The organism is Arthrobacter sp. B0490, from assembly GCF_002929355.1.
Lineage (GTDB): Bacteria > Actinomycetota > Actinomycetes > Actinomycetales > Micrococcaceae > Arthrobacter_D.
In genome coordinates, this window is record NZ_PJIR01000005.1 from 169993 (window position 1) to 225696 (window position 55704).

Below are 55704 nucleotides of genomic sequence, written 5' to 3' on the forward strand. Positions count from 1 at the left end.
CTGCCCGGACGTTCACCGCGGCGTGCTGTCGTCGTCGCACATACGGAGTGGCTCGAGGCGGAACTAGGAGTCCCGCCTTCGTTACTCACAGGTTTTCCCAAGTTCCGTTAGCAATTGTGGGCATCAGTCGCAGGGAGGCCCGGGATCGGGCTAACGTTAGGCCCGGTGGCTGGGCACCCGGTGGACTGTCCGTCGGTCGAACGCACTATCCGCACAGCATCTACAAGGGGAATTCCGTGACACAGCCTGTACAGCTCCCGGGTACGGCAAGGGCGCAGAGACGGAGTGGCCGTACCTCCCGCACGAAGATGAACGCCAGCCTGGCGATGGTCGTCTGCTTCGTAGGCTTCCAGGGCATCGTCCCCCAGTCGTGGGAGACCGCAGCCGCCTTGTCCCCGGAAGGGGTGGCCGGCTCCGGCGTGGCTGCGTCGGACGGCATCCGTCCCACGGGTGACGTCGGCTCGTCCCTGCTGCTGCCACGGGGTGGCTCCGACGCACTCGACCCGCTCGATCCCGGGACCGCCGGCGCCAAACCCAAGCCCGCGGTCGATATCACGGCAGGCGAACCGACTGTGGCTGCGGCGGGCTTCTTCGCCCGCCCGCGCGCCGGAGACCTCTTCGCACCCCTCGAAGGGCTCAGTCCGAGCTCCGCCTTCGGTTTCCGCACGAGTCCCATCACAGGTGAGGCCGGCGAGTTCCACACGGGCCAGGACTATTCCGCCCCCTGCGGCACGCCGGTCTACGCGGCCGACGCCGGTACTGTGCGGGCTGTCGGCTGGCACCAGTGGGGTGGCGGCAACCGGGTGGAGGTGGATCACGGCAACGGCCTCATCACGAGCTACAACCACCTCCGCGGCATCACGGTCAGCGAGGGTGACACCGTCAGGGGCGGGGACGCGATAGCGGAAGTCGGGACCACGGGTTCCTCGACCGGTTGCCACCTGCACTTCGAGACCATCCTCAACGGGGAGCATGTCGATCCGCTGCGCTGGAAGCTCATCGCATCCCAGCACCATGCCCGGAAAGGCGAGTTCAAGGATTTCTCTCCCGGGGGCGACGGCGCAGCCGACATCCCGGTCTGGGCGCAGTCCTCCACCCGTTCCGACCAGCCCGCACCGGTGACCGACGCATTGCCTCAAGCCTTCGGTGCCTCGGGAAGCACGGCTGCCGCAGCCCATGACCACGGCCAGGCACCCGCCGTGGCTCCGACCGTGCCGAAGGCTCCGGACACGAGGGCTCCGGAGACGAAGGCTCCGGGTACCAAGGTGCCGGAGACGAAGGTGCCGGATACCAAGGCCCCGGATACCAAGGCCCCGGATACGAAGGCTCCGGGTACCAAGGTGCCGGAGACGAAGGTGCCGGAGACGAAGGTGCCGGATACGAAGGCTCCGGAGACGAAGGTGCCGGAGACGAAGGTGCCGGATACTAAGGTGCCGGAGACGAAGGTGCCGGAGACGAAGGTGCCGGAGACGAAGGTGCCGGAGACGAAGGCTCCGGATACGAAGGCTCCGGATACCAAGGCCCCGGATACCACGGCCCCGGATGCAGAGCCGGGTACGAAGCCGGGGACGACCCCGCCTGCCGGGACGACCCCGCCTGCCGGCACGACCCCGCCTGCGGGAACGACTCCGCCTGCGGGGACGACTCCGCCTGCGACGCCGCCTGCCGGTACGACTCCGCCTGCGGGTACGACTCCGCCTGCGGGAACGACGCCGCCTGCGACCCCGCCTGCTACGCCGCCTGCTACGCCGCCTGCGACACCGCCTGCTACGCCGCCTGCCGGGATGACTCCGCCCGCGACCCCGCCTGCCGGGACGACTCCGCCTGCGACGCCGCCTGCCGGGACGACTTCGCCTGCGACGCCGCCTGCCGGGACGACTCCGCCTGCGACCGATCCTGGTGCAGACGCTGAGCCCGAACTTCCGTGCGATGCCGATCCGTCGACTCCCGAACTCGACGAGCCTGTACCCGGCACCGACCCTGTACCCGGCACCGACCCTGCGCCCGCCACCGAGCCTGCACCCGGCACCGAGCCTGCGCCGGCCGGCGAGCCCGCTCCGGGTACCGATCCCGCAGCTCCCGCCTATCCGGCATGCGACGATGCCGAGACGCCCGAGCCGGGCGCCGATCCCGCGCCGGCACCCGCAGCGGTTCCGGGACAGGGGGATCCCGCCGCGCCCGCTCCCGCTCCCGCACAGCCTGCAGTCGCGGCGGTCGTACCGACCCCCGAGCAGGGTTAGTCGCAGCATTCCTCCGTGGGTCGTCGTGGCGGCCCCGGCGGGGAGGGTCCGGCCAAGGAACGTCCGGCAGGACCATGCAACGTCGATGCAACGTTCGGCCTCCTAGGCTGAACTCCAGGGACGACGACGTCCCGAACACCCGGAGTTCAAGGAGTCGGACAATGACTGTTTATGCCCAGCCTGGCCAGGATGGATCCAAGGTCAGTTTCAAGCCACGGTACGAGAACTGGATCGGCGGCGAGTGGGTTCCCCCCATCAAGGGCCAGTACTTCGAGAACATCTCCCCCGTGACGGGCAAGCCCTTCTGCGAAGTGGCACGCGGCACCGCCGAAGACATCGAGCTGGCCCTCGACGCGGCCCACAAAGCCGCTCCGGCCTGGGGGAAGACCTCCGTCGCGGAGAGGGCCCTCGTGCTGAACCGCATCGCGGACCGCATGGAGCAGAACCTCGAGATGCTCGCGGTCGCGGACACCTGGGACAACGGGAAGCCCATCCGCGAGACCCTCGCTGCCGACCTCCCCCTCGCGATCGACCACTTCCGCTATTTCGCCAGTGCCATCCGCGCGCAGGAGGGCCACCTGTCCCAGCTGGACGAGGACATGACGGCGTACCACTACCACGAGCCCCTCGGCGTCGTCGGGCAGATCATCCCGTGGAACTTCCCGATCCTCATGGCCACGTGGAAGCTCGCCCCGGCGATCGCCGCAGGCAACGCCGTCGTGTTGAAGCCTGCCGAGCAGACGCCGTCGTCGATCCTCGTGCTCATGGAGCTGATCAGCGACATCCTGCCGGCGGGCGTCATCAACGTCGTGAACGGCTTCGGAGTGGAGGCCGGCAAACCGCTGGCCTCGAGCAAGCGCATCCGCAAGATCGCATTCACCGGCGAGACGACCACGGGCCGGCTGATCAGCCAGTACGCGAGCCAGAACCTGATCCCGGTCACCCTCGAACTCGGCGGCAAGAGCCCGAACATCTTCTTCTCGGATGTCGCGGAGAGCAACGACTCGTTCTACGACAAGGCCCTCGAGGGCTTCGCACTCTTCGCGCTGAACCAGGGCGAGGTCTGCACGTGTCCTTCGCGCGCCCTCGTCCAGGGATCCATCTACGATTCGTTCATGTCCGACGCGATCGCCCGGGTCGAGAAGATGGTGCAGGGCAACCCGCTGGACACCGACACGCAGGTGGGAGCCCAGGCCTCGAACGACCAGCTGGAGAAGATCCTCTCCTACATGGACATCGGGCGGCAGGAGGGGGCGAAGATCCTCATCGGCGGCGAGCGGAACATGCTCGACGGCGATTTCGCCGAGGGCTACTACGTGAAGCCCACGGTGTTCGAGGGGACCAACAACATGCGGGTGTTCCAGGAGGAGATCTTCGGTCCGGTGGTGTCGGTCACGCGCTTCGACGACTACGCCGAGGCCCTGGAGATCGCCAACGACACCCTGTACGGGCTCGGCGCCGGCGTATGGTCGAGGAACGGCAACATCGCCTACCGTGCGGGACGCGACATCCAGGCCGGTCGGGTGTGGGTGAACAACTATCACGCGTACCCCGCGGGAGCGGCGTTCGGCGGGTACAAGTCCTCGGGTATCGGCCGCGAGAACCACGCCATGATGCTCGACCACTACCAGCAGACCAAGAACCTGCTGGTCAGCTACTCGGAATCCAAGCTCGGGTTCTTCTAGGAGGCACCATGACCGTCGAAGCCTCGGTGACCATCCCGGGGGAGACCTTCTCCCGGGTGGCTCTCACCGACAGCGCCGTCGAACTGCTGGACAAGCTGTGGCTCATCCACGGGCCGCTGATGTTCCACCAGTCAGGCGGATGCTGCGACGGCTCGTCGCCGATGTGCTATCCGGCAGGCGAGTTCATCACCGCAGAGGCCGACGTGCTGCTCGGCGTCCTCGACATCTCGCGCGGCGCGGAGGGACGCGCCGATGCGGGCGTCCCGGGAGGGGCTGACGGCGACGGCCCGCGGCTCATCGAGTTCTGGATGTCGCGGGAACAGTTCGAGTACTGGCGCCACACGCACCTGACGGTCGACGTGGTGCCGGGGCGGGGGAGCGGCTTCTCGGTGGAGGCGCCGGAGGGGAAGAGATTCCTCATCCGCTCCCGCCTGATGGGCTAGATACGTGACGGAAGGGGCCGGCGCAGTCGCGCCGGCCCCTTCCGTCATGAAGGCTCCACGACCGGATGCCCGGCAGGTCCGAGGTGCGCGGGATCCACCGCGAGGACGATCCCGAGGAGGTCGGTCAGCGCGTGGCCGAGCTTCGGGTCCACGAGCTCGTAGCGCGAGCGCCGGCCCTCGGGCACCGACACCACGAGCCCGCACCCGCGCAGGCAGGAGAGGTGGTTGGACAGGCTCTGGCGGCTGACGCCGAGGCATCCGGCGAGATCGCTGGGATAAGCCGGAGCGTCCCGCAGAGCCACCAGGATCCGCACGCGTGTCGGATCGGACAGGGCGGTGCCCACCCGCTGGAGCACGGAGGTCGAGGTCAGGGTCTGCAGCATCAGTGGCTCAACTCCCTCTCGTGGGGCACGTGGTCCAGCGGTTCGATCTGGAAGGTGCAGTGGTCGATGCTGACGTCGAAGTGACCGGCGACGCATTCCTGGAGCTGGTCGAGGACGACATGCGCCGACCCGTCGCGGTAGCAGTCGTCGTCGACGACGATGTGCGCGGTGAGGACGGGCAGCCCGGTGGCGATCTGCGTGATGTGGAGGTCGTGGACGTCGCGCACCAGCGGCAGGCGCGCGATGTGGGCGCGTACCTCCTCGAGGTCGATCCCCGCGGGGGTGGACTCGAGCAGCACGTCGATCGTCTCACGCAGCAGTTTCAGGGTCCGCGGGATGATCAGGGCGCCGATGAGGAGGGCCACCACGGCGTCGGCGCGCATCCAGCCCGTCAGCGTGATGACGACGGCCGCGACGATCACGGCCACGGACCCGAGGGCGTCGTTGAGCACCTCCAGGAAGGCTGCCCTCAGGTTGAAGCTCGCGGCGCGGTGGCGGGAGAGGAGCGCGAGGGCGGCGAGGTTGCCCGCGAGGCCGATGACGCCGAACACGGCCATCTCCGGGGCAGCGACATCCTCCGGGGTGATCAGGCGGTGCACCCCCTCGACGAGTACGTAGGCCCCGACGGCGAGCAGGAAGGCGGCCTGCAGCAGGGCAGCGATCACCTCCGCCCTGCGGAACCCCCAGGAGCGGCGCGCGGTGGCGGGCCGGACCGAGAGTGTCGCGGCACCGAGCGCCATGGCCAGGCCTGCGGCGTCGGTCAGCACATGGACGGAGTCGAAGAGCAGGGCGAGGCTGCCAGTCCACAGCGCCCCGATGATCTGGAGCACGAAGACGGCGAGCGTGATGGCGAGAGCGCCGGCCAGCGGTCCGCGTCCGGCCGCGCCCGCTGGCGCGTGGTGGGATCCCATGGTCCGATAGTACAGCGGGGCGTGAACCTTAGGTGCTGACGAGGGTCACTGGTATGGTGGCCGTCTCTGACCGACCGGACGGCACATCAGGTCCGGAAGGCCATGCTGCGTAGGGCAGGAAGGCCACCATGGCCACGGAGGACAGGCACGACCTCGACGGCAGCTGGATCGCACCGCAGGACGATATCGCCTTGAGGCTGAGCAAGCTCGCGCGGTCCCTGCAGCGTCAGGACTCCGAGGACGCCGTCCTCGAGCGGCTGGTGCGTACCGCGGTCACGCTGGTACCCGGCGCCGACGAGGCCTCGATCACCCTCGTGACCGGCCGCCACAAGGTGCAGTCCCGGGCGCCATCGGGCAATCTCGCCCGGACCCTCGACGAACTCCAGGAGCGCACGGGACAGGGGCCGTGCATGAGTGCCGTCTACGACGAGCAGACCGTCAGCGTCCCGGACCTGCGGATCGAGCAACGCTGGCCCAGGTTCTCTGCGAAGGCGGCGGAGGCCGGGGCCGGCAGCATGCTCGCCTTCCAGCTGTTCGTCGAGGGGGACAACCTCGGGGCCATGAACCTCGTGGGCCGTTCGGCCCATGCCTTCACCGAGGAGTCCGACTACGTGGGCTCGCTGGTCGCGTCCCATGCCGCCGTCGCGTTCGCCGATGCGCAGAAACTCCACCAGTTCAAGGACGCCGTCGCCACGCGTGACCTGATCGGCCAGGCGAAGGGGATCCTGATGGAGAGGTACGGGGTCACGGCCGGTCAGGCGTTCATCATGCTCGTGCAGGTGTCCACGAAGACGAACGCGAAGCTCCTGGTGGTCGCCGAGGAGCTGGCCACCACGGGCAGCCTTCCGGTACGTGCCCGCGGGAAGGGCTGACCGGACCCGCGCGTCCTCCGGTGGTGCCGGCTACCGGTTCACACCCGACATGTCCTCGTAGCGGTCTCCCCGTGGTGCGGCGACGGCATCCAGCTGCGCGAGCTGCTCCTGCGAGAGCTCGAGGGCGTCCGCCGCCACGTTCTCCTCCAGGTACCGCACCTGCTTGGTGCCGGGGATCGGGGCGATGTCCGTCCCCTGGGCGAGGAGCCATGCGAGCGCGACCTGGCCCGGCGTCGCGCCGAGTTGCCGCGCGACGTCGTCCACCTGCTCGACGATCCGGATGTTGGCCTGGAGGTTCTCCCCCGCGAAACGCGGGTTCCTGCGGCGAAAATCCGACTCGTCGAGCTGGTCGACGGAGCGGATGGTCCCCGTCAGGAAGCCTCGGCCGAGAGGCGAGTAGGGGACGAAGCCGATCCCGAGTTCGCGCACGAGCGGCAGGATCTCCTGTTCCGGGTCCCTGCTCCACAGCGAGTACTCCGTCTGCAGTGCCGTGACCGGGTGGACGGCGTGCGCTCTGCGGATCGTCGCGGGTGCTGCCTCGGACAGGCCGATGTGGCGGATCTTGCCCTCCTGCACGAGCTGCGCCAGGGCGCCCATGGTGTCCTCGACGGGTACCGACGGATCCATCCGGTGCTGGTAGTAGAGGTCGATGTAGTCGGTTCCCAGCCGCTGCAGCGACCCCTCCACCGAGAGGCGCACGTTCTCCGGGCTGCCGTCGAGTCCCATGGCATCGCCTGCCGTGTGGCGGATGGTGCCGAACTTCGTGGCCAGCACGACGTCGTCGCGCCTGTCCCGGAAGGCCCGGCCGAGCAGTTCCTCGTTGGCGTACGGGCCGTACATCTCGGCGGTGTCGAAGAAGGTGACGCCGAGGTCGAGTGCGCGGTGGAGGGTGGCGGTCGAGCCGGCGTCGTCCTTGCCGCTGCCGGTGTAGAACGCCGACATGCCCATGCAGCCGAGGCCGAGCCGGGAGACGTCGAGGCCGGAGCCGAGGGTGATGGTCTTCATGGGAGCCGCCTTTCGTCGGGGGCGTTCGATGCCCCGGCCAGCGTACGCCGCACCGGAGGCTCACGGGCGGGCCCCGCACCTTCGTTGCACGGTGTGCAATATTTCGCCTACTCTGGGACGGTGCTGGAGATGACGGAGAATGCGGAGCCGGTGGGCCGCCGCGAGCAGAACAAGATCGACACGCGGCGCGCCATCGCGGACGCCGCCTTCGACCTCGCGCTGTCCGTGGGGCCCGGCTCGTTCACCGTGGACCAGATCGCGGAGCGGGCGGGTGTCTCGCGCCGCACGTTCTTCAACTACTTCCACAGCGCCGAGGACGCCCTGACGGTCCGCACCGACGGGTTCCTCGAACTGGCCCTCGAGGTCTTCGGCCGGATGCCGCACGACGAACCCCTGTTCGACTCCATCGTCCGGGCCTTCACCGAGACCACGCGGATGGAGGGCCTCTCCCAGCACGGCGCCCTGTTCCGCATGGCGGGCACCAATCCGGACCTCCTGCGGGCGCAGCTGCACTCGTGGGAGCGCGCGGAGGCGCGGATCGTCGTGGGCCTGCGCGGACGGCTCGGTGCTGACGCGTCGGAACTGTATCTCGCGGCCCTGGTCGGCAGCGTGCTGTCGTGCACCAAGGCCGCCATGCGCGACTGGGCGGCGAACACATCCCAGTCCGCCGGCGACTCCGGGCTCCAGCTCGAGGGGCGGATCCTCTCGGCCCTGACCATGCTGCGCGACGGATTCTCCGACCCCGCCGCCGAACCCGACGCCGTGGCGCTACCCGGCGCCTGACCCTCCTCCCTCGACCGCTTCCTTCCCGCTAGGACTCCTCCATGGCCTTTCTGCTCTATCGTCTCGGCTCGTTCGCCTTCCGGCGCCGGTGGTGGGTCGTCTCCGCCTGGCTCGCGATCATGCTCGCCGTCGGTGGTGCCGCCGTCGCCTTCTCCGGCACCCTGACCAACAACTTCACCATCCCGGGCACCGAGTCGCAGCGCATCTCCGACCGGCTGCGGGAGGAACTCCCCGAGGCCGTCGGTGGCACGGGCACCGTGGTCTTCACCACCGACGACGGCGCCGCCTTCTCGGCCCGTCAGCGCGACGGTGTGGAGTCGGCACTCGCCGCGATCACCGGGCTCGACGGCGTACGGGGCGTCGTCGACCCGTTCGACGTCACCGACCAGGTGGCGTCCGGGGCCTCGGAGCTCGAAGCGGGACGCGCCGAACTGGAGGCGAGCGAGCAGCAGCTGAGCGCGGGTGAGCAGCAGCTCGAGCAGGGCCAGGCCCAGCTCGACGCGCAGCGTGCGCAGTTCGACCAGGCCCGTGCGCAGCTCCCGCCGGCACAGGCCGCGGCCACCGAGCAGCAGCTCACGCAGGGCCAGGCGCAGCTCGACGCCAGCCGCACCCAGCTCGAGGCCGGCCGCGAGCAGTTCGAGTCCGGCAGCATCGAGCTCGACCTCGCCGAACGGCAGCTCGACGCCGGCTCCGGCGTGCGCCTGCTCTCCGAGGACGGCACCACCGCGGTCGCCAGCGTCCAGTTCGAGCAGCAGATCAACGGCGTCTCCCCCGAACTGCGCGAGGCCGTGCAGGAGGAAGCCGCAGGCGCCGAAGCGGCAGGCGTGACGGTGGACTACAGCAAGGAGATCGTCGAGGACGTCTCCGGGATCGTCGGCGCCACGGAGGCCATCGGGCTGGCCGTCGCCGCCGTCGTGCTCGTCCTCATGCTCGGCACCCTCATCGCCGCCGGGTTGCCGCTCCTGATGGCCATCATCGGCGTGGGCGTGGGTGTCGGCATCACCTTCGCGCTCTCGGGCCTCGTCGAGATGAACAGCATCTCGCCCGTCCTCGCCCTGATGCTCGGCCTCGCCGTCGGCATCGACTACTCGCTGTTCATCGTGAACCGGCACCGTACCCAACTGCTGCACGGCATGGAGATGCAGGAGTCCATTGCCCGTGCCACCGGCACTGCCGGCAACGCCGTCCTGTTCGCCGGCATCACGGTGATCGTGGCACTGGCCGCGCTCGCAGTGCCCGGACTGCCGTTCCTGACCGTCATGGGCCTGTCCGCCGCCGGCACCGTCGCGGTCTCCGTGCTCGTGGCGCTGACCCTCACGCCGGCCCTGCTCGCCCTGATGGGGCGGCGGATCATCTCCAGGCGTCGCTGGGCGAAGGCCTCCGGCCACAAGCACTCGGCGGCTGCCTCCCTCGACACCGACACGGGTGCCTCCCTGGCGGACGAGCGCGCGGCGAAGGGGGCCGGCTGGGGCGGATTCGTCACCCGGAAGCCCGTCCTCACGGTTCTCGCCGGTGTCGTCCTGCTCGGGATCATCGCCGTCCCGGCCGCGCAGCTGCGCGTCGGACTGCCCGACGGCGGCACCGAGCCCGCCGATTCCACCGCGTTCCAGGCGTACAGCACGATCGGCGAGAAGTTCGGTGCCGGCACCAACGGTCCCCTCATCGTCGTCGGGTCCCTGCCCGAGACGGCGGACGAGGCGGAACGCACGGCGCTGCAGCTCGATGTGAACGACCTGCTGCGCGAGATGCCGGACGTCGCCGCCTCGGTGCCTGCGACCGTGAGCGAGGACGGCCGGACGGCCATCTTCCAGGTCGTCCCCGAGGAGGGACCGGCCAGCGAGACCACCGAGAACCTCGTACGGGACCTCCGCGCGGCCACCGACGACGTCGAGGAACGGACGGGCGTCGCCATCGCCGTCACCGGCCAGACCGCCGCGAACATCGACGTCTCGGCCAAGCTGATGGAGGCGCTGCCGGTCTACCTCGGCATCGTCGTCGGGCTGTCGCTGATCCTGCTGCTGCTCGTGTTCCGCTCCATCCTGGTACCGATCATCGCCACGGCAGGATTCCTGCTGTCGCTGCTGGCGAGCTTCGGGGCGACCGTCGCCATCTACCAGTGGGGATGGCTGGGCGACATCTTCGGGGTCACGAACCCCGGGCCGATCCTGAGCTTCCTGCCGATCATCCTGATCGGCGTGCTGTTCGGCCTCGCGATGGACTACCAGATGTTCCTGGTGTCCGGCATGCGGGAGGCCTATGTCCACGGCGACGATCCGAAGGCAGCGGTGCGGATCGGCTTCAGCCACGGCGCGCGCGTGGTCACGGCCGCGGCGATCATCATGGTGTCGGTCTTCGCGGGCTTCGTCTTCTCGCACCTGGCCATGGTGCGCCCCATCGGGTTCGGGCTCGCGTTCGGTGTGCTGCTCGATGCCTTCGTGGTGCGCATGACGCTGGTCCCGGCGGCGATGTACCTGCTGGGGCGCCACGCCTGGTGGCTGCCCGCCTGGCTCGGGCGCATCCTCCCGGACGTCGACGTCGAGGGCGCTAAGCTCCAGCGGAACGAACGCGACGAGCGCGACGAGGAGGAGAAGGAACCGGTTCCGGTCCCGGTGTGAGGCCCCCCGGACTCAGTGCAGCAGGTGCGCGCAGCTGAAGTGGTGGTTGCTCCCCGCGGCCCGGGCCCGGGACAGCGGGACGAAGGAGCACCGGAAGAGGAGCCCGGCGTCCGAGCCGGGATCGGGGTGCCCGGCGCCTCCCGTGACGGTATGGTCCCAGGAGGTTCGCCGATCGTCGATCTCCGCGGAGAAGAAGACGGTGACGGTGCCCGGACCTGACGGCGCGGGCACATGGGCCACGCCGACCGCCACCAGGGGGTCGGCGAGGAGGAGCCCCGTCTCCTCGAGGACCTCCCGCCGCGCGGCGGCATCGAGCGTCTCGCCGGCCTCGACGCCGCCGCCGGGGACCTGGGTCCCGGCCTCGGGGTGGTGGACGTGGTCGACGACGAGGACCTCGCGCCCGGTGCCCTGTCCCCGCAGCACGTACGCCGCCGCCCGGACGCGGAGCGGCGGTACCGCCGGATCGGGTCCCGGACCACCGGGTGGTATCGCTCCGTCCGGCGCCCCACCCGCCGCTCGTTCCAGTGCTGCGTCGTCCATCGCCTCACCGTAGCTGCTCCCGGTGCCCCTCGGGCCGCCCGGGGGCCTGCGCTCATGCGCCGAAGTAGCGCCCCGGCCGGTGGTTGAGGGCCAGGACGAGATTCAGCAGCACGGCCCCGACGGCGGACAGCAGGACGCTCGCGGGTGCGACGACGGCGAAGGCGGCGAGGACGACCGTCGTGTCGAGCACCATCTGCACGTAGCCGGCACGCCAGCCGAGGCGCTCCTGCAGGATGAGCGCGAGGATGTTGAACCCGCCGAGGCTCGCCTTGTGCCGGAACAGGATCAGCAGTCCGACGCCGGCCAGCAGGTTCCCGCCGAGCACTGCGTAGAGGGGGTCGAGGGTGAGGTTCCCGACCGCCAGCGGGTGGATGTTCGACAGTCCCGAGACGAGCGCGACGGCCGTGATGGTGCGCAGCGTGAAATCCCAGCCCTTCTTCCAGACCGCCAGGGCGAAGAAGGGTACGTTCACCGCGAAGAACAGGACGCCGAAGGGGAGGCCGCCCACATAGCCCAGGAGCAGGGCGAGGCCGGCCGTCCCACCGGTGACGGCGCCACTCGTCTTCAGCAGGAACAGGCCGAGGGACACCGTGAAGGTGCCCGTGACGATCCCCAGGACGTCCTCCAGGGCTGAATGCCGGACGATCCCGTCCTCGGCGTCGAAGTCCGGGCTGGGCGCTGAGGTGTGCATGGCCGCAAGCTACCACCGGCCCACCCGGCCCGATGCACGGAGACGGGCCCTTGTGGGGGAAAGCACAGTTGCCCGCTCGTCCCGATCCTCCGGTACGGTTGAACCATCAGCCTGCTTAGGGTCGCGATCGGCGCGCCCTGGACGGCACTACAGGGGGTGCGGCGCCGCCGCAACGGGGAGGTGGACGATGGTCGAATACGTGGGCAGCAGGTTCGATCAGATCCTGTATGCGAGCTGGCAGCACTTCTCCCTCGTGGTCCAGTGCCTCCTCATCGCGACCGTCCTCGCCGTCGTCGTCGCGGCGCTCGTATACCGCAGCCCCGCCCTCACCTCCCTGGCGAACAGCGTCTCCGCGATCGGCCTGACCATCCCGTCCTTCGCCCTCATCGGCCTCCTGATCGCGCCGTTCGGCTTCGGCGTCGTACCGGCCGTCATCGTGGTGGTGTTCTTCGCCGTCCTGCCGATCCTGCGCAATGCCGTCGTCGGTCTGACGAACGTCGACCGCTCCATCATCGAGTCCGCACGCGGGGTCGGGCTGAGCCGGTTCCAGACCTTCCGCCGGATCGAACTCCCCATCGCCTGGCCCGTCATCCTGGCGGGCGTGCGCGTCTCGGCGCAGATGGTCATGGGCATCGCAGCGATCACCGCGTACGTCCTCGGGCCGGGCCTCGGCGGGTTCATCTTCACCGGGCTCGCACGGCTCGGTGGGGCGAACGCCCTCGAATCGGTCGCCACCGGCATCATCGCCGTCATCATCCTGGCCCTGCTGCTCGATCTCCTTCTGGTCGGCCTCGGCCGGCTCACAATCCCGCGAGGTATCCGTGTCTGAGAACATCCCCGCCGCTCCTGCGGCACCAGCGAGCACGGGCCCGACGGGCGAGGTCACCGGCGCCAGCATCCTGCTGGACAAGGTCAGCAAGCGGTATCCCGGGCAGGCGAAGGCCGCGGTCGACGGCCTCACCATGGAGATCCCTGCCGGCAAGATCGTCATGCTGGTCGGCCCGTCGGGCTGCGGCAAGACGACGACCCTGAAGATGATCAACCGCCTCATCGAGCCTACCGAGGGCCGGATCGTGCTCGACGGCGACGACGTCACGGGCATCAACGGCGACACCCTGAGGCGGCGGATCGGGTACGTCATCCAGGCCGGTGGCCTGTTCCCCCACATGACCGTCGCGACCAACATCGCGATCGTCCCGAAGCTGCTCGGCTGGAGCAAGGAACGCGTCGCCGCGCGCGTCGACGAACTCCTGGAGCTGGTCTCGCTGGACCCGGCACAGTACCGCGACAGGTTCCCCCGGGAGCTCTCCGGCGGGCAGCAGCAGCGCGTCGGTGTCGCCCGTGCGCTGGCGGCCGATCCACCCGTGCTCCTCATGGACGAGCCGTTCGGTGCCGTCGACCCGATCACCCGTGTGCGCCTCCAGGACGAGCTCATCAGCATCCAGAAGGAGCTGCAGAAGACGATCGTCTGCGTCACCCACGACTTCGACGAAGCGGTGAAGCTCGGGGACTGGATCGCGATCTTCACCGAAGGGGCGCAGCTCGTGCAGTACGACACGCCCGAACGGATCCTCGCCGAGCCCGCCAACGAGTTCGTGGAGAACTTCATCGGTGCCGGAGCCGGCCTCAAGCAGCTGACCCTGACGCGCGTCAACGAGGTCACCCTGCAATCCGCCGTCACGGCTTCGCCGGGCGATCTCGCGTCCGACGTCCTCTCGCGCCTGGACGAGGCGGGCGACGACCACGCCGTCATCATCGACGACCGCAACCGGCCGCTGCAGTGGCTGTCGCGGCGGCAGCTTGCCCGGCTCGAGCGCATCGCGGGCGACACCGATCCGCGCCTGCCCGTCATCGGCGAGCGCGCCACCCTGAACGACGCACTCGACATCATGCTCGTGTCGAGTGTCGGGGCGGCGCTCGTCACCGGCGGTCGTGACAGCTTCCGCGGCGTCGTCGACGTCGAGACGATCATGGTGGCGATGAGCGAGGCGCATGCCCGTGCCCGCACCTCCCACGCCGAAGGCAGGCCGGTAGGGATCAACACCGGTGCGATGACCGCGCTCGATCGGGCCGACGGCGGCTCCGCGCCGCTCCGGTCCGCGACCACGGGTGCCGACGGTGAGTGAGGCCTCGGGTACCGCAGCCGCCGGGGGCGCCCCGCAGGGCGCCGCACCGTCGGCCGGGACACCCACCGTCCCGCGCGGTGCGGTGGACCCGCTGACCGCCAGCACCGGCCGGGGCTGGCGCCCTCTGCTGCTGCAGCTCGCAGGCATCCTCGTCGCCGGCGCACTGCTGGCAGCATGGCTCATCACGGCCGAACTGACCGAGACGGAACAGATCACGCTCAATCCGGCGTCCCTCCTGGGCTACGCGGGTGAACATCTGGCGCTGACGCTGTTGTCGGCGGTGATCGTGCTCGTCATCGCGGTGCCGCTCGGCATCGTCCTTACGCGGGCGCCTTTCCGCAGGCTGGCCGGGCCCGTCCTCGCCGTCGTGAACATCGGCCAGTCGGCGCCCGCGATCGGGCTCGTCGTCCTGCTCGCCGCATGGCTCGGCTTCGGCTTCCGGGCGGCCGTGACGGCGCTCGTGCTCTACGCCCTCCTGCCGGTCCTCCGGAACACCATGGTGGGCATCGGACAGGTGGACGGCCGGCTCGTCGAGGCCGGCCGGGGGATGGGCATGAGCGCCGCCGCGGTGCTCTTCCGGGTCGAGCTGCCCCTCGCGGTCCCCATCATGCTCGCGGGGATCCGGACCGCGCTGGTGCTGCTCGTCGGCACCGCCGCGCTCTCCACCTTCATCAACGGGGGCGGGCTCGGAATCCTCATCACCACGGGCGTGAACCTGAACCTGTCCCGCGTGCTCATCGCCGGCGCAGTGATCGTCGCGCTCCTGGCCCTGCTCGTGGACTGGGTGGGGCGCGTCGTCGAACTCCTGGCCCGGCCGAAGGGACTCGCATGAGCCGCTCCAGCAGTCCTCGGGTCCGCGGGCCGCGCCGTCCCGCCGCGCTGGCCGGCGCCGCCGTCGTGGGTCTCCTCCTCGCGGGGTGCGGGCTGCAGCCCGCCACGTCGTACGTCCCCGCCTCCGGTCCGGGAACCATCCGGCCGATCGAGGGGGTCGAGGGCGCTCCGCTGACCGTGACGTCCAAGAACTTCACGGAGCAGCTGATCCTGGGGAAGATCTCCGTCCTGGCCGCCCAGGCGGCCGGATTCGACGTGACGGACCTGACCAACGCGCCCGGTTCGCAACCCGCCCGTGACCTCATCCTCTCGGGCGAGGCGGATGTGACGTGGGAGTACACCGGCACGGCCTGGCTCGCCTTCCTGGGCGAGGAGGCCGGGATCGCGGACCAGCGTGAACAGTGGACGGCGGTCCGGGACGCGGATGTGGCCAACGGCCTCGTCTGGGGTGAGCCCGCACCGCTGAACAACACCTACGCCATGGCTGTCCGGACCGAGGCGATCCCGGAGCTCGACGGGATCACCACCATGTCGGGCCTGGCGCAGCTGCCGCCGGAGCAGAGGACGTTCTGCGTCGAGGCCGAGTTCAACTCACGTGCCGACGGGATGACCCCCATGCTGGAGCACTACGGGCTGGAACGCGGTGCCGCGACAGGCGTCCCCGACGAGAACATCGGCATCTACGACACGGGCGCCATCTACGGTGCGGCGGACACCGGCGCCTGCAACTTCGGCGAGGTGTTCGCGACGGACGGGCGGATCGACGCCCTGGACCTGACTATCCTCGAGGACGACCTCGGATTCTTCCCCGCGTACAACGCCGCTCCCGTCTATTTCGGAGAGACGCTCGAGGAGTTCCCGGAACTCCAGGAGGTGTTCGCCGCGATCGCCCCGTCACTCACCGACGAGGCCCTGCGCACCATGAACCTGCGCGTCGACGTGGAGGGCGAGGAGCCCGCCGACGTCGCCTTCGACTTCATGGTGGACAACGGCTTCATCACGAGGCCCTAGTCGGGATGTGCCGGGGCGCCGGCACGGAGGCGAGCCAGGCACGGGCCTCCCCGGTGTCCACGAAGTAGCGGGTCCGGCTGCGGGACTGCGTGATGAAGGCGGCGAGGACCCGATCGACGGGGTCGTGCCCCGTCAGCGCGATGGGTCCTCGATGGCGGTAGGCGATGAGCAGGTGCCGCGCCGGCGGGGTGATGTGCCGGATCAGGTGGAGATGGACGAGCATCGGCGCGCGGTGCCAGTCGGGGAAATGCGTGATCGTGTTCGCGAGGACGTCGAGTTCGGCCGGGCCGACCGCGATGCCCGGCCGCCAGAGGACCTCCAGGATGCCCGCGTCATGGAGGATGGTGAAGTCGTGCTGGATCGTGGACCCGTCCAGTGTGTCCCCCTTCGTCGGACCTGCCCGGATGTCTGCATGCAGTCTCGCACTGCGGGCACGCTGGTCCTACCCGGCAGGCGAGGAGTGCCTCGCACGGCGCCAGGACTCGACCTCGGCGAGCAGCTCCGTCCGCCGGTCCCCGCCGAGGAAGGCGGACCGGACCGAATTCGCTGCCAGCCGTGCGCGGTCGTCGATGCTCAGCCCGAACGCGTCGACCAGGGCCGCCACGTTGTCGTCGAGATAGCCGCCGAAGTACGCGGGATCGTCCGAATGGACCGAGACGTTGAGGCCCCGGGCGAGCATCTCCGGCAGTGGATGGTCGGCGATCGCGGGTACGGCGCGGAGGCGCACGTTCGAGAGCGGACACACCGTCAGTGGCACGCGGTCGGCGATGAGCCGCTCGACGAGCGCCTCGTCCTCCAGGCAGCGGATGCCGTGGTCCAGCCGGTCGACGCGCAGGACGTCGAGCGCCTCCCACACGTACTCGGGCGGCCCCTCCTCGCCGGCGTGCGCGATGCACCGGAGGCCTTCGGCCCGGGCGAGGTCGTACACCTCCGCGAAGAGCGACGGCGGGTACCCCACCTCCGCGGAATCCAGTCCGATCCCGACGATCGGGGCCTCCATCGCGATGAGGTCCCGCAGGACCGTCAGTGCCTCGGCGGCGGGCCGGTCCCGCAGGAAGGCGGCGATGAGGGACGTGCTGACGCCGAAGTCGGCCTCGCTCGTGGACAGGGCGGCCGCAACACCACCGACACACGTCACGAGGGGGATCCCGCGGACGAGGTGCGCCTGCGGATCCATCATGATCTCGGCATGCCGGACACCCGCCTGCGCCGCCCGGCGGAGGTATGCCCGGGTCATGTCCGTGAAGTCCTCCTCCGTGCGCAGCACGTCCATGTTGGAGTAGTACAGATCGAGGAAGGACTGCAGGTCGGTGAACGCGTACCGGGCCGCGAGGTCCGCCGTGTCGGCATAGGGCAGCGTGATCCCGTTGCGGTCGGCAAGCGTGAAGATGAGTTCGGGCTCGAGGGTCCCCTCGATGTGCAGGTGCAGTTCGGCGCAGGGTAGTGGCGGCATCGTCCCAGCCTAGGAGAGGGCGGGGCGTGCTGCACGCCTGCCCGGAGGGTCGTCGAGGCGTCGCGCCCCGCCGCGGCCGTCCGCGCCCGTCAGTGACACCGGAGGCCGCTACCGCTTCCCGAGGAGGTCTCCGCTGCTCACGAGGTGCTCGGCGACGCTCCAGAGTTTGGTGTTGGTCCGCTGGCTGGCCAGGGACAGCACGATGAACGCCTGCGCACCCGTGATCTTGTGGCGTTCCATGAGGATCCCCTTGGCCTGGCCGATGAGGTCCCTGGAATCGATCGCCTCGCTCAGCTGGCGGGTCTTCTCGGCCTCGGCGAACGCGACGGCGGCATGGGAGGCGACCAGGAGGCCGATGTTCTCCGACTCGTCGGTGAAGGCATTCGCCTCGTACGAATACAGGTTCAGGGCCCCGAGATCGTCACCCTTGACCCAGATCTGGATGGACAGCATGCCCCGTGCACCCGCCTCGGTGGCACGCCGGGCGAAGAGGGGCCAGCGCCGCTCGGCTTCCATGTCCGGGACGCGGATGGTCCGGTGCTCGTACGCGGCTTCGAGGCACGGGCCCTCGCCGGTCTCCATCTGGAGGGCGTCGATCCGCTCGGGGAGGTTGCCGGAGGGTGCCCGGGAGCCGACGTTCTTCCGGCCCAGGACCACGCTGACGGAACCTTCATCGGCCCCGGGCACCAGTTCCAGGGCTGAATGGACGAAACCGGCGAGGATCGCGTCCCCATCCGGTTCCTGCTGCAGCGACCGGGCGAGGTCCGCCAGTTCCGTCGCGAGGTCACGACCGCGCTCGGCGCCGCCATGATGCGAGGAGGGCATCCCCCGGTCCACAATCGGCTGATCGGTCAACGGTCGTCCCTTCGGGTCGGTGCGCAGCCGCGGACGTCCGCTGCACACGATTGGTTTCCGGTGCCCATTCTGGCAGACCCCGGCGCACCCGGAGTAACGGATCTTCCCGAGCCCAGGCCCGCCCACGCCGTGTCCGGCGTCACCGCCTGACGCCGCGAAGGGCGGACCCTCGCGGATCCGCCCTTCGCATGCGTGCCGGTGTCGCCTAGTAGAGGGCGGCTTCCGACTCGGTGGCCGGCGTGACGCCGTGCCCGAGATTGGCGGCAAGCTTCGCGCCGAGCTCGGCATCGACATTGGCCCAGTACTGGACGGCCCGTGCCCGGATCTCTTCGCCCTGCACACCCCCGACGGCACCCGTGATGGTCTCGAGGAAGCGCGCACGCTGCGCGTCGTCGAACACCTCGCGGTACAGCGTCCCGGCCTGGCCGAAGTCGTCGTCCTCGGCGTGCAGCGAGTGCGCCGCGCGGACGAGGTCGCCGTCGTTCTCCCAGCCGCCGTGCGCACCGTACTGTGCGGGATCCGCGGCGGGGCCTCCGACGGAGTTGGGTGCGTACACGGGGGTCGACGCCGCGTTGAAGTGGTAGCGCGCGGCGCCGTCCTTGGAGTAGTTGCGCACCTCGTTCTTCGGCATGTTCACCGGCAGCTGCGCGTGGTTGGTGCCCACGCGGTAGCGGTGTGCGTCCGCGTAGGAGAAGATGCGCGCCTGCAGCATGCGGTCGGGGCTCGCGGCGATGCCGGGCACGAAGTTCGACGGCGCGAAGGTCGCCTGCTCGATCTGCGCGAAGTAGTTCTCGGGGTTGCGGTTCAGCGTGAGCTTTCCGACCGGGATCAGCGGGTAGTCGCCCTGCGGCCATACCTTGGTGAGGTCGAACGGGTTGAAGCGGTACGTCTTCGCGTCGTCGTAGGGCATGATCTGGACTTTGAGGTCCCAGCTGGGGTGGTTGCCCCGGGCGATGTTCTCCGACAGGTCGCGGAGGTGGTGGTCGGCGTCCGAGCCGGCGAGCGCCTCTGCCTCGTCGACCGTCAGCACCTCGTGGCCCTGGTTCGACTTGAAGTGGTACTTGACCCAGAACTTCTCGTCGGACTCGTTGATCCACATGTAGGTGTGCGAACCGTAGCCGTTCATGGTCCGCCACGAGTTCGGCAGGCCGCGATCGCCCATCAGCCACGTCACCTGGTGGGCGGACTCGGGGCTGAGGGTCCAGAAGTCCCACTGCATGTCGGCATCGCGCAGGTTGGTGCCGGGCAGGCGCTTCTGCGAGTGGATGAAGTCGGGGAACTTGATGCCGTCGCGGATGAAGAACACCGGGGTGTTGTTGCCCACGAGGTCGTAGTTGCCCTCGGACGTGTAGAACTTGAGCGCGAAGCCGCGGGGGTCGCGCCAGGTGTCGGGGGAGCCCTGCTCGCCCGCGACCGAGGAGAAGCGGAGGAGGGTCTCCGTCGTCGTGCCCGGCTGGAAGAGCGCGGCGCGCGTGTACATGCTGACGTCCTCCGTGGTCTCGAAGACGCCGAAGGCCCCACCGCCCTTGGCATGGACCACGCGCTCGGGGACACGCTCGCGGTTGAACTGCGCGAGCTTCTCGATGAGGTAGTGGTCGGTCAGCGGGATGGCGCCGTCGCGGCCGAGGGCGGACGAGTTGCTGTCGTCGATGACGGGGGCGCCGGACTGCGTGGTGCTGAAGTTCGCGGACATAGTGCTCCTATTCCTGGGATTCGGGTGGTTGGTGGCTGGGGGCCGTCGAGCGGCAGTCGTCGCAGAGGCCCTGGTACAGGACCTCCGCGATCCGGATGGTCATGCGGGAGGCGCCGGGCGACCACTCGGGGGTCAGGCAGGGCGCGTGCCCCACGGCGCAGTCCACGTCCTCGATCCGTCCGCATCCCGTGCAGATCGCGTGGTGGTGGTTGTCGCCCACCCGCGTCTCGTAGCGTGCGGGGGAGTGCGGCGTCTCGATGCGGCGCAGCAGGCCGATGTCGGTGAGGTCGGCGAGGATCACGTAGACGGACTGGACCGTGATGTGCGGGAGGTCCGCACGAACCGCGGTCGCGGCATCGTCGGCGGTGGCGTGCGGCGACCGCTCGACGGCGGCGAGGACGGCGAGGCGCTGTCGGGTCACGCGGCGGTCGGCGGAGTGCAGTGCGGCGGACCACCGGGCCTCTCGGGCCCCTGGTGTCGCACCGGTCTGCATCATCGCGCCAGTCAAGCAGTAATTCTGAGGAACTCATAATAAGGCGGTACTAACTTGCGCCCCACGCGGCGCGTGCGGTCGGTACCGTGGAAAGGGTGGATCTCATCGAGCGGGGCCGGGCCTGGGTGCTGGACTACGCGTACGTCGGTTTCTGGCAGGTGCACGGCTTCCTCTTCCGGGTGGACCCCGCGCAGTACCTCACGCCCGCCGCCGGAGCGCCGGAGGGCAAGGCCCCCGTACTCCTGATCCCCGGGATCTACGAGACCTGGCAGTTCATGAGGCCCATCGCGGACCACCTGCACCGGGCGGGCCACCCCGTCCACGTGGTGCAGAAGCTCGGCTACAACCGCGGCACGGTGGAGGCCATGGCCCAGCTCGCCGCGGGCTACCTCGAGGAGCACGACCTCACGGACGTCGTGATCGTCGCGCACAGCAAGGGGGGCCTGATCGGCAAGTTCCTCATGACCATGTCCAGTGTCGCGCCGCGGATCTCCCGCCTCGTGGCCGTGAACACCCCGTTCTCCGGCTCCATCTACGCCGAGTTCTTCCTCCTGCCGAGCATCAGGGCGTTCTCACCGCACAACACGACGCTGCGGCGCCTCCGCGCCGACATCGAATCCAATCGGCGCATCACCTCCATCTACGGCCGGTTCGACCCCCACATCCCCGGCGGCAGCTTCGTCGAAGGAGCCCGGAACGTCCAGCTCGGGACGATGGGCCACTTCCGGCCGATCGCCGATACCCGCGTGCTGGAGGAGATCGACCGCGCCATCGGTGCCGGGGAGCGCGACGCCGCCTGAGCGTGGCAGGTCCCCGCGGTCGGCCGCCACGCATCCGAACCTTCGGTGCCGGACCCCGGGCGGCCGAGGGGAGCCAACATTCGTTGCCGGAGCGAATTACTTCCGCGCTAGACTTCTCCCGTGCCACGACTCCTCGCCGACATCACCCCCCTGAGGGAGTCGCCGGCCTTCCGGAGGCTGTACGTCGGAACGGCGCTCTCGGCCATCGGCACGCAACTCACGATCGTCGCGGTCAGCCTGCAGGTCTACTCGCTCACCCAGTCGACGCTCAGCGTCGGCCTGCTCAGCCTCTTCGCGCTCGTACCCCTGGTGGTCGCGGGCCTGTACGGTGGCGCGATCGCCGACGCGCAGGACCGCCGCACTGTCGCGCTGTACTCGGGGTTCGCGCTGTGGGCCACCACCATGGCGATCGCGGCGCAGGCCTGGATCGGCGTCGACAGCGTCTGGCTGCTCTACATCCTGATCGCCATCCAGTCGGGGGCCGCCGGCATCAACCAGCCCACGCGGAGCTCGATCATCCCGCGGCTCGTCCGGCCGGAACTGCTGCCCGCGGCGAACGCCCTCAGCATGATCACGTTCGGCCTCGCCTTCACCGTCGGGCCGCTGCTCGCAGGGCTCCTCGTGGCGCACGTGGGCTACGCGTGGACCTACACGATCGACGTCGTCACCTTCACCTTCGCGCTATGGGCCGTGTTCAGGCTCCCGTCCCTGCCGCCCGAGGGGCCCACGCGCCGGGCCGGCCTCGCCACGGTGCTCGAGGGGTTCCGGTTCCTCGGCACGCGGCCGAACATCCGCATGACCTTCGTCGTCGACCTCATCGCCATGATCACGTCCCAGCCGCGCGCGCTGCTGCCCGCTGTCGGCGCGGTGCTGATCGGCGGCGGTGAACTGACCGTCGGCATCCTGCTCGCCTCGAGCGCCTTCGGTTCGGTGCTGGCAGGGCTGTTCTCCGGGCCGCTGGGCCGCGTCCACAAGCAGGGCCAGGCGGTGGTGTGGTCCATCGTCGGCTGGGGTGCCTCGGTGGCAGGGTTCGGGCTGGTCGTCGTCATGGCGGGTGCGTCCTCCCTCCCGACGCCGGGCGAGGGCGAGTTCTCCGCCTGGTTGCTGCCCGCGGCCCTCTGCCTCGTGCTGGCAGGCATCGCCGACTCGATCAGCAGTGTCTTCCGCAACACCATCCTGCAGTCCGCGACCCCGGACGCGATGCGCGGTCGGCTGCAGGGCGTGTTCATCGTCGTCGTCGCGGGTGGCCCCCGGCTCGGTGACATGGTGGCCGGCGGGCAGGCCGCCTGGCTGGGCGAGGGCTGGACGGCCGTCGCCGGAGGGATCGCGTGCATCCTGCTCGTCCTCGCCGTCGCCCGCCGGCAGCCGCGCTTCCTCGCCTACGACTCCCGCCGGCCCCAGCCCTGAGCCCGGCCGGCCTCGGGCCGCCGCCGTACGATGAGGGGAACGGGCCCCTCCGACCCTCCGTTGTACTGACGGGCCCACCGGCCCCCACCAGCAAGGAGTTCGCAGTGCACAACCATTTCAACGGTGCCAAGACGGCGTTGTTGTTCGGTGCCCTCATGGGCATCTTCCTCGTGTTCGGTGCCGTCATCGCGGGAGCCACCGGCAGTTCGGCGTTCATCTGGCTGTTCGCCCTGCTGGGCGTCGGGTCGATCGCCTACAGCTACTGGAACAGCGACAAGATCGCGATCCGCAGCATGCGCGCGGTCGAGGTGACGGAGCAGCAGGCGCCGGCCATGTACCGGATCGTCAGGGAGCTCAGCGCACGGGCCGGCAAGCCCATGCCGCGGCTCTACGTCTCGCCGACCATGGCGCCCAACGCCTTCGCCACGGGCCGCAACCCGGAGAACTCCGCCGTGTGCTGCACGCAGGGCATCCTCGAGCTGCTCAACGAGCGTGAGCTGCGCGGCGTCCTCGGGCACGAGCTCATGCACGTCTACAACCGGGACATCCTCACCGGGTCCATCGCCGCAGCCGTTGCCGGCGTGATCACCTCGGTGGCGCAGATGTTCGCCTTCGCCGGCATGATGGGCGGCAACAGGAACCAGGGCGGCAACCCCATCGCGGCGCTGCTGCTCGCCTTCCTCGCACCCCTGGCCGCCGGACTCGTCCAGACCGCGATCGGCCGCACCCGCGAGTTCGACGCCGACGAGGACGGCGCCGCCCTCACGGACGATCCGCTGGCCCTGGCCTCGGCGCTCCGCAAGCTGGAGAGCGGAACGCAGCGCGCGCCGCTCCCGCAGGACCAGCGCCTCGTGAACACCTCGCACCTCATGATCGCCAACCCGTTCAAGGGCGGTGGCGTGAGCCGCCTGTTCGCCACCCACCCGCCGATGGACCAGCGCATCGCGCGCCTCGAGGGCATGGCGGGGCGCCCGCGCGGCTGAACCACCCCGACGACGACGGCGGCCCCACCGGGTGGGGCCGCCGTCGTCCGTGCCGTGGTCCGATCCTCGCGTCAGCGCATGTTCACGAACTGCAGGTCCGCCTCGTCGAAGTTCTTGAGCAGCGCCATGGTGGCCTGCAGGTCGTCCCGGGACTTGGAGCTGACGCGCAGCTCGTCGCCCTGGATCTGGGATTTCACACCCTTGGGCCCCTCGTCACGGATGAGCTTGTTGATCTTCTTCGCGAGGTCCTGGGCGATGCCCTCCTTGATGGAGGTCTCGAGGCGGAACTCCTTGCCGGAGGGGTAGGGCTCCCCGGTGTCCAGGGACTTCAGGGAGATGCCGCGCTTGATCATCTTCGACTGCAGGACGTCGAGCACGGCCAGGACGCGCTCCTCGGAGTTCGCCTTCATGAGGATGTTCTCGCCGCTGAAGTCCACCTCGGCGCCGACCCCCTTGAAGTCGTACCGCTGGGCGATCTCCTTCTGCGCCTGGTTCAGCGCGTTGGCGACCTCCTGCTTGTCCACTTTGCTTACGACGTCGAACGTGGATTCGCTTGCCACGGTGCCTCCTCGGGATGGTTGGGTGTCTTGGTCCAAGAATATCCGCAACGATCGCGCGGCCGCGCGGCCGCTTCACAGGCTGCTCTCAGGAAGCGCAGAGGACGCACACACGCTCCGGTGGCACGGTGGGGATCATCCACCGCACCTCGAGGAGCCAGCACCATGTCCGAGACGCCACGCCGCCGATACCAGGTCCGACTCCGGAAGGCCGTGGCAGGGTCCTTCCTCGCAGCAGCCACAGCGGCCACCCTGACGGGATTCACCGCAGCTCCGGCGCTCGCCGTGCCGCCGCGCGTCCTGGCGGCGAGCGCGGACACGACGGACTACGAGGCGAGCGACATCATCCTCGGACTCGACTCGGCCTCCTCGGTGACCGTCGCGTCGCCGATCGCCGTCACGACCCCCGGGCCGTCGTCCGGGGAGCGGCTCGCGGGGGTGCGGGCGGATCTCGACCGGGCCGTCCTGCTGCGGCTGGTCACCTCCGAGCAGGCCGACGGTTTCTACGCGCAGATCGAACGCCGGGTGGCAGCAGGCCTCTAGGGCCGGGCCGATTCGTCACCGGGGCGGTTTGTCTGTAAAGTTGTCTTGCCCGCGCTTGCTGCGGGCTGTCTTCCTGTGAAGACGTTCGGCAGATTACCCGAGCGGCCAAAGGGGGCTGACTGTAAATCAGCTGGCAACGCCTACGGGGGTTCGAATCCCTCATCTGCCACAGCAAGGAAGGACCCGCTCCGTCGGAGCGGGTCCTTCGCCGTTAATGGCCCAGCAGCAGGCGCCGCGTGTCGGGCGAGATCGCCTTGTCGAAGACGGTGCACGCGGCACCGACGGCGCCGACGTCCGTGCCGAAGGCCGTACCCTCCACCCGGAGGTCGGCGGGGTGCGGGGCGACGGTCAGGCTGCGCAGGGTCCGCGGCACGAGGTCGAGGTAGGCCTCCGCGAGCACGGGCCAGTACGGTCCGCCGAAGACGACGCGGTCGACGTCGAGGGCGTTGGTCAGGACGGAGACGGCTTTCGCCACGCGCCTCGCGGAGCGGTCGATGATCGCCCGCGCCGCGGCGTCGCCGTCGCGTGCCTTCGCGCACAGCTGGAGGAACGCCTCCTCCACCGCTCCCGGGTCCGCCGCGTTCACGCGATGCGGCTGCACGCCGGCCCGGACCGCCTCCTCGACGAGGTTCCGGGGCATGCAGGTCACCGCGACGCACCCGCGCAACCCGCAGAAGCAGTCGGGTCCGGCAGGGTCGACGACGATATGGCCGACCTCGCCCGCGTTCTGGCTGGTGCCCCTCAGCACGGTGCCGCTCGAGACGAGGCCCATGCCGATGCCCGTGCCCAGGTACACGAAGATGAAATTCTCGGGCGATTCGCTGTGGCTGCCCCAGATCTCCGCCACGGCCGTCGCCGCCACGTCCTTCTCGAGCACCACGGGGAAGCCGGTCGCGGCGCTCAGGGAGTCACGGAGCGGTACCCGGTGCCAGCCGAGCAGGTGCGGCGGATCGACGACGATCCCGCGCACGGCGTCGATGGGCCCCGGCGAGGCGACGCCGACACCCAGGACGCGCTCCGGATCGACGCCGGCTTCCGCGAGGAGTGCCGTGACGGCCTCGCCCATCTCGGTGATGACGACCCCGGCGTCCGGGGTGAGCGGTGTGCGCCGTGTCGAGTGGGCCACCACCTGGCCGCTGAGATCGAGGATCACGAACGTGATCACGGCCGGATCCAGGTGCACCCCGATGGCGAACCTCGCCGACGGGTTGAGCGTCAGGACGGTGCGCGGCTTGCCCCTGCCGTTCTGCACCTTCCCCGACTCGATGACGAGCTCCTGCTCCAGGAGGCGCCGCGCGATGTTGGACAGGGTCTGCGCGGACAGTCCCGAGATCGTCGCGAGTTCCACGCGGCTGAGGCCCGCGGACGACCGCCGGATGGCGTCCAGCACCACGGTCTGGTTGAAGTCGCCCATGCGGGGGAGGTTGGTACCCCGGCGGGTGGCCGGTCCCGGTGCAGCACTCAGCGTACGACCTCCATGTCGATGGGGACGGCTCGTCAGCCGGTGACAGCAAATCTTAGCGTGACGAGCTGGAACGGCCGGAGGTCGAGGTGCACGACGTCCCCGTCGCGACGGAGGATGGCGGCGTCCTCCAGCGGCCGCTCGAGCAGATCCGTCTCCACCGCGGAGGCGTGGGCGAAGCCGGCCCGGAGCGTGCCCCGCGACCGGCTCCCATGGGCCTCGTACAGCCGCACGACGACGTCACCCGAACCGTCCTCGGCGAGTTTCACGGCTTCGACCACGTGCGCCGGGTTGTCGAGCCGCACGAGCGGTTCGACCGCCGTCCGCGCCACCTCCGGGACGGTGCGCGGCGGCACGTTCAGCCGGTACCCCTCGGCGACGGCGTCGGGGATGTTCGCCCCGAGCAGGACGGACACCTCCATGCGGTGGCTGCCCTGATCCGCGGCGGGGTCCGGGAACACCGGTGCACGCAGCAGTGAGAGCCGGACGGTGGTCGACGTCGCGCGGCCGGCGGTGGAGCGAGTGGTGTCGTGTCCGTAGGTGGAGTCGTTCGCGACGGCCACGCCGTAACCGGGCTCCCCGACGTGCACCCACCGGTGGGCCACCGTCTCGAAGCGCGCCGCGTCCCAGGACGTGTTCGCGTGCGTGGGCCGGTGGATGTGCCCGAACTGGATCTCCGACGTCGCACGCTCGGCATGGACGTCGAGGGGGAACGCCAGCTTCAGCAGCTTCTTCTGCTCGTGCCAGTCCACCTCGGTGCTGATCTGCAGCCTCGGAGCGGACGCGTCGAGGGCGAGATGCTGCACGACGCGCGATGCGTTGAAGGACCGCTCGATCCGCAACGCCTGCCCGGCCGGGCCGTCCACGATGGACAGTGCTGCCCCCTCGACGAGATCGGTGGTGTTCCGGCGGTAGTGCTCGTCGATGTCCCAGGCGTCCCACTGCGTCGGGGTGTCGCGGTGCAATTGCAGCAGGTTGGCGGCGGACCCTGCCGGCACGAGCTCCCGTTCCGCGGTCTTGTCCCACAGAGAGCGGATGAGACCCGTGGCATCGACCTCGACCCGGGCGGTCCCGTTCTCCAGGAGGAATCCGTCCCCGGTCCGTGTGACGGTCCGCGCGGCTGCCGGGACCTCCACCCCGGCGGCGAGGGCTTCGATGCCGGCGACGGCGAACGGCGAGGCGTTGAGGACGGCGGTCTCCCGTCCCCGGCCCAGCAGGGCGCGGGCGGCGGCCTCGATGACGGCTCCGAGGCGCACGGCCACCTCCGCATAGTTGCGCTCCGCCTCCTGGTGCACCCAGGCGATGGACGTCCCCGGCAGGATGTCGTGGAACTGCTGCAGCAGCACCGTCTCCCACACCGCCCGCAGCTCCTCCGCCGGGTAGGGCGCTCCCGTCCGGACGGTCGCCGTCGACGCCCAGAGCTCGGCTTCACGCAGCAGGTGCTCGGACCGTCGGTTGCCGCGCTTCGTGCGCGCCTGGGAGGTGTAGGTGCCGCGGTGGAACTCGAGGTACATCTCGCCCGACCACACCGGAGGCTCCCCGTACTCGGCCTCCGCCGCTTCGAAGAACGTGCGGGGACCGGACAGTTCGACGGTGGGCGATCCTTCCAGCGACCGGGTTCGACGTGCGGCCGCGATCATCTCGCGGGTCGGCCCGCCGCCGCCGTCGCCGTGGCCGAAGGGGACGAGCGACATCGTGCCCTGGCCCTTCTCGGCGTACTGCCGTTCGGCACGGGCCAGCTCCTCGGCGCGGAGGTCGGAGTTGTAGGTGTCGACGGGCGGGAAGTGGGTGAAGATGCGGGACCCGTCGATGCCCTCCCACCGGAAGGTGTGGTGGGGCATCGTGTTGGTCTCGTTCCAGGAGATCTTCTGCGTCAGGAACCACCGGGCACCGGCCGCGGCCATGATCTGGGGAAGGGCCGCGGAGTACCCGAAGGAGTCGGGCAGCCAGACCTCCTCGCACTCGACCCCGAACTCGCGGAGGAAGAAGTTCTTCCCGAGGACGAACTGCCGGGCGAGGGCCTCCCCGCCGGGGAGGTTCGTGTCCGACTCGACCCACATACCGCCCACGGGCACGAAGTTCCCGGATGCCACCTTCTCGCGCACGCGCTCGAACAGCTCCGGGTAGGACTGCTTGAGCCAGGCGTACTGCTGCGCCGAGGACGCCGCGAAGACGAAGTCGGGGTTCTCGTCGATGAGGTCGCACACGTTGGAGAACGTCCGGGCCACCTTCCGCACGGTCTCGCGGGTGGGCCAGAGCCAGGCGGAGTCGATGTGCGCATGGCCGACGGCATGCAGGTGGTGTGCACTCGCCGAGGCGGGTCGTGAGAGGACGGGTTCCAGGATGGACCGCCCGAGCGCGGCGGTGCCGGAGACGTCGTCGGGATCCATCTCGTCCACCAGGCGGTCGAGCGCGTGGAGGACCTCGGCGCGCCGCTGCGAGGACGACGGGAGCTGTCCGACCAGCCCCAGGAGCGCATCCACATCCTGCTGCAGTTCCCAGACCGGCAGGTCGAGGAGTCCGACCTCGATCTGCGCGAGCCGGTACAGGCGCGCGTCGCCCGCCGTCGCCTTGTCGCCGTAGGGGGTGGGGACGAACAGGAAGGACTGGGCGACGTTCGGGTTCGCGGCCGCCTCGAGGTAGACGTCCACCTCGCCGCCGGGACCGGTGTCGAGCCCGACCCCCCGGTTGAGGGGCTCGACGGCCTTGATGATCCTGCCGGACGGTGCGTAGACCGTCCCCTCCGCCTGGAAACCCGGCTGTTCGCCGGTGAATCCGAGGTCGACGACGAGTTCGACCCTGACCTCGTCCTCGTCCGCCCACGCGGCGGGGACCTTGCCCTCGGCGTGGAACCACACCGTGCCCCAGGGGCGCCCCCACATCATGCCGTGCTCGGCGGGCAGGAACTGCTGCCCGACGGCGTCGACGAACGGTACCGGCTCGTCGGGCACCTCCCAGCAGGTCAGTGCGAGCGGTGCCGTGCTGCGGTACAGCGCCGGCACGAGGCGTTCGCCGCGGAACCGTCGGATGCGGGCTTCGACGAGGGTGGAGTCGTAGTGCATGGATCTGCCTTTCGGGCGGGGGCCGATGGGTGGGGTTCAGCCCTTGAGGGCCCCGGCGGTCGCGAAGGACCCGCCGATGCCCTTGGTGACGAGGACGTAGAGGACGATCACGGGGAGCGAGTACAGGAGCGAGAACGCGGCGAGCTGTCCGTAGGCGACGCTCCCGTACTGGCCGAAGAAGTTGAACACCGTGACCGCCGCCGGTTGCTTGTGGCTGGAGAGCAGGAGGATGAACGGGATGAAGAAGTTCCCCCACGCCTGGATGAAGACGAAGATGAACACCACGGCCAGCCCGGGACGCATGAGCGGGACGACGACGGTGCGGAGTGCCGTCATCGCACTCGCGCCGTCGATCCAGGCGGCCTCCTCGAGGCTCACCGGGACGGAGTCCATGAAGTTCTTGGTCATCCAGATCGCCATGGGCAGCGACGTCGCGGCCATGAAGAGCGCGACGGCGGGCACGCTGTCGAGTTGCCCCAGCCGCACGAACATGCTGTAGACGGGCACCATCATGGCCGTGATCGGCAGGCCCGTGCCGAACAGCACCCCGTACAGGAAGGGCTTGTTGTAGCGGGCCTGGTAGCGCGAGAGCGGGTACGCGGCGAGCACTGCGGCGAGGACGGTGATGACGGCGCAGCCGGCGGACAGCAGGAAGCTGTTCCACAGGGGCCACAGCGTCTGCCCGGGCGTCAGCACGGCCGTGAAATTGGCGAACGAGAACTGGTCGGGGAGGGCGAGGGATGCGCTCGCCCCCGTGTCGAGGGACGCCAGGACCAGCCACGCCAGCGGCAGGAGGAACAGGGCGGCCACCGCGAGCAGAACGGCGGAGGCGACCCCCCGGGACACCGTCCGCCGGGGTGAGGCGATCGAGGTACTCATGTGGCGTCTCCCGGCTTGAGGACACGGATGTAGAGGAAGGAGAACACCGCGCCGATGAGCAGCATCACCGTGGCGATGGCAGTGCCGTAGCCGATCTTGCCCAGCCCGAAGGCCTCCGCGTAGGCGAAGAGGGGAAGGGTGCTGCTGCGCTGGTTCGGGCCACCGCTCGTCATGACGAAGATGAGGGTGAACACCGAGAGCGTCTGGAGGGTGATCAGCATCAGGTTGGTCGAGATGCTGTTCCGGATCATCGGGATGGTGACGAAGATCAGGCGCTTCCAGCCTCCGGCCCCGTCGATCACCGCGGCCTCCGTGATCTCCGGCGCCACGTCGTTCAGGGCGGCCTCGTAGATCATCATCGAGAACGCGGTGCCCCGCCAGATGTTCGCCAGGATCACGGCGGCGAGGGGATAGGCGAAGAGCCACTCGACCGGTTCCAGGCCCACGAACCCCGTCAGGGCGTTCAGGGTGCCGTCACTGCTGAAGAACGCGTAGCAGGCGAAGGCCGCCACGATCTCCGGCAGCACCCAGGCGGTGACCACGGTGGTCGCCACGACGGAGCGGACGATCTTCGGGGCCGTGGCGGTGAGCAGCGCGAGTCCGAGGCCGAGGAAGTTCTGGCCGATCACGGCGGAGACGAGGAGGAAGACGACCGTCAGCCACACCGCGTTCGGGAAATCCGGATCGCCCAGCAGCGCGACGTAGTTGTCCAGGCCGACGAAGCGCGGTTCGGAGGCGGCCCTGCCGGAGAGTGCGGCGTTCGTGAACGAGCCCCACACGGACCAGAGCACGGGGCCGAGCATGAACAGCAGCAGGAGGACGACGGCGGGCACCAGGGGGATGGCGCGCCGGACGGACCGCCCCGGGGGAGCGGGCCGACCGGAGGCGGGGCCGGGCCGCACCGTCGGCGGCCTGCCCTCCCGCAAAGGTCGTGCCGGCGTGGTGGTCATCCCCGGGAGACGTTGTCTTCGCCGACCAGGGACGTCACGGCCTCGTCGTAGGCTGCGGCCGCCTCGTCCACGGACTGTTCACCCGTCATGACCGCTTCCATCGCCTGCTGGATGTTGCCGGAGATCTCGGCGTAGTCGGAGGTCGTGGGGCGGTAGTGGGTGACCTCCACGAGATCGCTGAAGAAGCCGCTGACCGGGCTCGATTCGGTGAAGGCCGGGTCCTCGGCGACGTCGCTGCGCACCGGGACCTGCGACGCGTTGACGTTGTAGGACAGGCTGTTGTCCTTGTTCAGCGCGGTGCTGATGAAGTCGAACGCGGCGTCCGGATTCGCGCTGCCCGAGCCGACGGCGAGCGTCCAGCCGCCGGACATGCTCGTGGCCCCGGGTTCCTGCCCGTCCTGCGTGGGCATGGGGGCCACCCCCATGACGTCCGACCATTCCGGCCACGGGGCAGGGCCGTCCTCGAGCCAGCTCCCGGCGATCCAGGAGCCGTCGATCGAGGCCCCCACCTTGTTGGTCGGGTAGCCCTCGCCGTTGAGTTGCTGGTAGTAGTTCGAGTCGAGCGCCGTGGCGACGTCCGGTCCGAGGCCTCCGACGTAGACGTCCGAGACGAACTGCAGTGAATCCTTGAAGCCCTGGGACCCGACGATCCACTTGCCCTGGTCGGTGTCGTACAGCGTGTCCTCGGTGCCGTAGAGCAGCATCTCGAAGCCCTGCATCGATGCGGCCTCACCCATGCCCGTGCCCGAGTAGATGTTGAAGGGGATGGCGTCGGGGATGGCAGCCTTCACCTTCGCCGCCGCGTCGAGGATGTCCTGCCAGTCCTTCGGCTCCCATGGAACCGGGAGGCCGGCCTGCTCGAAGACGACCTTGTTGTACCAGAGTGCCCGTGTGTCGGTGCCCATCGGGACCGCGTACGTCTGGCCGTCCGAGCCCAGCCCGGCCTGCTTCGCACTGTCGATGAAGCCCGTGTCCCAGTCCTCCCATTCCGCGAGGTACTCGTCGAGCGCCAGGAGGTAGCCGGCCTCGGCGTCGGGGCGCACCCTGAAGCTGTCCTCGTAGAAGACGTCCGGCGCGGTGTCCGGGGAGCGCTGCATGAGGGCCAGCTTCGTCGCGTAGTCGTTCTCCTCAGCCTGGATGGGCTCCAGCTCGACGGTCACGTCGGGGTTCGCGGCTTCGAAGTCCTCCTTGGCCTGCTTCATGAGGGAATCGACCTGCGTATAGGTGGCGGTGGTCTGGTAGGCCACGGTGATGGATTCGTCGCCGGCGCTGTCCCCTCCGCCGCTGCCCTCCGGCGCGCAGCCGGTGGCGCCGAGGATCAGGAGGGGGATGGTGGGCACTGCCCAGAGGGTGGACCTTCGCATGGTGCTCCTTTGCTCCATTTCGTACCCACCGCCTCTGCGACGCCGGACTTCCTCGTTCGGCGATCGGTCGGTGGGAGGGCGACCTCGGGTCTGAACAGGACGCCGTCGGATAAGTAAAGCGAATGGACTAATTCATGTCAACGGTTCCGGGCCCCCTGGTGTCTTCGTCAACTCCTTCCTCCGCCGCCCATCCGGGCAGGGGTGTCCACCGAAGTACCGGGACCCATGCTTACAGTGGGATCTCGACGCCGGGGAGGCCACCATCAGCGGTACTGCAGGCACACGGATCGGCTGGCTGGACAGCCTGCGCGGTGTCGCCATCCTCCTCGTCGTCGTGCTGCACGCGGGGGAGGCCCTTCGCGTCGCGGTGGGCCCCACGCCGGGACTCGACCAGGTCAACCTCTTCCTCGAACCGTTCCGGATGCCCGTGCTGATGTTCCTCTCGGGGATCCTGCTGCCGCGGTCGGTCGCGAAGTCCGGACGCGAGTACTTCGCCGGCAAGGTCTCCATGGTGGCCTGGCCCTACCTGCTGTGGTCGCTCATCATCCTCGCCGCGAGCGGGGACATCAGCGCGGGCCGACTGGCCGAGATCGCCTATCTCTCGCCGACCTACCTCTGGTACCTGTGGTTCATCCTCGTCTTCTACGCTCTGGCCTACCCGCTGCGGCGCGTCCCGCCCCTGGTCGTCGCCGGGGCGGCCCTGGCGCTCCGCCTCGTCCTGCCGGATGCCGGCCGGCCCGGGACCATGGCGTTCCTCGCGGCCTTCTTCTTCTTCGGAGCGTGGTGTGCCCGTCATGCGGGGCTGGTGGAGCGGGCCATCGGCAAGCCCTGGGTGCTGGCGCTGGCGGCGGCCTCGGCGGTCACCGTAGGGGTCCTCAACGTGGCCGGCCGCGACGTGCTGTACCGGGGCGAGTTCGTCTGGGGCGCGGTGGGCGCGCTCGGCGTCGTCTGCTGGATCTTCCCGCGGCTCCGCGCGAACCGCGCCACGGCGGCGCTCGAGTTCGTGGGACGCTACTCCATCGTCTTCTACGTGGTGCACCTCGGGCCCATCATGGTCACCCTCGCCCTTGCCGACGCCGTCGGGTTGGCCGGGACATGGTTGCTGCCGTTGCTCCTGGTCGTGGGGGTGGGCGTTCCGCTCGGACTCGCCTGGGTGTACTCCACCCGGGAGCACGCGTCGGTCGACCTGCTGTTCGAGTTGCCCGCCCTCAAGCGGCGTCCCGTGGTGACGGCACCCGCCGTCCGCAGGTCGGGAGCCTGAGCGGTTCTCACGCGGGTCTGCGTCAGATCCGCGTGAGGACCGTCGTCAGCAGGTGATCCTTGGCGGGGCCCGTGACGTCCCAGGAGTAGTCGATCGCGTCGCCCGCCGTGACCGTGAAGTCCACGCGGTAGGTGTCCGGGGAGCAGTCGTGCTCGTCGCGGGCCGTACCGGAGCGCAGGTCGAGGCGGCACAGCACGCGTCCGTCGGGGAAGGTGACGGTCAGCCCCGAGCCCTCGGCGCCGATGCGATACGAGCGGGAGGCAGGGCCCTGGAAGGAGGCCCAGTGGACCGTGCCCTCCTCGTCCCAGCGCAGGCCGCCGTCGTCGGGCGTGAAGGTGGTGATCCCCGTGAACGTACCCGTCGTGCCGCTTCGCCGATCCAGGAGCCGCCGCCGGGTGGACCATGCCCCGGCGAGGAAGGCGAGGGGGTCGGGCACGGGGATCCCGCTGTGCATTGCTGGCTCCTCCATGGGCCCCCTCCCGTCGGTTCACCCCACGCTAGCCCGGGCCGCACGACGGCGCACCTTGCCGACGACACGCGGTAAATGTTAGGCTACCTAACTGTGAGCCCTTCCACGACGGATTCCCGACTGCTCGCCCTCGCGCAGTCCTTCCGCACCACGCTGCGCCACGCCGTCTACCTCAGCCGCTCCATGGACAGCGACGGGGAGCTCACCACCATGCAGATGAGCACGCTGAGCATGGCCGCCGAGGAGCCCCTGCGCGTGAGCCGCGTCGCCGCGAACCTCGGCGTCCGGGTGCCCTCGGCCACCGAGCAGATCATCAAGCTCGAACAGGCCGGCCTCGTCATCCGCAGGCCCGACCCCACCGACTCGCGTGCCGTCCTCGTGCAGCTCACCGGCCCGGGCCGCGACGCCTGGACGGCGGCCAGCACGCGCCGCAACGAGCGCGTGGCCGCCCTGCTCGACCAGCTCGACGACGACGAGAGGGCCACGCTCGCCGCCGCCCTGCCGGTCATCGAGAAACTCACCTCCACCGCCTGAGGCACGGCCGCCGGCGACCACCGGCGACGGCACGTCAGCCGAACCACCCGGGAGTGCCCGCGTGCCCCCGGGTCCCGGCGCCGGTACCTCCCGGCCGGGAGCCGCGTCCCACGTCCGCGGAGGCTGCCGTCATGGTGCTCGTGGCGGGCGTCGTGGTCCTCACCGGCCGCGCCTCGCCTGCGCCTGCCGTGGGGGCCCGGAAGCGGAACAGGACGGCGTCAGCCCGCCAGGATCGACGTGGTCGCCTCGTCCTCGACTCCGGCGTAGTACCGGTCCAGCAGCGCCTTGAACCATGGCTCCTGAGGGCCGGCCGCGTTGAAGAGCGTCAGGGAGGACTGCAGCTTCCGGGCGTCGATCCCGCCGAGCACCGCGACCGGATCATTGCCCTCGAGGTTCAGGAGAGCGTGGACACCCTCCATCAGCCGGGGTCCGAGCACGGGATGCGACAGGTACGCACGGGCCTCGTCGAGCGAGCCGATGGCGTACCGTACCGACGTCGGGCTGCTGCCGAGCCCCGCGATCTGGGGGAAGACGAACCACATCCAGTGACCGGTCTTGCGGCCGCGCTGCAGCTCCGCGAGGGCCTGCGTGTAGGTGCCGTGGGCATCCTGTGCCTCCACGAATCGCGCCAGGTCATAGGGGTCGTCGGTCACTCGTGCCTCCGGGGTCGTCGTCCAGATTCTTCATCGGTAGCGAACAGGCCTGACAAGCGTGTGCGCGGGTCGCTAGCGTTGAAGGATGTCGACAATCAATATCACCGAGGCAAGCTTCCCGGAAACCATCGAGGGCAACGACATCGTGTTCGTTGACTTCTGGGCCGACTGGTGTGGCCCGTGCAAGCAGTTCGCGCCGGTGTACGACGCCGTGTCGCAGCAGCACGAGGACGTCACCTTCGCCAAGGTGGACACCGAGGCCGAGCAGTCGCTCGCCGCCGCTGCGGGGATCACGTCCATCCCGACGCTCATGGCGTTCCGCGACAAGGTCCTCGTCTTCTCCCAGCCCGGCGCGCTCAACGCGACCCAGTTCGGCGAACTCGTCGAGGCCGTGAAGAGCCTGGACATGAAGGCCGTCCACGAGCAGATCGCCCAGCAGGGCGCGGCGGGCAGCGCCCCCTCCACCGACGCGCAGTAGGCGTCCCCAGGACGACGGGAGCCCCGCACGCGAGTGCGGGGCTCCCGTCGTCGGGTGATGCGGTCCGCCGGGTGGCCTGTCAGGCCGCCTGGTCCGAGCGGACCATGTCCACGGGCCGGGCGAGCAGTGCGCTGAGGGATTCGCCGAGGTCCTGGACGGCGGGGCCGCCCAGGTGCGTGTCGAGCAGTTCGGTGGACTCCCACTGCTCGGTCAGGACGATGCGGTCCTCCTGCGCCTCCGTGATCTCGTAGCGGATGCAGCCGGGCTCCTGCACCACCTGTTCGATGGCGATGTCCAGGGCGAGCTTCACGCGGAAGAACTCGCCGTCGAGCGGGGTGAACACAGCGGTGACGTCTACGGGTCGGGTCATCCTCCCACCCTAGCGGCGTGCCGGCCGTCCGCCGCATCACCGCCGCATCACCGCCGCCCCGGTGCGGGGTCGGGTCCACGCTCGACGCTCGACGCCTAACGGTGGCGGTGGTCCTCGGGGGACAGGCGCGGACCGTACGCCTGCTTGCGGAAGCCGCTCGCGTACAGGGTCCGCACCACGCGCTGGCGCTGGCCCTTCCACGGCGCGAGGAGTTCGATCATCCCGGCGTCGTCGGTGCGCCGTCCCGTGAGCGCCGCGCCCACATAGGCCGCGAGGTGGTAGTCGCCCACCGAGATGGAGTCGGGGCAGCCGTGCGTCCGCTGCACCACCTCCGCCACGGTCCAGACACCGATGCCCGGGACGGAGCGCAGGCCCGTCCGGACGGCGTCGCCGCCGGGCTGGGAGCCGAGCCGCTCGAGGCCGCTCGCCACGAGGGCGGCCTTGAGGATGGTCGTCGAGCGTTTCGCATCCACTCCGGCCTTGTGCCAGTCCCAGGAGGGGACGCGGCGCCACTGCTCGGCGGTCGGGGGGAGGCGGAGCCCCGCGGGCGCGAGGCCCCCGGCATCCGGGGCAGGATCGCCGTAGCGGGTCAGCAGATAGCGCCAGGAACGCTTCGCCTCGAGGTTCGTGACCTTCTGCTCGAGGATCGCCCGCACGATCGTGTCCAGCATGCGGCCCGACGCCGGCAGGCGCAGCCCCGGGTTGAGGTACCTCCCCTTCCGGGCGAGCTCCGGCAGTGTCGCGGTGAACGCGGCGCTGTCGAACGCGCTCCAGTCGTCCCCGGCGCCGAGCAGGCGCGGAACGGACCCGAGTGCCAGGGCCGCGCCCGGGCCCCACGCCGTCGCCTGGATCCGGCAGTCGTTCAGGGAGCCACGCTGCCGCAGGGCGAGCGTGACCGGGCCGTCGGCGGTACGGTACGCGAGCCAGTGGTCCGGTCCCTGGACGATGAAGGAGGGGTCGTGTGCCCCGCACCGCAGGGTGCCGACCGTCCCCGCAAGGTTGTAGGGGCCGTCGGGGAGCCACTCCGCGGCCTCCGCACCCGACGGCACGACGGCGGGAGCAATGGTCATGCATCCATGGTGTCACGGTGCGCGCACCGTCCCGGCCCTCGACGGCGTGTCATGCCGTCCGTTCCACGCGGCAGTGGCGCGGGAGTAGCATCGGGCATCCGGTGGAATCGTCCTGAGGACCAGCAGATGACCGAGGCGCGCAGGGATGGGGTGGGCATCGCCATGTCCGCAGTCAGGGGGCCGCGCCGTCGCGCGCCGGGCACGGTCGGACGCCTCGCCGTCCTCCTGTGCGCCGTCCTGCTGTGCGGCGGGTGCACCGGCGATGGATCCGAGGACGCGGCGGGGACCCCGGCCCCGCGGCAGGCCGCTCCGGACCGCGCGCCGTCACCGTCCTCGTCTCCGGCGCCGTCGTCGAGGGCCTGCGAGGACTGTGCCAGTGTCGTGGTCACGGGGGACCTCCTGGTGCATCCGCAGTTGTGGGAGCAGGCCGCGGCGGATGCGGCGGTGACGGGAAAGCTCCCCCTCGACTTCGAACCCCTGCTCGCGGGTCAGCGTCCCTACCTCTCGGCCGCCACGCTGGGGATCTGTCACCTCGAGACGCCCGTGGCCGACGCGGACGGACCCTTCGCAGGGTACCCGCGGTTCAACGTCCCCCCGCAGATCATCGGCGCTGCCGTGGACGTCGGCTACGACGCATGCACCACGGCGAGCAACCACTCCCTGGACTGGGGTCCGGAGGGCGTGGAACGGACGCTTGCCGCCCTGGACGCGGAGGGCCTCGAGCACACGGGTTCCTATGCCGGCGCCCTGGAGGCGGAGGAGGCCCTGATCCTCGACCGGCCGGAGGCGAGGGTGGCGGTCATCGAAGCGACGTACGGCCTGAACGGGCTCGTGGCGGATCAGCCCTGGCGGGTGGACCTGCTCGACGCGCCGGCGATGATCGCGAAGGCCACGGCCGCCAGGGCCTCGGGAGCGGACATCGTGGTCGCTGCACTGCACGCCGGCGACGAGTACGCCTCCAGTCCGAACGCCCAGCAGACGGAGGTCGCGCACGCGCTCGCCGACAGCGGTCAGGTGGACTTCATCTACGGCCATCACACGCACTCCGTCCTGCCCATCGAGAGGTACAAGGGCGTCTGGATCGTCCATGGCCTGGGGAACGGCGTCACCGAGCTGTCGCCGGTCTACGAGGTCAACAACGAGGGGCTGATGGTCCGGGCCCGTTTCAGCCGCGACGAGGCGGGTGCCTGGTCGGTGTCCGGGCTCGACTGGCTGCCGTCCCTGATCGTCGCCGGGCCCTACCGCTGGTGTTCCCTCGCCCCCGACCGGCCCGTGGGCGCGTGCTCGTCGCCCGGGCACGAGGCAGCCGTCCGGGAGCGCACGCGCACGGTCGTCGAATCCCTCGGTGCCGACGATGCGGGAGCCCGCCAGTGGGACCTCTCCGCCGAGGGGGCGGGCGGCTAGGAGGCCGCCGCGACGGTGGACGCGATCGTCGTGCCGAGGCTCGACGTCGTCCCGGTCCCCCCGAGATCGCGGGTCAGCGCATCGCCGCCGGTCGCGAGCACCGATTCGATGGCGGTGAGGATCCCGGCCGCCGCGTCCGCCTCGCCGAGGTGCTCCAGCATCATCGAGGCGCTCCAGATCTGGCCCACCGGATTGGCGATGCCCTGGCCCGCGATGTCCGGAGCGGAGCCGTGGACCGGCTCGAACAGGCTGGGGAACGTGCGGTCCGGGTTGATGTTGCCGCTGGGGGCCACGCCGATCGTCCCCGTGCAGGCGGGGCCGAGGTCGGAGAGGATGTCACCGAACAGGTTGCTTGCAACGACCACGTCGAACCAGTCGGGGTGGAGGACGAAGTTCGCGCAGAGGATGTCGATGTGGAACTTGTCGACACGGACGTCGTCGTAGTTCGCCGCCATCGCCTCCACCCGCTCGTCCCAGTAGGGCATGGTGATCGAGATGCCGTTGCTCTTCGTCGCCGAGGTCAGGTGCTTCTTGTCCCTCGTCTGCGCGAGGTCGAACGCGTACCGGAGGATGCGGTCGACGCCCGTACGCGTCATGACGGTGTCCTGGATGACCGTCTCGCGGTCCGTGCCCTCGAACATCCTGCCGCCCACGCTCGAGTACTCGCCCTCGGTGTTCTCGCGGACCACGTAGAAGTCGACGTCGCCGGGCTTCCGGCCCGCCAGGGGGCTGGTGATGCCCGGCAGCAGCCGCACCGGGCGCAGGTTGACGTACTGGTCGAAGTGGCGCCGGAACTGCAGCAGGCTGCCCCACAGGGACACGTGGTCGGGGACGACGTCGGGCCAGCCCACGGCGCCGAAGAAGATCGCGTCGAAGCCCCGCAGTTCCTCGAACCAGCCGTCGGGGAGCATCTGCCCGTGCCGCAGGTAGTAGTCGGCGCTGGCGTAGTCGAACTCGACGGCGTCGATCGTGAACCCGTACCTGTCGGCTGCCGCCCGGAGGGACCGCAACCCCTCCGGCATGACCTCCTTGCCGATGCCGTCGCCGGCGAGGACCGCGATCCGGTAGGTGTTCGTCATGGCAGGGTCTCCTCGTCGGCGGGCGGCGTACCGTCCCAGCCTAGGCTCCCGCCTCCAGGGCCCACAGCACGACGACGGCGGCCGGCAGCATCACCGCGGCGGCCGGCGGCCGGCAGCCCGGCCACGGCGAACGGCACCCACCGGACCGTGATGCCGCGTGACCGGAGCCGCTCGGCCCAGAGCAGTGCGGCGAGCGAGACCCACCGGGTGACGGGGGGGCGAAGTTCACCCCGAGGAGCAGGACCGCCGTCGTAGCCGGCGAGAAGGCGGTGCAGGCGACCGCGAGGAGGACGGCGACGAGCCACAGGACCACGACGCGACCGCGGGCGAGGCGTGCCAAGGCCGAGATCACGCGTCCGAAGACTCCTGCGGAGAACAGGAGGCCCGTGACGACGGTCAGGGTGGTCACGAAGAGCACGATCGGCCGGAAGCGGGTCCACAACTCCGCGCGCGTCGCCAGGTCGGTCCGCGTCCTGCGGCGTAACGGCGGCGCGGAGGTTGGGGCCGCAAGCCGGTAGCGTTGTAGCCATGAAGTATGCGAATTCCATCGTCGACCTGATCGGCAACACCCCGCTGGTCAAGCTCAACTCCGTCACCGACGGCATCAAGGCCACAGTCCTCGCGAAGGTCGAGTACCTCAACCCGGGCGGATCGGTGAAGGACCGCATCGCGGCGAAGATCATCGACGCCGCCGAAGCAGAGGGCAGGATCAAGCCCGGCGGCACCATCGTCGAACCGACCTCCGGCAACACCGGCGTCGGGCTCGCCCTCGTCGCCCAGCAGCGCGGCTACAAGTGCGTCTTCGTGGTGCCCGACAAGGTGGGCGAGGACAAGCGGAACGTCCTGAAGGCGTACGGGGCGGAGGTCGTGGTGACCCCGACCGCCGTCGCACCCGACAGCCCCCAGTCCTACTACGGCGTCTCCGACCGACTGGTCCGCGAGATCCCCGGCGCCTACAAGCCCGACCAGTTCTCCAACCCGAACGGGCCGCTGAGCCACTACGAGACCACCGGCCCTGAGATCTGGGACGATACCGACGGCACGGTCACGCACTTCGTCACGGGCGTGGGCACCGGCGGCACCATCACCGGCACCGGGCGGTACCTCAAGGAGGTCTCCGCCGACCGCGAGGGTGGCCCTGTCCGCATCATCGGCGCCGATCCGGACGGCTCCATCTACTCGGGTGGCACCGGCCGCCCCTACTTCGTCGAGGGCGTCGGCGAGGACATGTGGCCCGACTCCTACGACCCCGCCGTCCCCGACGAGATCCATGCCGTCACCGACGCCGAGAGCTTCGAGATGACCCGGCGCCTCGCCCGCGAGGAGGGCCTGCTGGTCGGCGGGTCGTGCGGCATGGCCGTCGTCGCGGCGCTCCGGATCGCGAAGGATCTCACGGAGGACGACGTCGTGGTGGTCCTCCTGCCCGACGGCGGGCGCGGCTACCTCGGCAAGATCTTCAACGACGACTGGATGAGGTCCTACGGCTTCATGGACGGCGGTGAGGAATCGAGCGTCGGTGAGGTGCTGCGGACCAAGAGCGGATCGATGCCGGACCTCGTCCACACCCACCCCTCGGACACGGTCCGCGACGTCATCTCGATCATGGACGAGTACGGCGTCTCCAGCATCCCCGTGCTGTCGCAGGAACCCCCCGTGAAGATGGGCGAGGTGCTCGGGTCGATCGACGAGCGCTCCCTCACCGCGAAGATCTTCCACGGCGAGGCGAAGCTCACGGACCGGATCTCGGAGCACATGGACGCGAAGCTGCCCATCATCGGGTCGCTCGAATCCATCGGAACGGCACGCGAACGGCTCCAGGACAGCGACACGCTGATGGTGACGTTCGTCGGGTCTCCGGTGGGAATTCTTACGCGCCACGACTTGCTGACATACATGAGCAAGTAACCACCCACGGATTCCAGGAGCATCGTGACCCACTCCGCCCAGGGCTTCAACACCCGAGCCGTCCACGCCGGACAGACCCCCGATCCCACCACGGGAGCGGTGATCCCCGCGCTGTACCAGACCACCACGTTCGCGCAGGACGGCATCGGCAAGCTGCGCAACGGCTACGAGTACGGCCGGGGCGGCAACCCCACGCGGGACTCGCTGCAGGTGCAGATCGCTGCGCTCGAGGGCGGGCGGCATGCCTTCAGCTTCTCGTCCGGTCTCGCCGCGGAGGACGCCCTGATCCGCGCCGCACTCCGGCCGGGTGACCACATCGTGCTCGGCAATGACGCGTACGGCGGCACCTACCGCCTGATCGACCGGGTCCTGTCCGAGTGGGGCATCACCAACTCCGCCGTCGACATGGCCGACGCGGATGCCGTCAGGGCTGCCATCGCCGGGAACAACACCAAAATGGTCTGGGTCGAGACACCGTCGAACCCGATGATGAAGATCACCGACATCGCCGCGACGGCGCAACTCGCGCACGACGCCGGGGCCCTCCTCGTCGTCGACAACACCTTCGCCTCGCCCTACCTGCAGCAACCGCTCACCTTCGGTGCGGACGTCGTCGTGCACTCGACCACCAAGTACATCGGCGGCCACTCGGATGCCAGCGGTGGCGCCGTCGTCGTGGACGACGACGAGCTCGCCGAGAAGATTGGCTTCGTGCAGTTCGCCGTCGGCGCCGTCTCAGCACCGATGGAGGCCTGGCTGACGACGCGCGGCCTCAAGACCCTCGGGGTCCGCATGGACCGTCACTCCTCGAACGCGACGGCGATCGCCCGCTGGCTGCAGCAGCAGGACGAGGTGGAGCGCGTCTTCTACCCAGGTCTGCCCGAGCATCCCGGCCACGATCTCGCTGCCGCGCAGATGAAGGATTTCGGCGGCATGATCTCCGTGACCTTCAAGGGTGGGGCGGAGGCCGCGAAGAAGGTTGCGGAGTCGACGCACGTCTTCCTGCTCGCGGAGTCCCTCGGCGGGATCGAGTCGCTGATGAACTACCCGTCCGACATGACGCACGCCTCGGTCAAGGGCACCGAACTGGCGGTCCCGGAGAACCTGATCCGCCTGTCCGTCGGCATCGAGGACATCGAGGACCTGATCGGCGACCTCGAGCAGGCCATCTCGGCCCTGCGCTAGCACTCCACGACGGAAGGCCCCCCTCATCGGGAGGGGCCTTCCGTGTGCCTCGGGACTGTTCCGAGCCGGTGTGTCGGGGGTGCACGCCGAAACCCCGCCGTACCGCGTGGTGGTGCCGCCGCGCCGGGCGTCCGGACCCGGGGCAACGCCCCCGCGGACCTGTGCCGCCGCGCCGGGCGTCCGGACCCGGGGCAACGCCCCCGCGGACCTGTGCCGCCGCGCCGGGTGTCCGGACCCGGGGCAACGCCCCCGCGGACCTGTGCCGCCGCGCCGGGTGCCTCCGACCGCGCCGGGCGCTACCGGGCGGTGTCCTCGCCGGCCCAGGCCTCGCCGTAGAACTGAGGGGAGTTCGAGTTCAGCAGTTCGGCATAGTCGTCCTGCCCCAGCGCCTGCGCCGAACTCTCCGGGATCTCCGGGGTGAATACGGAGACGCCCAGCCCGGCTTCATGGTTCGTCAGCGTCAGACCCGCGGCCTCCAGGATCGTGGGATACATGTTCAGCTGGTCCACGCCGGGGCGCAGCGTGCTGTTCCTGTCCGCACCCGGCACCCAGATCCGATTGAAGATGGTGCGGTTGTCGTTGTCGTCCAGTTGCTCGTGGAAGGCGTCACCGGCGCTCATGTGCTTGAGGTGGTCGCCCATGATCACCACGGCGGTGTCCTCGAGGTAACCCTTCTCCTCCATGTGGTCCACGAAACCGGCCACCTGCGTCATCGAGCAGGCGAACACGGATGTCACCTCGTTCTGCGTATCGACGTTGCAGTAGTCGAAGACGTGAACCGGCTCGTGGGTGTCCAGCGTCAGCATGGAGAGGTTGAACGGCTGCCCGGTCCGCTCCGCCTCGGCGTGCAGCTCGTCGATCTCGTCCTTCGCATAGGCCATGAGGCGTTCGTCGCTGAGGCCCCAGTCGCTGCGGAAGTTCTCCAGCGGTTCGCCGGCAGCACGCCAGTCGGAGAGGTCCTTCATCTCTGCGTACCCGTGGGTGCTGAGGAAACTGTCCTTCCCCGCGAAGGAGGCATTGGCGCCACCGAGGAAGACGCTCCTGTAGCCGTGCTCGCCCAGGACGTCGCCCAGGCAGGTGGACCCTCCGAGGTAGGTGTCGACGTCGCCGTCGAGCTCGTCGTCGGTGCCGCTGCTCGACGTGGTGCCCTTGCCCTTCAGCGGGACGCCGCACTGCGTCGAGGTGAGACCGGCCATCGTCCAGCCGCCGCCCTTGTACTGCTGGAGACCGTCCACGCTCTGCCAGCCGTCCGCGGCCTTCGTGACCTCCTTCAGCGGGACGAACGCGTCCTTCTCGAAGAGCTGGTCGTCCGCGAGGGTGGCCTCGCCGGACTCGAGGTAGATGAGTACCAGGTTGCGCTTGTACTGATCGCTGGCGACGGTGGGTTCCACGTGGAAGTTGCCCAGCTCGTACTCGGAGTTCGCAGCCTTGATGTAGTCCCCTACGCCCACCGCTGTGGCGAAGGCCGTGGTACCGCCGACGACCACGGTGGCGACAAGGGCGGTGGAGACGCTGCGCATCATCCACTGCTTGCGCCGGGTGCGCCCGCTGTCGCCGTCGCGGCGGCGCTTGCGGCGCCGGACGTACTGCCACGAGGCGATCCCGGCCGTGAGGAGCGGGGGAGCGACGCCGACCGCCAGGATGCCGATCCAGACGATCGCTCCGCCCCCACCGTCGGTCTCCACGGACATGAGGTTGAGGAGCATCTGGCCGACGGAGATCTCGCCCCAGTAGAAACGGATGCCGACGGCGGCGATGAGCGACGCGAGCCCCGCCCAGATGAGGACATAGATCAGGACGTACCCCATGACGACGCCGACCCGTCGGGTCACGTGACGAATCCGGCCTGACATGGCAACACCTCGCGTTCGAGGTGCCCGCGTCTTCGCCGAACACCCTTGACATACGACCCGGTCCCGGGACGCTAGAAGCCTAGTGCCGCAACTTTACCCGTTCAAGACCGGTTCACCTGTCAGACACCCTCCGTTCATCGCAGCGGGCCGTGTACCCTGAGCGCCGATCGGTATGGCGGCGGCCCGTTGTCGGACAGCCGCGCCGGGTGCTCAGGTCCGGGGGGAAGGTGCCGCGGGTGTGGGCGGCCGCGCCGGGTGCTCAGGTCCGGGGGGGAAGGTGCCGCGGGTGTGGGCGGCCGCGCCGGGTGCTCAGGTCCGGGGGGAAGGTGCCGCGGGTATGGGCAGCCGCGCCGGGTGTGCAGGCCCGGCGCTCAGGTCCGGTGCTCAGGTCCGAAGCTAGCGGGACCCCGGCAGCCGGAACCGCTTCTTCGCCTTCGGCTGCGTCAGCTGGAAGTAGTCGCTGCTCTGCGGCAGCCACATGAGCAGGACGGCGACCAGCATCGCACCCGCGATCAGGGACAGCCCGGGCGTCCCGCGGACGACGATGGGCACTCCCACGATGATCCCGATGGTGCTCAGCACCTCCCGCGCACTCCTCCTGCCCCGCCGCAGCGGGAGCAGGAGGAGCAGCTGCAGGACGGCGAGTGCCCCGAAGAGCGCACCGAGCCCGATGAAGCCGGCCCGCTCGAGATCCTGCACCGCGGCCGACGTGATGAAGGTTGCCGACGCGACGAGCAGCAGTACGGCGATGACGAGCCACAGGACGATCGCCGCACGCAGCGTGAAGGGTCGGGGCGGCAGGCTGTTCGTGCGGGGTCTCATCGGGCGGTCGGCCTAGCCCCGGGGAGCGACGGTGCCGCTGGAGGTCTCGGTGTCGTAGGAGTAGACCTCCGTGCCGCCGATCCACACCTGCAAGGCGCGCTGCATGACGTCGAGCGGGTCACCGCTCCACAGCACCAGGTCCGCGTCCTTGCCGACGGCGAGCGAGCCGAGACGATCAGCGAGCCCGAGGACCTTCGCCGGGTTGATGGTGATGGAGCGCAGCGCCGTCTCGCGGTCCAGGCCCTCCTTGATCGCGAGCGTGGCCTGGTGCACGAGGAAGTTGATCGGGATGACGGGGTGGTCGGTGATGATCGAGATCTCCACGCCTGCCCGGGCGAGCTTGCCGGGGTTGGCGATGGAGCGGCCGCGCAGCTCCACCTTCGACTTGGTGGTGAAGAGCGGCCCGATCAGGACGGGGGTGCCGCGTTCCGCCAGGACGTCCCCGAGCAGGTGCGCCTCGGTGCCGTGGTCGAGCACGAGGTCGTACCCGAACTCGTCGGCGAGCCGGAGGGCTGTCGCGATGTCGTCCGCGCGATGTGCGTGCTGACGCCAGGGGATCTCCCGGCGCAGGACCATGGCGAGGGCCTCGAGGTGCGGATCGCGCGCGTTCTCGTCCGCCTTGCCCATGTAGTTCTGCGCCTTCATGAACGCCTCGCGGATGACGAGCGCGGTGCCGAGGCGTGTGGACGGCATCTTGCCCTTGCCGCCGTACACGCGCTTCGGGTTCTCGCCGAGCGCCGACTTCAGTCCGCTGGGGGAGCGCAGCACCATCTCCTCGAGGTAGCGGCCGTGCGTGTGGAGAGCGACGGCGAGGCCACCGATGGGGTTGCCGGAACCGGGATTCACGTTGACCGTGGTCACGCCGCCCGCGAGGGCGTCGTCGAACCCCGGGTCGTACGGGTTGATGGCGTCGATCGCCCGGACGCCGGCCGTGTTCGGTTCGGTCATCTCGTTGGTGTCGTCGCCGGCCGTGCCCTCGCCCTCCTCGTGCGTGCCGAGGTGGACGTGTGCGTCGACGAAGCCCGGGAGCAGCCACTTGCCGCCGGCGTCGACGACCGTCGCGCCGTCGGGCACCCCGACCGAGGCGCCGAGGGCCGTGATGCGACCGTCCTGGACGACGACGGTGCCGTCGAAGGGCTCGCCGTCGATCGGGACGACGTGCGCGTTGGTGATGGCGGTGATGGAAGCGGGAGGGGTGTTTCCGCTGGGGGATGGCATCGGTGCACGGGCCTTTCGAAGGAGAGCGGGGTGATTTCCAACATACCCGTACGCGGGCGACACCCCGGGGCCGTGCCTACACTGGATGAGCCGTTCCCGGGCCACTCGCGTCCGGCGCACGAACCACGCCCTTCGGAAGGAAAGCATGAGCCAGCGCAGTAGCCCGGCGATGGTCCGGGCGCTGGCCCTCGTCGCCTCGGTGGTGGTGGCCGCGGCACTGGCCCTCTGGGCGTTCACGTGGGCCGACTTCATCGGCCTCGACTTCCGGGTCTACCGCATGGGCGGACAGTCCGTGGTCGACGGCGACGGTTCCCTCTACACGCGGTCCTTCGGCGAGGGCAAGGGTTCGCTCCTGTTCACCTATCCGCCGTTCGCGGCCCTGGCCTTCACCGTCCTGACGCTCGTGAGCGCGGAGACCGGGGCCATCCTCTTCGTGGGCGTGTCGGTGCTCATCGCGGCCGCGACGTCCCTGCTCGCCACCCGGTACCTCGGGGGCTTCCGGAGCCTGCAAGGCGTGGTCACCCACCCGACGGCGCTGCCCCTCGCCATCGCCGGCACGGGCCTGGTCTGCCTGCTCGGCCCGTGGCGCGAGACGATGGCGTTCTCGCAGGTCAACATCCTGCTCTTCGCGATGATCGCCGCGGACCTGCTCTCGGGACCGCACCGCCGGATGCCGACCGGCCTGCTGACGGGCATCGCCGCCGGCGTGAAGCTGACGCCCCTGGTCTTCGGCCTGTACTTCCTCGTGCGCGGCGAGTGGAAGCAGCTGTTCACCATGGCAGCCGGATTCTTCGGGACCATCGCGCTCGGGTTCCTCCTCCTCCCGGCGGAATCGACGACGTACTGGCTGCAGATGCTCCGCGACACCGGGCGGATCGGCGGCGAAGGCTATGTGGACAACCTGTCGGTCCGCGGGGCCATCCTCCATTTCCTGGGTCCGGACTTCCCCTCCACCGTCCCGTGGCTCGTCGTCTCCCTCCTGCTCGTCGCCGCCACGTCCTATGTCATCCGGGCGTCCGCGCGCCGGCGGGACCGCTTCCTGCCGATGGCCATGACGTCGCTGCTCATGCTCCTCATCTCACCCATCTCGTGGTCGCACCACTGGGTCTGGATCGTCGTCGTCCTGGCGGTCCTCGCCGGTCAGGCCGCGGGGCTGCCCGCCGGTCTGCGGGCCTACCGGACGACGGCGGCCGTCCTCTTCGTGGTCACCCTCCTGGTCTTCATCTACTCGCCGAAGTCGATCGGCCTGCTGTTCGGTGCCGAGGACCTCGACTCGCAGCTGACCACCGGGTGGCTCATGGCCTCCAGCGCCGGCGTGTTCTGCGCCCTCGCCATCACGGTCTTCTGGGTCCTCCTGTCACGGACCCTGCAGCGGGCCGGGGGTGCCGCGGGCGGGCAGGTGCAGGAACCCGACCACGCCGTCGGCCGGAGGGGGAACGCCCGGACCGGAGCGACAGCCGGTCTGCTGCCCGACGCCGCCCCCGGCGCGCGCAACCGCTGATGGCCGCCGCGTCCCGGCGCACCCTCGCAGCTCCTGTCGGCCGTCCGCGCGTCGTCGCGGGCTGTGCGGTCGCGCTGGTCCTGCCACCGCTGCTCGAGGCGGCCGTGTTCACGGTGGGGAATTCGCTGCTCGCCGTCGACGTCCTCTTCCAGCTCGCCGGCGTGATCGCCGTCGCGCTGATCGGAGGCCTCTGGCCCGCGCTGCTGGCCGCCCTGTGGAGCAGCATCATCCTGAACTACACCTCGACGGAGCCCTTCGGTTCCCTCGAGATCTCGGACCCCGCGAACGTGATCACGGTCCTGATCTTCATCACCGTCGCGGTCACGGTGTCGCTCGTCGTCGGGCTCTCGGCCCGGAGGTCGCGCGAGGCGGTCCTCGCACAGCAGGAGGCCGCGCTGCTCGGCGAGCTGGCGCGTGGAGTGCTCGCCGAGGAGGACACCCTGCAGGGGTTCCTGCGCCACGTCCAGGTCCAGTTCGACGTCGAGGCGGTGGCCCTGTTCGGGCCGGCCGGGTCGGGGGCCGGTGCTGCAGCGGGCGAGCCGCCGGCCGGTGTGACAGCCCGTGAGCGCAAGGCCCTCGCCGTGCGCACCCACCCGGTCACGGACGGTGCCGCCGGATCGCGGGATGCGGCAGGCCCTCGACGGGTGGCACCACAGGCGGTGCGCCCCGGCACGGGAGGGCCGCACGGATGCCGGACGACTGCCACGGACGGCTGGACGGCGGATCGCGCCACGGTGGTGGAGGCGGTCGACGGCGAGTTCTCCCTCGCGCTGTACGGGCGCCAGCTGACGGCGCGGGAGCGCGGCCTCCTGACCGCGTTCTCAGGCCAGTTGCGCTCCATGCTCCAGCGGGAGGAACTCCTGGCGAGCACCCGGACCAACCGGCGGCTCGTGGAGGGCAACGTCATGCGTACGGCGATCCTGCGCTCGGTGTCCCACGACCTCCGCACGCCACTGGCGGGCATCAAGCTCGCGGTGAGCAGCCTCCGGCAGTCCGATGTCAGCTTCTCCCAGGAGGACGAGGCCGAACTGCTGAAGACCATCGAGGACTATTCCGACAGGCTCGACGCGCTCGTGAACAACCTCCTCGACATGTCGCGCATCACCGGTGATGCCGTGAACGCCCATGTGCGGCCGCTGAAATGGATCGACGTCGTCGGGCCCGCCCTCGCCAATGTGACCGAGGACCGGGTGCGCGTCGTCATCCCGCCGAACCTGCCCGCGATCGAGGCGGATCCGGGCCTGCTGGAGCGCGTACTCGCGAACATCGTGGAGAACGCGGTGAAGTACGCCCCCGACGCGCCGATCGAGGTCACCGCGTCCATCGGCGGCACGGGCAGGGCGCTCATCCACGGGTTCCCGGCGAGCGAGCTGCGCGTGATCGACCACGGCCGCGGTGTGTCCCGGGACGACGTCGACGCCATGTTCCGCCCGTTCCAGCGCCTCGACGACGCCCCGTCGGGCGCGGGCGTGGGCCTCGGCCTCGCCGTGGCCAAGGGCTTCACCGAGGTGATGGGCGGGGTGCTCGACGCGGAGCAGACACCGGGCGGCGGGCTGACCCTCGTGATCCGCCTGCCCATCTCCACGGGAGCCGGCCAGTGACCCGGGTGCTGGTGGTCGACGACGAACCGCAGCTCCTCCGCGCGCTCGAGATCAACCTCCGCGCCTACGGCTACCAGTGCGTGACGGCGGTCGACGGCGAGACGGCGCTCGCCGCCGCGTCGGAGCACCACCCGGACATCATCGTGCTGGACCTCGGCCTGCCGGACCTCGACGGCGTCGAGGTCATCCGCCGCATCCGGGGCTGGTCGCAGGTGCACATCATCGTGCTGTCGGCCCGCCACGGCTCGCAGGACAAGGTCGATGCGCTCGACGCCGGCGCGGACGACTACGTGACGAAGCCCTTCGGCCTCGACGAACTGCTGGCGAGGCTCCGTGCCGCCGCCCGGCGGGCCGCCACCGACGTCGAGGCGCCGGTCATCACGACCCCCGACTTCACCCTCGACGCCGGTGCGCGGCGCGTGGTGAAGGAGGGGAGGGACGTCCGCCTCACGCCGACGGAGTGGAAGATCGTCGACCGGCTGATCGCGCGTCCGGGACGGCTCGTCTCGCAGCAGCAACTGCTGCTCGACGTGTGGGGGCCCGCCTACGCGAAGGACGTGCAGTACCTCCGCGTGTACATGGCGCAGTTGCGCAAGAAGCTCGAACCGGATCCGGGCACGCCCCGCTACTTCGTGACCGAGAGTGGCATGGGCTACCGCTTCGAGCCGTGACCCGCGCGAGGCCGGGAGGAGGACGGCCCCGCATAGGATGGTCGCCATGACCACTGGCACCCTCCTCGCCGTCTGTCGCGTGCACGCACTCCTGCCCACGAAGGACTCCACGGGGGTGACGGCGATCGACAAGCGCCCGGTCGACGGTCCGGTGCCCGTGCATCCGCTGGGGCTCACGGGCGATGTGCAGGCGAGCCGCAAGCACCATGGCGGCCCCACGAAGGCCCTCTACGCCTACTCGCAGGACGACGCCGACTTCTGGGCCCGTGAGCTCGGCCGCGACATCCCGCCGGGACTCTTCGGGGAGAACCTGCGCGTGGCCGGCGTCGACGCGTCGAACGCGGTGATCGGCGAGCGTTGGGCCATCGGCGACCAGGTGGTACTGGAGACGACCATGCCGCGCACGCCGTGCGTGAACTTCGCCCGCTACCTGGGGGAGCGGTCCTGGGTCCGGCGTTTCGCCGAGGCCAACCGCGTCGGCACGTACCTCGGCGTCGTGACGAAGGGCAGTATCGCGGCGGGCGATGCGGTCAGGCTCGTCAGCGTCCCCGACCACGGCATCACGGCCGCGCAGGTCTACGCCGGACTCGACGAGGAGCAGGCGCAGCGGCTGCTGGACGCCGCGGGGGCCGGGCAGCCCCTCGCACCGCAGGTGCGGAAGGCCGCGCTGCAGGGACTCAGGGTCGCCTCCCCGGCCTGACGTGCCGAAGGTCACGCGGCCGGCGTCGTCCCCGATGCCCGCTCGGGGCCGGGCGTGCCGTAGACTGGGAACATCCCCCACACCGGTATTCCCTTTATTTCCGCCCCTCGGGGCCGGATTGGTTGTGTTGGGGCTCGGAGCACAGACTCGCGAGCAGATTCATCAGGGAGCGCCGGCTAGAAGAAAAGTCACACATCACTGCTGAGAGAGCAGAGAGCAGCTGTGACAGGAAGTCCTGCCGCGGGATTGAAACAGTGCCGGATTTCTACGTTCATTCGGCCCTGCGGTCTCCCGCCAGGCCGTCCGGCACCTACCTGGAGGATTTTTCCCCGTGCCTGAAAACCTGCCCGAGAACATCACCCACACCACATCCGATGTCGAGAAGACCGCAGTGGTCCCCGCTGTCGAGTCCGACGACGTCGACGAGATCCGCTTCACCGACCTCAATCTCGACGGGCGCGTCCTGTCGGCACTGAACGATCTCGGCTACGAGAAGCCCTCCGCCATCCAGGCCGCCACCATCCCCGCCCTGCTCGAGGGCCGCGACGTCGTCGGCCTAGCACAGACCGGCACCGGCAAGACTGCAGCTTTCGCCGTTCCCGCGCTGTCGAAGATGGCCGAACTCGCCGACATCAACGGCGGACCCAGCAAGAACACGCAGGTCCTGGTGCTCGCACCCACCCGTGAGCTCGCGCTCCAGGTAGCGGAGGCCTTCACCTCGTACGCCAAGCACATGGAGGGCTTCACCGTTCTCCCGGTGTACGGCGGATCTCCCTACGGCCCCCAGCTCAACGGTCTCCGCCGTGGTGCGCAGGTCGTCGTCGGCACTCCGGGCCGCGTGATCGACCACATCGAGAAGGGATCGCTGGATCTCTCCAACCTCGAGTACGTGGTGCTCGACGAGGCCGACGAGATGCTGCGCATGGGCTTCGCCGAGGATGTCGAGAAGATCCTCTCCTCGACGCCCGCGGAGAAGCAGGTCGCCCTGTTCTCGGCGACCATGCCCCCGGCCATTCGCCGTATCGCGAAGAAGTACCTGAACGATCCTGCGGAGATCTCGGTCAAGGGCAAGACGACGACGGGCACCAACACCCGCCAGCGCTTCCTGCAGGTCATGGGTCCGCACAAGCTGGACGCGATGACCCGCATCCTCGAGGTCGAGGACTACGACGGTATCATCGCGTTCGTCCGGACCAAGCTGGCAACCGAAGACCTGGCGGACAAGTTGCGTTCACGGGGCTTCTCGGCTGCAGCCATCAACGGAGACATCCCCCAGCAGCAGCGCGAGCGAACCGTCGAGGCCCTGCGTGACGGCAAGATCGACATCCTCGTCGCTACGGACGTCGCCGCCCGTGGGCTGGACGTGGACCGCATCTCGCTCGTCGTGAACTACGACATCCCGAACGACACCGAGTCCTACGTGCACCGCATCGGCCGCACGGGCCGCGCGGGCCGCTCGGGCGACGCGATCCTCTTCATCACCCCGCGTGAGAAGTACCTGCTCCGTTCGATCGAGAAGGCCACGCGCCAGCCCGTCGAGCAGATGCAGCTGCCCTCCACGGCCACCATCAACGAGCTCCGCCTCGGCAAGTTCGCCGAGAAGATCACGCAGACGCTGGCCACCGAGGACGTGTCCCTGTTCCGCGATCTCATCGCCACGTACGAGCAGGAGCACGACGTGCCCGCCGCGGAGATCGCTGCCGCACTCGCCATCATGGCGCAGGGCGGCCAGCCGATCCTCGTGCAGGACATCCCGGTTGCTCCCGCCGGCCAGCGTGAGCGTGCCGACGGACGCAAGGATGCCTTCGGGTCACGGGGCCCGACGCGTACGCTCACCGAGGGCAACGCCACCTACCGCATCGCGGTGGGACGTCGCCAGCGCGTGATGCCGGGGTCCATCGTCGGTGCGATCGCCAATGAGGGAGGCCTGTCCTCGGCGCAGATCGGCGGCATCGACATCCGTGCGGACCACAGCCTCGTGGAGCTCCCCGCGGACCTGTCGAAGGACCAGCTGCGTGCCCTGTCCAAGACGCGCATCGGCGGCGAGCTCATCCACCTCGAGCTCGACAAGGGCCGCAAGCCTGCGGCCGGCCGTGGCGCCGGCGAGTTCAAGAAGCCCTTCAAGAAGGACTTCCCGAAGCGCGACGGCGACACCCGCTTCTCGGGTGACGACAGCCGCAAGCCCCGCCAGGGCAAGGGTGCCGGAGCCGGATCGGGACGCTCGAACGTCCAGTCCGAGCAGTGGTAGGACCTAGCTAGCCGACCCCGTCGGACCCGTGCCTGCACGGGTCCGACGCGGAATCCGGGGTCCGTCCACCAGGGCGGCCGTCGATTTCGCACCAGCGGCAGGGTGCTGGTAAAGTTTCTTGCTGTTGCCCCCCTAGCTCAGTGGTAGAGCGCGTTCTTGGTAAGAACGAGGTCACCGGATCGATTCCGGTGGGGGGCTCATGAATGAGGGGCCCGTGACGATCGGATGATCGGTGCGGGCAGCCTCATTTAGGGCGGTGTAGCTCAGCTGGTTAGAGCGCACGACTCATAATCGTGAGGTCGTGGGATCGAGTCCCACCACCGCTACAGGCAAGGCCCCGGAACCCAGGTTCCGGGGCCTTCTCCGTGTCCGGGGCAGGGAACGGCGAAGCCCGGCAGACGTGCCTGCCGGGCTTCAGTGGATGTCGTGCGGGCCGCTAGCGCTTCCCCGTCGCCGTGTCCTTCACGGACTGGGGTGTATCGCGGCCGAGCTGCTGGTCGAGGGCCACGCGGAGCCGTGCCTTCGCCGCCGTCACGCGGGGGGTGTCGGCTGGTCGCCGGGGCCCCTGTCCGGCAGGCGCTCCCGGTATCCGTACTGTGTCGGTCATCGGTCCTCCTCTGGTTGTTCGCCCTCGTCCCATTCTCCGGCACCGCGCTGGGGCAGTCCAGCGCTCTGGTCATCCGGGTTGACCACGGGATTGCTCACCCAGATCGCGTCGAGGATCAGCCGGTCCTCCTCCGTCGCCAGTTCGCTGTAGGAGAGCTGCAGCAGGGCCTCCACGCCGGCCTCCTGCCGGATCGGGTCGAGGGAGGTGGCCGCGTCGATGGCCCACTGGGTGCGCCGCCACCACTCCGCGCGATCGTCCGCGCGCCTCTTCTGCTCGAGCGCGGCCCGATCCGCCGTCGCGCGCTGTTTCAGTGTGGCGAAGGCCGACACCGTGGCGAGGGCCGCCGCGAGCAGGACGGCGAAGGGCGCCAGGGCGCCGACGATCTCCCACCACTGTGGATCGGACGCCGCGATCTCGACGACGACCGGCTCGGGGGTCTGCAGGGCCAGGACGGACATGGCGTCAGCGTAGCCGCCGCCACTCCCGCTCCCGGCGCTGCGCCCCGCCGTCCTGCCGGTCAGTCGCCCTTGACGTTGACGATCTGGCGGAGCGTCCGGCGGACGTCCACGAGGTCCCGTGCGTCCTGCATGACGACGTCGATGTCCTTGTAGGCAGCCGGGATCTCGTCGAGGAAGGCAGCGGTATCCCTGAATTCGATGCCCCGCATCGCTTCCCTGAGCTGGTCCTGCGTGAACCTCTTGCGGGCGGCGTTGCGGGAGTACTCGCGTCCGGCCCCGTGGGGTGCCGAGTTCATGGACTCCCTGTTGCCCTTGCCCGTGACCACGTAGGAGCGGGTCCCCATGGAACCCGGGATGAGTCCGGGACGCCCGGGGTCCGCGGCGATGGCACCCTTGCGGGAGAGCCAGACGTCCTCACCGTAGTGCGTCTCGCGCTGCGTGTAGTTGTGGTGGCAGTTGATGCGTTCGAGCTCCTGCACCGGGCCCCCACCCAGTCCGTGAACCGGCGCACCACGCGGTCCATCATCTCTTCGCGGTTGAGGAGGGCGAACCTCTGGGCCCACAGGAGTTCGCTGATGTAGCGGTCGAACTCGGGCGTCCCCTCCTCGAGGTACGCGAGGTCCTGATGCGGAAGGCCGATGGACCGCCGGGCGCAGTAGTCCTGCGCCGCACGGATGTGGTACTGGGCGATCCGGTTCCCGATGCCCCGCGAACCCGAGTGCAGGAACAGCCAGACGTCGTCCTCCTCATCGAGGGAGACCTCGATGAAGTGGTTGCCCGATCCGAGTGTGCCGAGTTGCAGCCGCCAGTGCTTCACGTAGCTCGCCGGATCGAAGCCGGCGGAGCGGGCGTCCTGCTCGAGGGTGTCGACGCGGGGCTGGGCGGACGCGCTCACACGCTTGTTGTCGTTCCCCGCGGAGAGGGGGACGGCCCGTTCGATGGACTCCCGCAGGGCGCGGCGGTCGAGGCGCGCGACGTCC

General features: G+C 69.7%; 54 protein-coding genes, 3 tRNA genes and 1 pseudogene (2 of these 58 cut by a window edge). 29 read left to right on the forward strand and 29 right to left on the reverse strand.

Features of this window, described 5'->3' with window-relative positions:
- From CXQ97_RS10260 to CXQ97_RS10280, 4 genes are all read left to right on the forward strand, one after another.
- Positions 1-111, forward strand: the 3' end of a protein-coding gene (locus CXQ97_RS10260) for a GAF domain-containing protein (RefSeq protein WP_104180769.1). It extends 1242 nt beyond the left edge of the window; only the last 111 of its 1353 coding nucleotides appear in the window; its start codon lies off the left edge, out of view; it ends in the stop codon at positions 109-111.
- A gap of 197 nt (positions 112-308) precedes the next feature.
- Complete coding sequence (locus tag CXQ97_RS20080) at positions 309-2240, forward strand: M23 family metallopeptidase (protein WP_219815405.1); 1932 nt, start codon at positions 309-311, stop codon at positions 2238-2240.
- A 161-nt stretch (positions 2241-2401) separates the two neighbouring features.
- On the forward strand, positions 2402-3925 hold the full coding sequence (locus CXQ97_RS10275) for an aldehyde dehydrogenase family protein (protein WP_104180770.1): 1524 nt from the start codon (positions 2402-2404) through the stop codon (positions 3923-3925).
- Positions 3926-3933: 8 nt separating this feature from the next.
- Positions 3934-4368: a DUF779 domain-containing protein gene (locus CXQ97_RS10280; RefSeq protein WP_104180771.1), complete on the forward strand. Its 435-nt coding sequence runs from the start codon at positions 3934-3936 to the stop codon at positions 4366-4368.
- Between the two features lie 44 nt (positions 4369-4412).
- Here the strand turns inward: CXQ97_RS10280 and CXQ97_RS10285 are convergent, their stop codons facing one another.
- Together CXQ97_RS10285 and CXQ97_RS10290 are read right to left on the reverse strand one after the other, a co-directional pair.
- Positions 4413-4748 (reverse strand): helix-turn-helix transcriptional regulator, encoded by a 336-nt coding sequence (locus CXQ97_RS10285; protein ID WP_104180868.1) that lies wholly within the window; start codon positions 4746-4748, stop codon positions 4413-4415.
- 2 nt (positions 4749-4750) lie between these two features.
- Positions 4751-5662, reverse strand: a complete 912-nt coding sequence (locus CXQ97_RS10290) for a cation diffusion facilitator family transporter (RefSeq protein WP_104180772.1) — start codon at positions 5660-5662, stop codon at positions 4751-4753.
- Between the two features lie 128 nt (positions 5663-5790).
- On the opposite strand from CXQ97_RS10290, the gene CXQ97_RS10295 reads away from it, so the two are divergent.
- Complete coding sequence (locus tag CXQ97_RS10295; protein WP_258062471.1) at positions 5791-6534, forward strand: GAF and ANTAR domain-containing protein; 744 nt, start codon at positions 5791-5793, stop codon at positions 6532-6534.
- 30 nt (positions 6535-6564) lie between these two features.
- Here CXQ97_RS10295 and CXQ97_RS10300 read toward each other — a convergent pair whose 3' ends face one another.
- Positions 6565-7539: an aldo/keto reductase gene (locus CXQ97_RS10300; RefSeq protein ID WP_104180773.1), complete on the reverse strand. Its 975-nt coding sequence runs from the start codon at positions 7537-7539 to the stop codon at positions 6565-6567.
- A gap of 129 nt (positions 7540-7668) precedes the next feature.
- On the opposite strand from CXQ97_RS10300, the gene CXQ97_RS10305 reads away from it, so the two are divergent.
- Together CXQ97_RS10305 and CXQ97_RS10310 are read left to right on the forward strand one after the other, a co-directional pair.
- Positions 7669-8322 carry a TetR/AcrR family transcriptional regulator gene (locus tag CXQ97_RS10305; protein WP_104180774.1) on the forward strand — a complete coding sequence of 218 codons (654 nt, stop codon included), beginning with the start codon at positions 7669-7671 and terminating at the stop codon, positions 8320-8322.
- A gap of 41 nt (positions 8323-8363) precedes the next feature.
- A complete protein-coding gene (locus CXQ97_RS10310) occupies positions 8364-10937 on the forward strand; it encodes an MMPL family transporter (protein WP_104180775.1) in 2574 nt (857 codons plus the stop codon).
- A gap of 12 nt (positions 10938-10949) precedes the next feature.
- Here CXQ97_RS10310 and CXQ97_RS10315 read toward each other — a convergent pair whose 3' ends face one another.
- Together CXQ97_RS10315 and CXQ97_RS10320 are read right to left on the reverse strand one after the other, a co-directional pair.
- Positions 10950-11477: an NUDIX domain-containing protein gene (locus tag CXQ97_RS10315; RefSeq protein ID WP_104180776.1), complete on the reverse strand. Its 528-nt coding sequence runs from the start codon at positions 11475-11477 to the stop codon at positions 10950-10952.
- A gap of 52 nt (positions 11478-11529) precedes the next feature.
- Positions 11530-12168 carry a YitT family protein gene (locus CXQ97_RS10320; protein WP_104180777.1) on the reverse strand — a complete coding sequence of 213 codons (639 nt, stop codon included), beginning with the start codon at positions 12166-12168 and terminating at the stop codon, positions 11530-11532.
- A 187-nt stretch (positions 12169-12355) separates the two neighbouring features.
- Between CXQ97_RS10320 and CXQ97_RS10325 the strand changes: the two genes are divergently transcribed.
- The 4 genes from CXQ97_RS10325 to CXQ97_RS10340 all read left to right on the forward strand — a co-directional run bounded on the left by CXQ97_RS10325 (position 12356) and on the right by CXQ97_RS10340 (position 16136).
- Positions 12356-12997, forward strand: coding sequence for an ABC transporter permease (locus tag CXQ97_RS10325; protein ID WP_104180778.1), 642 nt, complete (start codon positions 12356-12358; stop codon positions 12995-12997).
- A complete protein-coding gene (locus CXQ97_RS10330) occupies positions 12990-14294 on the forward strand; it encodes an ATP-binding cassette domain-containing protein (protein ID WP_258062472.1) in 1305 nt (434 codons plus the stop codon). Before CXQ97_RS10325 ends, CXQ97_RS10330 begins: the two co-directional genes overlap by 8 nt.
- 124 nt (positions 14295-14418) lie before the next feature.
- Positions 14419-15126, forward strand: a complete 708-nt coding sequence (locus tag CXQ97_RS10335) for an ABC transporter permease (RefSeq protein ID WP_258062489.1) — start codon at positions 14419-14421, stop codon at positions 15124-15126.
- A complete protein-coding gene (locus CXQ97_RS10340; protein ID WP_104180779.1) occupies positions 15123-16136 on the forward strand; it encodes a glycine betaine ABC transporter substrate-binding protein in 1014 nt (337 codons plus the stop codon). The genes CXQ97_RS10335 and CXQ97_RS10340 overlap by 4 nt, the downstream gene beginning before the upstream one ends.
- Here the strand turns inward: CXQ97_RS10340 and CXQ97_RS10345 are convergent.
- The 5 genes from CXQ97_RS10345 to CXQ97_RS10365 form a co-directional block, all read right to left on the reverse strand.
- A complete protein-coding gene (locus tag CXQ97_RS10345; RefSeq protein WP_104180780.1) occupies positions 16123-16359 on the reverse strand; it encodes a hypothetical protein in 237 nt (78 codons plus the stop codon). The genes CXQ97_RS10340 and CXQ97_RS10345 overlap by 14 nt on opposite strands.
- 219 nt (positions 16360-16578) lie before the next feature.
- Positions 16579-17589 (reverse strand): adenosine deaminase, encoded by a 1011-nt coding sequence (locus CXQ97_RS10350; RefSeq protein WP_104180781.1) that lies wholly within the window; start codon positions 17587-17589, stop codon positions 16579-16581.
- Positions 17590-17697: 108 nt separating this feature from the next.
- Positions 17698-18414 (reverse strand): GAF and ANTAR domain-containing protein, encoded by a 717-nt coding sequence (locus CXQ97_RS10355; protein ID WP_104180782.1) that lies wholly within the window; start codon positions 18412-18414, stop codon positions 17698-17700.
- Positions 18415-18649: 235 nt separating this feature from the next.
- Complete coding sequence (locus tag CXQ97_RS10360; RefSeq protein ID WP_104180783.1) at positions 18650-20137, reverse strand: catalase; 1488 nt, start codon at positions 20135-20137, stop codon at positions 18650-18652.
- Positions 20138-20144: 7 nt separating this feature from the next.
- Positions 20145-20633 carry a Fur family transcriptional regulator gene (locus CXQ97_RS10365; protein WP_306739820.1) on the reverse strand — a complete coding sequence of 163 codons (489 nt, stop codon included), beginning with the start codon at positions 20631-20633 and terminating at the stop codon, positions 20145-20147.
- 92 nt (positions 20634-20725) lie between these two features.
- Between CXQ97_RS10365 and CXQ97_RS10370 the strand changes: the two genes are divergently transcribed.
- From CXQ97_RS10370 to htpX, 3 genes are all read left to right on the forward strand, one after another.
- Complete coding sequence (locus CXQ97_RS10370; protein WP_104180784.1) at positions 20726-21430, forward strand: triacylglycerol lipase; 705 nt, start codon at positions 20726-20728, stop codon at positions 21428-21430.
- Between the two features lie 120 nt (positions 21431-21550).
- Positions 21551-22837: an MFS transporter gene (locus CXQ97_RS10375; protein ID WP_104180785.1), complete on the forward strand. Its 1287-nt coding sequence runs from the start codon at positions 21551-21553 to the stop codon at positions 22835-22837.
- 104 nt (positions 22838-22941) lie between these two features.
- Complete coding sequence (gene htpX / locus CXQ97_RS10380; RefSeq protein ID WP_104180786.1) at positions 22942-23820, forward strand: zinc metalloprotease HtpX; 879 nt, start codon at positions 22942-22944, stop codon at positions 23818-23820.
- Positions 23821-23891: 71 nt separating this feature from the next.
- On the opposite strand, the gene CXQ97_RS10385 is transcribed toward htpX, so the two are convergent.
- Positions 23892-24380 carry a YajQ family cyclic di-GMP-binding protein gene (locus CXQ97_RS10385; protein ID WP_104180787.1) on the reverse strand — a complete coding sequence of 163 codons (489 nt, stop codon included), beginning with the start codon at positions 24378-24380 and terminating at the stop codon, positions 23892-23894.
- A gap of 162 nt (positions 24381-24542) precedes the next feature.
- Here CXQ97_RS10385 and CXQ97_RS10390 point away from each other — a divergent pair, with 162 nt between their 5' ends.
- Together CXQ97_RS10390 and CXQ97_RS10395 are read left to right on the forward strand one after the other, a co-directional pair.
- Positions 24543-24920 (forward strand): hypothetical protein, encoded by a 378-nt coding sequence (locus CXQ97_RS10390; protein WP_104180788.1) that lies wholly within the window; start codon positions 24543-24545, stop codon positions 24918-24920.
- Positions 24921-25007: 87 nt separating this feature from the next.
- Positions 25008-25089 (forward strand) — tRNA-Tyr (locus CXQ97_RS10395).
- A 42-nt stretch (positions 25090-25131) separates the two neighbouring features.
- Here CXQ97_RS10395 and CXQ97_RS10400 read toward each other — a convergent pair.
- The 5 genes from CXQ97_RS10400 to CXQ97_RS10420 all read right to left on the reverse strand — a co-directional run bounded on the left by CXQ97_RS10400 (position 25132) and on the right by CXQ97_RS10420 (position 32637).
- Positions 25132-26334, reverse strand: coding sequence for an ROK family transcriptional regulator (locus tag CXQ97_RS10400; protein WP_104180789.1), 1203 nt, complete (start codon positions 26332-26334; stop codon positions 25132-25134).
- A gap of 83 nt (positions 26335-26417) precedes the next feature.
- A complete protein-coding gene (locus CXQ97_RS10405) occupies positions 26418-29444 on the reverse strand; it encodes a glycoside hydrolase family 38 C-terminal domain-containing protein (protein ID WP_104180790.1) in 3027 nt (1008 codons plus the stop codon).
- A 36-nt stretch (positions 29445-29480) separates the two neighbouring features.
- On the reverse strand, positions 29481-30323 hold the full coding sequence (locus CXQ97_RS10410) for a carbohydrate ABC transporter permease (protein WP_104180791.1): 843 nt from the start codon (positions 30321-30323) through the stop codon (positions 29481-29483).
- Positions 30320-31126, reverse strand: coding sequence for a carbohydrate ABC transporter permease (locus tag CXQ97_RS10415; protein ID WP_258062490.1), 807 nt, complete (start codon positions 31124-31126; stop codon positions 30320-30322). The genes CXQ97_RS10410 and CXQ97_RS10415 overlap by 4 nt, the downstream gene beginning before the upstream one ends.
- 143 nt (positions 31127-31269) lie before the next feature.
- Positions 31270-32637: an extracellular solute-binding protein gene (locus tag CXQ97_RS10420; RefSeq protein ID WP_104180793.1), complete on the reverse strand. Its 1368-nt coding sequence runs from the start codon at positions 32635-32637 to the stop codon at positions 31270-31272.
- Positions 32638-32932: 295 nt separating this feature from the next.
- On the opposite strand from CXQ97_RS10420, the gene CXQ97_RS10425 reads away from it, so the two are divergent.
- On the forward strand, positions 32933-33898 hold the full coding sequence (locus CXQ97_RS10425) for an acyltransferase family protein (protein ID WP_258062491.1): 966 nt from the start codon (positions 32933-32935) through the stop codon (positions 33896-33898).
- 22 nt (positions 33899-33920) lie between these two features.
- Here CXQ97_RS10425 and CXQ97_RS10430 read toward each other — a convergent pair whose 3' ends face one another.
- Complete coding sequence (locus CXQ97_RS10430) at positions 33921-34352, reverse strand: DUF6314 family protein (protein WP_104180795.1); 432 nt, start codon at positions 34350-34352, stop codon at positions 33921-33923.
- Positions 34353-34460: 108 nt separating this feature from the next.
- On the opposite strand from CXQ97_RS10430, the gene CXQ97_RS10435 reads away from it, so the two are divergent.
- Positions 34461-34901, forward strand: a complete 441-nt coding sequence (locus tag CXQ97_RS10435; protein WP_306739822.1) for a MarR family winged helix-turn-helix transcriptional regulator — start codon at positions 34461-34463, stop codon at positions 34899-34901.
- A gap of 34 nt (positions 34902-34935) precedes the next feature.
- Here the strand turns inward: CXQ97_RS10435 and CXQ97_RS20320 are convergent, their stop codons facing one another.
- Together CXQ97_RS20320 and CXQ97_RS10440 are read right to left on the reverse strand one after the other, a co-directional pair.
- Positions 34936-35064, reverse strand: a complete 129-nt coding sequence (locus CXQ97_RS20320; RefSeq protein ID WP_258062473.1) for a hypothetical protein — start codon at positions 35062-35064, stop codon at positions 34936-34938.
- 55 nt (positions 35065-35119) lie between these two features.
- Positions 35120-35554 carry a DUF1810 domain-containing protein gene (locus CXQ97_RS10440; protein WP_104180797.1) on the reverse strand — a complete coding sequence of 145 codons (435 nt, stop codon included), beginning with the start codon at positions 35552-35554 and terminating at the stop codon, positions 35120-35122.
- A gap of 85 nt (positions 35555-35639) precedes the next feature.
- On the opposite strand from CXQ97_RS10440, the gene trxA reads away from it, so the two are divergent.
- Positions 35640-36032: a thioredoxin gene (gene trxA, locus CXQ97_RS10445; RefSeq protein WP_104180798.1), complete on the forward strand. Its 393-nt coding sequence runs from the start codon at positions 35640-35642 to the stop codon at positions 36030-36032.
- Between the two features lie 79 nt (positions 36033-36111).
- On the opposite strand, the gene CXQ97_RS10450 is transcribed toward trxA, so the two are convergent.
- On the reverse strand, positions 36112-36402 hold the full coding sequence (locus tag CXQ97_RS10450; protein WP_104180799.1) for a putative quinol monooxygenase: 291 nt from the start codon (positions 36400-36402) through the stop codon (positions 36112-36114).
- 95 nt (positions 36403-36497) lie between these two features.
- A complete protein-coding gene (locus CXQ97_RS10455; protein ID WP_104180800.1) occupies positions 36498-37472 on the reverse strand; it encodes a DNA-3-methyladenine glycosylase in 975 nt (324 codons plus the stop codon).
- Between the two features lie 126 nt (positions 37473-37598).
- Between CXQ97_RS10455 and CXQ97_RS10460 the strand changes: the two genes are divergently transcribed.
- Positions 37599-38876: a CapA family protein gene (locus tag CXQ97_RS10460; RefSeq protein WP_258062474.1), complete on the forward strand. Its 1278-nt coding sequence runs from the start codon at positions 37599-37601 to the stop codon at positions 38874-38876.
- Here the strand turns inward: CXQ97_RS10460 and CXQ97_RS10465 are convergent.
- Complete coding sequence (locus CXQ97_RS10465; protein WP_104180801.1) at positions 38873-39955, reverse strand: tartrate dehydrogenase; 1083 nt, start codon at positions 39953-39955, stop codon at positions 38873-38875. The two genes, CXQ97_RS10460 and CXQ97_RS10465, sit on opposite strands and share 4 nt — an antisense overlap.
- A 40-nt stretch (positions 39956-39995) precedes the next feature.
- Positions 39996-40364 (reverse strand): hypothetical protein, encoded by a 369-nt coding sequence (locus CXQ97_RS10470; protein WP_146069623.1) that lies wholly within the window; start codon positions 40362-40364, stop codon positions 39996-39998.
- A gap of 119 nt (positions 40365-40483) precedes the next feature.
- On the opposite strand from CXQ97_RS10470, the gene CXQ97_RS10475 reads away from it, so the two are divergent.
- Positions 40484-41860, forward strand: coding sequence for a cystathionine beta-synthase (locus tag CXQ97_RS10475; protein WP_104180803.1), 1377 nt, complete (start codon positions 40484-40486; stop codon positions 41858-41860).
- A 24-nt stretch (positions 41861-41884) separates the two neighbouring features.
- Positions 41885-43045 carry a cystathionine gamma-synthase gene (locus CXQ97_RS10480; RefSeq protein ID WP_104180804.1) on the forward strand — a complete coding sequence of 387 codons (1161 nt, stop codon included), beginning with the start codon at positions 41885-41887 and terminating at the stop codon, positions 43043-43045.
- A gap of 296 nt (positions 43046-43341) precedes the next feature.
- On the opposite strand, the gene CXQ97_RS10485 is transcribed toward CXQ97_RS10480, so the two are convergent.
- From CXQ97_RS10485 to CXQ97_RS10495, 3 genes are all read right to left on the reverse strand, one after another.
- Positions 43342-44877: an LTA synthase family protein gene (locus CXQ97_RS10485; protein ID WP_258062475.1), complete on the reverse strand. Its 1536-nt coding sequence runs from the start codon at positions 44875-44877 to the stop codon at positions 43342-43344.
- A gap of 417 nt (positions 44878-45294) precedes the next feature.
- On the reverse strand, positions 45295-45720 hold the full coding sequence (locus CXQ97_RS10490; protein WP_104180806.1) for a hypothetical protein: 426 nt from the start codon (positions 45718-45720) through the stop codon (positions 45295-45297).
- Between the two features lie 12 nt (positions 45721-45732).
- Positions 45733-46938: an amidohydrolase gene (locus CXQ97_RS10495; RefSeq protein WP_104180807.1), complete on the reverse strand. Its 1206-nt coding sequence runs from the start codon at positions 46936-46938 to the stop codon at positions 45733-45735.
- Between the two features lie 145 nt (positions 46939-47083).
- On the opposite strand from CXQ97_RS10495, the gene CXQ97_RS10500 reads away from it, so the two are divergent.
- The 7 genes from CXQ97_RS10500 to CXQ97_RS10530 all read left to right on the forward strand — a co-directional run bounded on the left by CXQ97_RS10500 (position 47084) and on the right by CXQ97_RS10530 (position 53985).
- The gene (locus CXQ97_RS10500) at positions 47084-48439 is read left to right on the forward strand and encodes a glycosyltransferase 87 family protein (protein WP_181035037.1); all 1356 of its coding nucleotides are present in this window, start codon (positions 47084-47086) and stop codon (positions 48437-48439) included.
- Entirely contained in the window at positions 48439-50040 is a 1602-nt protein-coding gene (locus CXQ97_RS10505; RefSeq protein WP_104180809.1) for an ATP-binding protein, read from the forward strand. Before CXQ97_RS10500 ends, CXQ97_RS10505 begins: the two co-directional genes overlap by 1 nt.
- Complete coding sequence (locus CXQ97_RS10510) at positions 50037-50711, forward strand: response regulator (protein ID WP_104180810.1); 675 nt, start codon at positions 50037-50039, stop codon at positions 50709-50711. Before CXQ97_RS10505 ends, CXQ97_RS10510 begins: the two co-directional genes overlap by 4 nt.
- 46 nt (positions 50712-50757) lie before the next feature.
- Complete coding sequence (locus CXQ97_RS10515) at positions 50758-51411, forward strand: MOSC domain-containing protein (protein ID WP_104180874.1); 654 nt, start codon at positions 50758-50760, stop codon at positions 51409-51411.
- Positions 51412-51766: 355 nt separating this feature from the next.
- Positions 51767-53659, forward strand: coding sequence for a DEAD/DEAH box helicase (locus tag CXQ97_RS10520; protein ID WP_306739852.1), 1893 nt, complete (start codon positions 51767-51769; stop codon positions 53657-53659).
- A gap of 126 nt (positions 53660-53785) precedes the next feature.
- Positions 53786-53857 (forward strand) — tRNA-Thr (locus CXQ97_RS10525).
- Positions 53858-53911: 54 nt separating this feature from the next.
- Positions 53912-53985, forward strand: a tRNA-Met gene (locus CXQ97_RS10530).
- A gap of 110 nt (positions 53986-54095) precedes the next feature.
- Here CXQ97_RS10530 and CXQ97_RS19845 read toward each other — a convergent pair.
- From CXQ97_RS19845 to CXQ97_RS10540, 3 genes and pseudogenes are all read right to left on the reverse strand, one after another.
- Complete coding sequence (locus CXQ97_RS19845; RefSeq protein WP_181035038.1) at positions 54096-54266, reverse strand: hypothetical protein; 171 nt, start codon at positions 54264-54266, stop codon at positions 54096-54098.
- Positions 54263-54724, reverse strand: coding sequence for a hypothetical protein (locus CXQ97_RS10535; RefSeq protein ID WP_104180811.1), 462 nt, complete (start codon positions 54722-54724; stop codon positions 54263-54265). Before CXQ97_RS10535 ends, CXQ97_RS19845 begins: the two co-directional genes overlap by 4 nt.
- 59 nt (positions 54725-54783) lie before the next feature.
- Positions 54784-55704 (reverse strand): annotated as a pseudogene (locus CXQ97_RS10540) (RtcB family protein) (it continues 248 nt past the right edge of the window).

Excerpts from the sequence above, each read along its gene's own strand:
- CXQ97_RS20080 (WP_219815405.1), top strand. The coding sequence starts at position 309 with ATGAACGCCAGCCTGGCGATGGTCGTCTGCTTCGTAGGCTTCCAGGGC.
- CXQ97_RS10275 (WP_104180770.1), top strand. The coding sequence starts at position 2,402 with ATGACTGTTTATGCCCAGCCTGGCCAGGATGGATCCAAGGTCAGTTTC.
- CXQ97_RS10280 (WP_104180771.1), top strand. The coding sequence starts at position 3,934 with ATGACCGTCGAAGCCTCGGTGACCATCCCGGGGGAGACCTTCTCCCGG.
- CXQ97_RS10290 (WP_104180772.1), bottom strand. The coding sequence starts at position 5,662 with ATGGGATCCCACCACGCGCCAGCGGGCGCGGCCGGACGCGGACCGCTG.
- CXQ97_RS10295 (WP_258062471.1), top strand. The coding sequence starts at position 5,791 with ATGGCCACGGAGGACAGGCACGACCTCGACGGCAGCTGGATCGCACCG.
- CXQ97_RS10300 (WP_104180773.1), bottom strand. The coding sequence starts at position 7,539 with ATGAAGACCATCACCCTCGGCTCCGGCCTCGACGTCTCCCGGCTCGGC.
- CXQ97_RS10305 (WP_104180774.1), top strand. The coding sequence starts at position 7,669 with ATGACGGAGAATGCGGAGCCGGTGGGCCGCCGCGAGCAGAACAAGATC.
- CXQ97_RS10310 (WP_104180775.1), top strand. The coding sequence starts at position 8,364 with ATGGCCTTTCTGCTCTATCGTCTCGGCTCGTTCGCCTTCCGGCGCCGG.
- CXQ97_RS10315 (WP_104180776.1), bottom strand. The coding sequence starts at position 11,477 with ATGGACGACGCAGCACTGGAACGAGCGGCGGGTGGGGCGCCGGACGGA.
- CXQ97_RS10320 (WP_104180777.1), bottom strand. The coding sequence starts at position 12,168 with ATGCACACCTCAGCGCCCAGCCCGGACTTCGACGCCGAGGACGGGATC.
- CXQ97_RS10325 (WP_104180778.1), top strand. The coding sequence starts at position 12,356 with ATGGTCGAATACGTGGGCAGCAGGTTCGATCAGATCCTGTATGCGAGC.
- CXQ97_RS10340 (WP_104180779.1), top strand. The coding sequence starts at position 15,123 with ATGAGCCGCTCCAGCAGTCCTCGGGTCCGCGGGCCGCGCCGTCCCGCC.
- CXQ97_RS10345 (WP_104180780.1), bottom strand. The coding sequence starts at position 16,359 with ATGCTCGTCCATCTCCACCTGATCCGGCACATCACCCCGCCGGCGCGG.
- CXQ97_RS10350 (WP_104180781.1), bottom strand. The coding sequence starts at position 17,589 with ATGCCGCCACTACCCTGCGCCGAACTGCACCTGCACATCGAGGGGACC.
- CXQ97_RS10355 (WP_104180782.1), bottom strand. The coding sequence starts at position 18,414 with ATGCCCTCCTCGCATCATGGCGGCGCCGAGCGCGGTCGTGACCTCGCG.
- CXQ97_RS10360 (WP_104180783.1), bottom strand. The coding sequence starts at position 20,137 with ATGTCCGCGAACTTCAGCACCACGCAGTCCGGCGCCCCCGTCATCGAC.
- CXQ97_RS10365 (WP_306739820.1), bottom strand. The coding sequence starts at position 20,633 with ATGATGCAGACCGGTGCGACACCAGGGGCCCGAGAGGCCCGGTGGTCC.
- CXQ97_RS10390 (WP_104180788.1), top strand. The coding sequence starts at position 24,543 with ATGTCCGAGACGCCACGCCGCCGATACCAGGTCCGACTCCGGAAGGCC.
- CXQ97_RS10400 (WP_104180789.1), bottom strand. The coding sequence starts at position 26,334 with ATGGGCGACTTCAACCAGACCGTGGTGCTGGACGCCATCCGGCGGTCG.
- CXQ97_RS10405 (WP_104180790.1), bottom strand. The coding sequence starts at position 29,444 with ATGCACTACGACTCCACCCTCGTCGAAGCCCGCATCCGACGGTTCCGC.
- CXQ97_RS10410 (WP_104180791.1), bottom strand. The coding sequence starts at position 30,323 with ATGAGTACCTCGATCGCCTCACCCCGGCGGACGGTGTCCCGGGGGGTC.
- CXQ97_RS10415 (WP_258062490.1), bottom strand. The coding sequence starts at position 31,126 with ATGCTCGGCCCCGTGCTCTGGTCCGTGTGGGGCTCGTTCACGAACGCC.
- CXQ97_RS10420 (WP_104180793.1), bottom strand. The coding sequence starts at position 32,637 with ATGCGAAGGTCCACCCTCTGGGCAGTGCCCACCATCCCCCTCCTGATC.
- CXQ97_RS10430 (WP_104180795.1), bottom strand. The coding sequence starts at position 34,352 with ATGCACAGCGGGATCCCCGTGCCCGACCCCCTCGCCTTCCTCGCCGGG.
- trxA (WP_104180798.1), top strand. The coding sequence starts at position 35,640 with ATGTCGACAATCAATATCACCGAGGCAAGCTTCCCGGAAACCATCGAG.
- CXQ97_RS10450 (WP_104180799.1), bottom strand. The coding sequence starts at position 36,402 with ATGACCCGACCCGTAGACGTCACCGCTGTGTTCACCCCGCTCGACGGC.
- CXQ97_RS10455 (WP_104180800.1), bottom strand. The coding sequence starts at position 37,472 with ATGACCATTGCTCCCGCCGTCGTGCCGTCGGGTGCGGAGGCCGCGGAG.
- CXQ97_RS10460 (WP_258062474.1), top strand. The coding sequence starts at position 37,599 with ATGACCGAGGCGCGCAGGGATGGGGTGGGCATCGCCATGTCCGCAGTC.
- CXQ97_RS10465 (WP_104180801.1), bottom strand. The coding sequence starts at position 39,955 with ATGACGAACACCTACCGGATCGCGGTCCTCGCCGGCGACGGCATCGGC.
- CXQ97_RS10475 (WP_104180803.1), top strand. The coding sequence starts at position 40,484 with ATGAAGTATGCGAATTCCATCGTCGACCTGATCGGCAACACCCCGCTG.
- CXQ97_RS10490 (WP_104180806.1), bottom strand. The coding sequence starts at position 45,720 with ATGAGACCCCGCACGAACAGCCTGCCGCCCCGACCCTTCACGCTGCGT.
- CXQ97_RS10495 (WP_104180807.1), bottom strand. The coding sequence starts at position 46,938 with ATGCCATCCCCCAGCGGAAACACCCCTCCCGCTTCCATCACCGCCATC.
- CXQ97_RS10500 (WP_181035037.1), top strand. The coding sequence starts at position 47,084 with ATGAGCCAGCGCAGTAGCCCGGCGATGGTCCGGGCGCTGGCCCTCGTC.
- CXQ97_RS10505 (WP_104180809.1), top strand. The coding sequence starts at position 48,439 with ATGGCCGCCGCGTCCCGGCGCACCCTCGCAGCTCCTGTCGGCCGTCCG.
- CXQ97_RS10515 (WP_104180874.1), top strand. The coding sequence starts at position 50,758 with ATGACCACTGGCACCCTCCTCGCCGTCTGTCGCGTGCACGCACTCCTG.
- CXQ97_RS19845 (WP_181035038.1), bottom strand. The coding sequence starts at position 54,266 with ATGACCGACACAGTACGGATACCGGGAGCGCCTGCCGGACAGGGGCCC.
- CXQ97_RS10535 (WP_104180811.1), bottom strand. The coding sequence starts at position 54,724 with ATGTCCGTCCTGGCCCTGCAGACCCCCGAGCCGGTCGTCGTCGAGATC.